Origin of the sequence: Moheibacter stercoris (assembly GCF_040545805.1) — a bacterium.
Taxonomy (GTDB): Bacteria; Bacteroidota; Bacteroidia; order Flavobacteriales; family Weeksellaceae; genus Moheibacter; species Moheibacter stercoris.
Genome location: NZ_JBEPMO010000006.1, coordinates 57672 through 115342, shown reverse-complemented (window position 1 = coordinate 115342; position 57671 = coordinate 57672). Strand labels below are relative to the sequence as shown.

Genomic DNA, 57671 nt, shown 5'->3' with positions numbered 1-57671 from the left:
GGTATTGTTCAATAAGGAAGGAATGCCATTGGAATTGTTGAAAGATGATGTGCAAGTTATCGATTTAAAAGTGGATCGAATTCGTTTTGCCATATTCAAAGTATTGCCATTAATCAGAAAAGAAAAACCGGATATTGTATTTGGCGGTTGGGGCGAAGTAAGTGCATTTTTGGCACCGTTTGTTCCGTTTTTTAAGAAAACCAAATTTGTGGCGCGTGAAACCAATGTCGTTTCGGAGCACGTCAAACGAAAGGAAATTCGATTTTTCTACAGGTTTTACAATAATTTCCATCAAATCATAGCCCAGTCAGATGATATGCAAAAGGATTTGGTTGAAAATATCAATATAGAACCTCGAAAAATTGTCAAAATCAATAATCCAGTTGATGTGGAATTTATTCAATCCCAAATGTTTTCGGATGAAAGGAAATTCAATTCATTGGTAAAAAATGTGGTAGCAATTGGAAATCTAACCGAACGAAAAGGATTTGATATGCTCTTAAATGTTTTTGCGCATTTGAAGGATGAAAATATTGAATTAACGATTTTAGGCGATGGTCGTGATCGAGACGAATTGATGCAACAAAAAGAAGAATTAGGATTGGAGAATGTTCATTTTGCAGGAATTCAGAAAAATCCTTATCCGTATTTGCAGCAAGCCGATTTATTTGTTTTGTCTTCACGTTACGAAGGATTTCCCAATGTTTTATTGGAATCGGGAGCTTGCGGAACCTATGCTTTAGCCAATGATTGTCCGGGTGGAATTCGCGAAATCATTCAAAAAGGAATCAATGGAGAAATTCATTCGATTGAAGATGCGGAAGGATTTGCTCAACGAGTGAAAAAATTGGTTCAATCTGAAAAGGATACAGAGTTAATCGTCAATAGTATACATTCTCGATTCTCTAAAGAAAAAATAATGGAAAAGTATAACCAAATATTGCGTGAATTATGAAAGTTTCGGTGATTGTTCCGGTGTATAATACAGCCGCATATTTGGAAAAATGTTTGGATTCTTTGGTCAATCAAACCTTGAATGAAATCGAAATCATTGTAGTCAATGATGGTTCACCCGATGATTCGCAGAAGATTATTGATCAATATGCTTCTAATTACTCGCAAATCAAAGCCTATCAGAAACCAAATGGCGGATTGAGCGATGCAAGAAATTTCGGTTTGGAAAAAGCCTCGGGAGAGTTTATTGGATTTGTCGATAGTGACGATTATGTTTCCCCCGAAATGTTTGAATCCCTTTACAAGAAAGCCATTGAACATTCTGCTGAGATTGTGTTATGTGATTTGGAAAAGGTAAATGAAAGGGGAGAAGCCTTCCGAGATTTGCCGCAATCGCCACAACTTCCAGAGAAAATTGCGTTGAAAAAGGATTTTACCATTTTTGGAGAAATGGCGTGTTTCGCTTGTAATAAATTATTCAAAAAGGAGTTATTTCAAGACTTAAAATTTAAAAAAGGTATTCATTTCGAGGATATTGAATTAATTCCGCAATTGGTTTTAAAATCCAGCATAATAGCCAAAATCAATCAGCCATTTTACAAATATTTTGAACGACAGGATTCGATTACCAAAACCCATACAAAAAAGGGATATGATATGTTTTTGGCAATTCAAAACGTAAAAGAAGCTTTTGATGCTAGCGAATATTCGAATTTTAAAGAGGATTTTGATCGTTTCTTTATGTTCCAAGGATATTATTCCTATTTGGCTTATGTAGCCTATGTGCAAGACAAAAATCTAAAAGCTGAAATGGTGGTAGAATTGGAAAAGCAAATGAAACTTTACGGAATTTCCAAAAAGCGAATTTTCAATTACCAACGATTTGCAAGAAATTATTTGTTTTCTTTGCCAATGAAGAAGCAAATCTTTTATTTGTTAAGTTTCATCAACCTAAAATTAATAAGACTGACCTAGGGAACAATGAGTTTTATCTATAACCTTATTGCGATTTTATTGATAGGATCCACTATTTATCAAGTAGTGAACGATACGCCTACCAATAAAAATTGGTTTAAAACCATCATAGTGATGATGATGTTTACAGCCGGATTGGCTTATGCGATAAGTCCTGACTGGTTGGCTTACTGGAATGCTTTTGAAGGTGCGGCCCAAACGGATTTTTCCGATATGGAATATATCATCATCATGTTTGATATGGAGCCTGGGTATATTTATCTCAATAAAATCGTCAGTACTGTTGGTTTGGGTTATGCGAGTTTTACCTTGCTAATAGCCATCATCGCATTGACTTTGAAGGGGAAAATGTTCTATAAGTACAGTCCCTATGCTTTTATGACGTTAATGATGTATTTCATTCCAACCTATTTGTTTGAAGAACACGTTCACGTTCGTCAAGGATTAGCCAATGCAATAATGCTCTGTTCGATTCCTTATATCATTGAACGGAAGTTATTCAAATTTTTACTCGTATTTGCCTTAGCTTTTATGTTTCACAAAGCTGTTGTACTATTTATATTCGCCTATTGGATTGTAAAAATTAAATTCAATAACACTTTAATAATTGTTTTAGTATCTGTGGCAATCATATCCAATTTAGTTGGATTAAATATGATAATTGATAGTATCGCACAATTCCTACCTTTTGGAGTAGCCGAAACCTATAATGATTACGCAAGTGAACTTTCCTCAGAAGGAGGTGTTTTAGGAGACATTGTGAAAATTATAACCGTTGCTATAATTTTGATTTTCAATAAGCAAGTTTCAGAAAAAGACGAGCTTTTTAGTTATTTTAGAAACATTTATATTTTTGGAGTAATTACCTATTTTTTCTTTGGTGGCGGAATTTTTGCGGCTAGATTACCTGGTTTTTTTACCGTTTATATCATTTTCGTAATACCTAGAATGGTTTATGCCCTTCGAGAAAATACCTCTGTAAAGAATTTTTTATTTATAGGATTTACAGTTTATTCTATTTTGCTTTATGGTAATTTCTACCGAAATTGGGGTGATCGCTCAGGGTTTGGGAATTATAATTCTGTTTTAAGTGAAAATGCTAGATATGGTTTTCTATATGAAGAATAATTTAATCTCTATAATAACGCCATGTTACAACTCTGAGAACTATATTGCGGAAACGATTTTGTCCGTATTAAATCAAACCTATGCCCATTGGGAATGGTGGATAATAGATGATTGTTCGCATGATAATTCGGTTCAAAAAATCAAAGAATTTAATGATCCAAGGATTCATTTAATAGTGTCAGAGGAAAATGTGGGTGCAGCTGAAGCGCGCAATATAGGCATTAGAAATGCAAAGGGAAGATTTATTACCTTTATTGATAGTGATGATGTTTGGTTGCCTCAATTTTTAGAAAAAGCTGTAAATTATTTAGTTGACAACAAGGAAGAATTAGTGTACGGTTCTTACAAGAGACATGATGAGAATTTAGAACCTTATTTGGAGGACTTTATAGCGGAAGATCATATTACCTATGATCGGATTTTATACAATTGTCCGATTCCCATGCTTACTTCCATGTATGATACCCAAAGAATTGGAAAAGTAGAAATACCCGAAGTGGATATGCGCGAGGATTACGCGATGTGGATTGAAATTTTGAGAAAAATTCCAGAAGCGCGTGCCATAAAGGAATCCTTGGCCATTTATCGAATTCGAAAAAATTCCTTTTCAAGAAATAAATTTTTAATCCTACAAAAGCAATTTAATGTATATTCTAAATATTTAGGTTTATCTTTGTTCCGATCAACTTATTACACCCTGCATTGGGCTTTCAACGGAATGAGAAAGTATGAAAAACTTAAGTTTAGAGGCAATCGCTAACTTTATTGGATATTCATCACTTTATTTAAAAGTTATCCTATCCTTTTTATTGAGCTTTTTGCTCACTTTTATTGCGATTCCAAAAATCATTCGAGTTTCCTATCGAAAACAATTAATGGACATTCCTGGAAGTCGAAGTTCGCATACGCGTAAAATACCTCGCTTGGGAGGAGTAGCCATTTATTTTGCGATTACAGTTGTTGCCAGTATCTTTTGTTTTGATATGCTCAGTAAAGTTATATTCTTTTCAGCAGCATTGGTATTACTATTTTTTATTGGCTTAATGGATGACTTATTGGTGGTGGCTCCACAGAAAAAGCTTTTTGCGCAAATTCTAAGTGCTTTGATGATTGTAGTAGGGTCAAATATACGTATCGAAAGCTTTTTTGGTTTATTTGGTATTTTTGAATTGCCTTATTGGATTAGTGTCTTTTTTACCATCTTTATTATCGTCTTGATTATCAATTCTTATAATTTAATTGACGGAATCGACGGTTTGGCGAGTGGAGTAGGAATTTTGATCTCCTTGAGTTTCGTTTTCATCTTTTTTAGATTGTATGATTATTCGATGGGATTTTTGGCCATCGCTATTTTGGGTTCACTTCTAGCATTTTTATATTTTAATCTCTCCAATCAATACAAAATTTTCATGGGCGATACAGGATCCATGGTAGTCGGTTATTTGATTGCATTTATGGCTATTAAATTCATTAGTTTATCCTCTATGCCTTGGGTGAAAATAGAAAGTGCTCCAATCATCGCAATTGCAATATTGATTATTCCATTGATTGATACTTTAAGTGTAATCATCATACGTTTAATGAAAAGAAAATCACCATTTACAGCCGACCAAAACCATATTCATCATCGAATATTGCGATTGGGATTTAATCATACAAAAACCACTTTGATTATTTGTGCTGCCAATGTATTATTAATTGTATTGGCTTATCAAATAAGACATTTTAATATCAGTTTAATGTTATTGATATTAATTTGTGCTGCCTTATTTTTATCCTATATGCCACTTGTGGTTAGTGAGTTTCTCAATAGAAGGAAGTTAGTACAACGTCAAAATTCAAATTAATCTTAAAAATAGTATATTTGCCACCTAAAATTAGAACCTTGAAGCCTAGATTTTTATACCTATTCATAGCGTCTTGTGTATTTTTTACTTTAGGATCATGCATTCCGTTAAAAGATGTAAAATACATTCAACCTGATCAAAAATTGAAGTTAAATGAAAATGGGATGATTGCTTTTAATCGACCAATTTATCATTTACAAGTGAATGATTTGATTAACATTAAAGTTTCGACTCGTAAAGGTGTTGAATTACAAGAATTATCAGATTATTCAACAAATGCCGATGCAATGAGTGGTGGGCAGAACACAATGGGTAAGGGTGTTAGAATCCAAGAAGATGGAAACATCGAATTACCTAGAATAGGTAAGATTTATTTATTGGGATTAAGTCTTGAAGAGGCAAGAGAAAAAATAGAAAGTGAATTTTATAAAATTTTTGAAGAATCTGCCGCTTATATTGAGGTGATTATGCCTGGTATTAACTTTACAATTGTTGGAGAAGCTGGTTCTGGGAATTACCACGTACCACAATATGATTTTAACTTGTTGGAAGCTTTTGCAATGGCAGGCGATTTAACACCTGTAGCCGATAGAAATAATATCCAGATTTTGCGCACAACACCAGAAGGAACTCAACGAGCGGTTGTAGATATAACACAAGAATCGGTGATGAATTCCGAGTATTTTTGGCTACAACCCAATGATATCATTATAGTCAATCCAAGAAGACAAAAACAATGGGGAATTGGGTTGAATCCTATTCAAACTGTTACAACTATTTTTGGAGGTATAACTGCTGTTATCGGTATTTATTTTTTCTTTAAAAATCTATAATCAATAGGAATTTTTATGGACCATAATCAACCATCTCATTCTACCAATTTAAAAAAGAAAAATTCCTTACTATTCTTTGAAATTGATCGATTTATTCCTCGACTTCTTAGAAATTGGGTGATTTATTTGTTATCCTTAATTTTTGCAATTTTTATTGCCTATTTTATCAATAATTATTATTTAGATCGCATGTATCAAGGGGATGCGACCTTTAATGTATCTTCAAAAAGTCAAGGAGGTAGTGATTTTGGAGGGAATTCCATTAACTTTATCTGGGGTGGATCTGGTGGGAAAACAGATATCCTTACTAAGGTTTTGGAATCCAGAACCCATGCCTTTGATGTAGCGAAGCGTATAGAAGCATACGTCGCTTATATGGAAGAAGGGACGTTAAAAAAATCTAATTCTCATCGAGATGCTTCACCTTTTATTGTGAAAGTAGATACAACGCATAATCAGATTGTGGGGGTTGAATTAGAAATAAGGAAAATTGATAATACGACATTTGAAATTAAACCAATTTCCAATCCATCTTCAAACTTACTTTACAATTATACAATGGACACGATTTTGGGAAAAAGCATTCCTGTTAAATTTCCTTCCAAAGGGAAATTTAGCGAATGGATAACTTCTGATCATTATCGATTTCAAATTTTAGAAGGTAAGAAATTCTTCAATCCAGAAGATAAATATTCTTTTGTATTAACCAATTTAGATCGTGCAGCATCAAGAGTTCAAAGTGGAATTCAAGTTAATGCATTAGGTAAAGGAAGTTCGATCTTATCAATTTCAAAAGTGTCCTATTCGCAAGAAGAGGCAATCGACGTTATCAATAATTCGTTGGAGCTTTTAAAGGAAAAAGAATTAAACGAAAAAAATCAAATGGCCATAAATACCTTAAAGTATATTGGTCAACAAATTGGTATTGCCAAAGCAAAAGTTGATAGTGCTTCTATTGAGTATCAAAATTTGCAAAAACGTGAAAATATTTATGATTTTGGTGGAGAAAAAGGTGACATTTTAGGAAACTTAAAGTCATTAGAGCTTGAAAAAGCTACGATGCAAGATAAAATCAATACGTTAAATTCTGTAAGTAATAATATTTATCAATCAGGAACTAAAGGAATGATTGACTTGCAGATTGTTGGTTTAAGCGAAGGGAATTTCGTTTCAGAGGTAAGTAATTTAAGAAGCCTTGAACAACAACGCGATGAATTAAAATTACTTTATAAATCTGGTACTAGAGAAATTTCTGAAATTGAAGCTAGAATAGCAGATTCAAAATCTGCTATCCAAGGTATGATCAATACATCAAAAAATAGACTTAACAAAGAATTAGGAGATATAAATACCAAAATAGGTCATTACAATTCCAGAGCTTACCAATTGCCTGAACAAGAAAAGAAGTTTTTGGATGTCGCTAGAGGATATGAGGTAAATGATGTACTCTACAACCAATTGCTTTCACAATATAGCCAAGCAGAATTATCTATAGCATCGACAGTTTCCGATGTAAATATTATCGATAAAGCGAAAAATTTAGGTCAAGCTCCCATATCGCCTAACAAAAGAGCGAATATGTTAACTGCGATACTTATTGCTTTAATTATTCCAACTATCTATTTATTGCTAAGAGAGATTTTTGATACAAAAATTAAGGGTATTCCAGATATTGTGAAATTAACCAACATTCCTTTTATCGGAACAATTGGAAATAATTCAGATAATAATCCTTTGGTTGTATTAGAAAGACCTAAATCAGGGATTTCAGAAGCTTTTAGAGCCATTAGAAGTAATTTGCAATTTCTTTATAAAAAGTCCAACAAAGATCCAAAGAAAACAATTTTGATAACATCTTCTGTCGGTGGAGAAGGAAAAACCTTTGTTTCGATGAATATGTCGACAATTTTGGCTGCAAGTGGGAAGAAAACCATTTTAATTGGAATGGATTTGCGTAAACCTAAAATTTTTGATGAATTTGAACTTTCAAACAAAAAAGGTCTATCCAATTATTTATCAGGGAATTCTACCAAAGAAGAAGTGATTCAAAATTCAAAAGTTCCCAATTTGGATGTTATTACAGGTGGTCCAATTCCGCCCAATCCTTCTGAACTTTTATTATCGGAAAATTTAAACGAATTAATCAATTCTTTGAAAGCCGAATACGATTACATTGTACTAGATACACCTCCAGTTTCCTTGGTTGCCGATGCTTATGATTTGATGCATTTTGCCGATGCAACACTTTATGTGACTCGTTTCGATTATACGTATCGAGGATTTGTGAAACGTATTTCCGATAAATACGATGAAGGTGAAGTTTCCAATATTGGAATCATCTTAAACGATTTTCAAGTCAAAGGAAGTTACGGATATGGTTATGGGTACGGATATGGCTACGGCTATGGTTATGGTTATGGCTATTTTGAGGAAGACGCGAATTATGACCCAAGTGTTATAGGACGTATCAAACGTATGATTGACATTCGAACGTATTTCAAAAAGCGTTAAATGTGGGCCAAATCCTTGTTTGATTATTGTTTAGCAATTTTATTACTTCCAATTTTATTGCCTATCATTATCATACTAGTAATGGTTGCTACGATTGATACAGGGAAATTTGGATTATTTTCTCAAGAACGAATCGGTAAAAATGGACAGGTTTTTTCTATCTATAAAATTCGTTCGATGAAAGGTAATTCTAATTCATTTGTAACGACACAAAAAACACATGAAATAACCAAGTTTGGAAATTTCATCAGAAATACCAAATTAGACGAAATGCCGCAACTTTTCAATATCCTATTGGGCGATATGAGTTTTGTAGGACCAAGACCCGATGTGAAAGGCTATGCCGATGTTTTAGAAGGGGAAAATCGTATTATTCTCGATGTAAAACCCGGAATTACAGGGCCAGCGCAAATTGCCTTTCGAAACGAAGAAGAATTACTGAATAACCAAGAAAATCCGCTAGAATACAACGACGAAGTAATTTGGCCTGAAAAGGTGAAAATCAACAAAGATTATGTTCAGAACCAAAGCGTTTGGTCGGATTTGAACTATATTTTCAAAACATTTTTTTGAATTCCTAAATTAATTATGATTCTTTAAACACCGTTAATTGATTGACTTACACTGAGATAATTTTCATCTTTTTTAATTCAAAACTAATGTGAACTTCCAATTTAAACTGCTGAAAATCATCTTGATTTAATTTAAGATAAATTTGTCTTAAATACAAATAACACTAACTTTGTATTTAAAACCAAGAAGATGTTTTCAAAATCCTGCGAATACGGCATCAAAGCGATCATTTACATTACCACGCAATCCTTGGAAGGTAGAAGGATTAAAGTAGGAGAGATTGCTGAAAATTCCGATTTACCACTTGCTTTTACAGCCAAGTTGCTCGGGATTTTGACCAAAGTAAACATCGTATTTTCCCAAACCGGTCCAAATGGGGGGTTCTACATAGATCCCGAAAGATTAAGGGAAATAAAACTCGAAGAAATTGTTTCGGCTATTGATGGAAATTCGGTTTATGAAGGTTGCGGACTCGGACTGAGTCATTGCGATGCTGAAAATCCCTGCCCACTTCACAATGATTTCATCAAAATCAGAACGGAACTGAAAACGATGTTGAAAACAACAACAGTATTTGATTTGGCAATGAAACTGAAATCGGGAGAATCGGTTTTGGTTCGATAAATTTTAAAGATTATGGAAGTAAAAAGAGATATAGAAAATCTGGAAGATGTAAAGAATTTGGTCGATACATTTTATGGAAGAGTTCGTCAGGATGAACTCATTGGTTATATTTTTGACGATGTGATTCAGGATCGCTGGCCGGAGCATTTGGAAAAGATGTACAGCTTTTGGCAAACGATTTTGTTGGGTGAGCACACTTATTCCGGGCGACCCTTTGTACCGCATATGAAATTGCCGGTGGAAAAAGAACACTTTGACCGCTGGCTCAAATTATTTTTTGGCACAGTAGATGAACTTTTTAAAGGTAAAAATGCAGAACTCGCCAAATGGCAAGGCAATCGTATGGCTGAAATGTTTCAAGTCAAAATCAATTATTTTCGAGCCAATCAACAAGAAAAACCTATTCTTTAATTTAGGATAACTTTAAAAATTGTAACCACTATTCCTGAAAAAATCGAAACAGCTAAATAAATAATGATGGCGTAAATAGCCATTAAAGTTGTTTTTCCTAAAAGTTGACCTATACTTAATTGTGGATAAAGTCCTTTATAAAACCAAATAATCAAAGGATATCCTAAGATTGTAGCTCCGAAACTAATCAAAAGATAAGTTTGAGGATCTTTGATGAAGTAAAGAATGGGAGAAATAATAAAAATTATCGCAATTGTATAAAGAACATAGAAAAACGAATTGATAATGACATGTTCAAAATAATTATGCCCTTGTTTTTTAAAGGCCAAATAGGAGCTGAGCGCAAAAAAAGGTAAAAATGACATGATGATCAATGTAGTGTAATTGTATAAAAACGCCGTGTAATTCTGCGAAAAAGTCTGATTGCCAGCTTCTTTGTAAGCTTCTTCGAAAAATGAAGTCATTACATCGCCCATATTCAATACCTTATAGGAGATGAAGGTAGAAATACCTGTTAAAACGAAAACCAGCAACAAAGGTTTGTAGTGATTGACACGATTTCCATCTAAATATTCTTTCGTAGTTTGTCCAGGCTTCGAAATGATTTTCTTTAAGGTATAGAAAAATCCTTTATTGGTATGGAGTAAGGTATATTGAATCTCATCTTTCAAGTAAGTAGCGTCAATTCGTTTGTATTTCTTCTGGCCACAATTCGGACAATAATTCAAATTGATTTCGTGCTGGCAATTTTGACAGATTTCCATATTTTCCCTAAACTTTGAACAAATATAAATCGAATATTTTCTTTAAAAAAAAGAGCCGAATGCTTTTCTTCGACTCTTGTTGTATTGAAAAAATAAATTTTAAGTTTGAATAACTCCCAAATTAAACGGTTTCTCAATAGGAGCGTGGTTGGCAGCTTCAATTCCCATTGAAATCCATTTACGCGTATCCAATGGATCAATTACTGCATCGGTCCAGATTCTTGCCGCAGCATAATAAGGACTTGTTTGAGCATTGTATTTCGCAGTGATTTCTTCCAATAATTCTGCCTTTTTCTTTTCGTCAATGACTTCCCCTTTGGCTTTTAATGAAGCTTCCTGAATTTGCAACAATACTTTTGCCGCTTGCTCACCACCCATTACCGCCAATTGAGCCGAAGGCCAAGCAAAAATCAATCTCGGATCGTAGGCTTTTCCGCACATAGCATAATTTCCAGCTCCATATGAATTTCCAATGATAACCGTAAATTTCGGAACCACTGAATTGGAAACCGCATTTACCATTTTTGCGCCATCTTTGATGATTCCTCCGTGTTCCGATTTCGAGCCCACCATAAAGCCCGTTACATCTTGCAAAAAGACCAATGGAATTTTCTTTTGGTTACAATTCGCGATAAATCTTGTGGCTTTATCCGCTGAATCCGAATAAATCACACCACCGAACTGCATTCCATCTTTTTTGGATTTTACGATTTTACGCTGATTGGCAACAATTCCAACGGCCCATCCATCAATTCGCGCATAACAACAAATCAAAGATTTCCCATAATCTCCTTTGTATTCATCAAATTCTGAATTGTCCACCAAACGTTTGATGATATCGTACATATCGTATTGCTCTGTACGACTTACGGGTAAAATTCCATAAATTTCTTTTTCATCTTCCGCTGGTTTTGCCGCTTCAATTCGATTAAAGCCTGCTTTATCGTAATCGCCAATTTTGCCCATAATGGATTTGATTCGATCCAAAGCATCTTGGTCATTTTTCGCTTTATAATCGGTTACGCCCGAAACTTCACAATGCGTAGTGGCACCTCCAAGGGTTTCGTTGTCGATGTCTTCTCCGATCGCGGCTTTCACCAAATAACTTCCAGCAAGGAAAATAGACCCGGTTTTATCCACAATCATCGCTTCATCGCTCATAATGGGTAAGTATGCACCTCCAGCAACACAACTTCCCATCACAGCTGCAATTTGTGTGATTCCCATTGAACTCATTATGGCATTGTTGCGGAAAATTCGTCCGAAATGTTCTTTGTCGGGGAAAATTTCGGCCTGCATTGGTAAATAAACACCTGCGCTATCTACTAAATAAATAATCGGCAATCGGTTTTCCATTGCGATTTCTTGCGCACGTAAATTCTTCTTTCCCGAAATAGGAAACCAAGCTCCAGCTTTAACGGTTGCATCATTTGCAACAACTATACATTGTTTTCCAGATACATATCCAATTACTACTACGACTCCCGCGCTAGGACATCCTCCTTCTTCTTCATACATTTCGTATCCGGCAAAAGCACCAATTTCAACAGAAGGTTTCCCTTTATCCAATAGATATTCCACACGCTCTCTTGCGGTTAGCTTTCCTTTCTCCTTGTATTTCTCAATTCGTTTAGCTCCACCACCTAAATGTATTTCTGCTAATCGTCTCTTCAAATCGGAAATTTGAAGTTTATTTTTATCTTCTCTTTGATTGAAAAGTAAATCCATCGTTTTTCATATTTGATGGCTAAAAATACGATATTAAGAGGAATTCCAAAATTTGTGACTACCTATTTTCTAGAATTTATTGGATGGTATTTTTAGAAATTCTAAAAAATTAAGAATTCGAAATAAAATTTTGACAATGTTGAATTAATTCAGGGAAAAAAGCCTGAAATTCCTGATCGAGTTCTTCGTAATTCTCTTCAATTTCCTTGACCGATGAACCAATGTTATTTTGAAACTTACTTCTTTGGCTGATTCCATTTAAGGTTTTGCCGATTCCTTCCAGACTTTGATAATTATGAAACCAATCATAATCCAAAAGGTGTTTCATGATGTATTGTAATTTGGGCGGGAATTCATCAAAATGCATTCGGAAGAGCTGATAGGCATTTTCTGTAAATTCCTCAAAGTCTAAATCTGTAAAGCGATGCCAATTTTTGATTAAATAATAATCATAGACCACATCGACAATGATGGGCGCGTATTTCCCGTATTTATCGTGAAATTTTTTGGAACTTTTTTTAACAATCTCGTGCGCATCTGTAAAAGTGTCGATGGAACGATGAAGTAGAATTCCTTTTCGTAGATCTCCCGTAAAATTTTCGAAATCTTTTCCTCGAACGATTTCTCCATATAAATTTCCAAGCTGTAAGTCAGCATTTTGAAAAGACAAAAATTGATGCGCTAAATAATTCATTTATCCCTCTAATATACGGGATTTTTTGAATTTTTAATCGATCGGATTGAATTCTTCAAAACTTCCATCGCTATAAAATAATAGGGTTTTGATCAACTTTCTTTCGGTAGAAATTTCTGAATCTAGTTTTTGAGATTCATTAAGACTTTCATTGGAGTTGTTTTCTGATGAAATTTCCAATTTTGAGCCTTCTTCAATAGAATCAAATAGAGTAGGAAAGGAGCTAGTTGAAGTTTCCTGAATTTCTTTTTCGGGCAAAATTTCCTCTGAAATTTCTTCTTTTTCGATTCCAAAAACCAACCAATCGGTATCAATTTCAGGAAATGCTTGTTTGATTTTAATCAAAAATTCCAAACTCGGTTTATTTCGTCCCGATGTGATATGAGAAATTGCTGATCGTTGCACGTCAATTTTGTCGGCAAATTCAGAGGGTGTGAGTCCCGATTTTTCGAGAATTTCTATGATGCGATTTTTTACGTCCATTTTACAAAGGTAAACAGAAAATTTACATTTCAAAATCGACTGAAATTCCCTAAAACTGCCAAATCTACTTAAACTAGAATTGAATTAATAGTTTAGTTTAAGAAATATAAATAACTGAAAAATAATATTATAAGTTATAATTTTATATTTATAATAAAAAACATCCTCATATGGGTCAATATGTCAGTCTTTATTATTTACAATTGTAAATTACAAATGTAAATTGCGTTTCAATGCTTCATTTCAGGGCTTTTTAGAAATTTTTCAAGGGAAGTTTCATTGAAAAAAAATAAATCGCTTAAATCGCTTTAAAATGAATTTTTAAAATGATGTATCTTCGTTCAATGGAATTATTGCGCATTTTCGAGGAGAATTATGAAAAATTTCGAGTTTTAGGATTCGATTCCAAATATTTACCTTATTTGAAGCTTCGATCTTATTTGGATCAAAAAAACTATCCGAAAAATTTAATTGGAAAATCATTCTTAGGAAATGAAATTTATTCACTTTCCATTGGGAAAGGTCCAATCAAAGTTTTGGCTTGGTCACAAATGCACGGCAACGAAGCGACAGGTACACGTGCGATGTTAGACGTTTGGGAATTTTTACTTTCCGATTTGGAATGGAGTAAAAAGATTTTGGACAAAATAAGCTTTCATTTTGTGCCGATGCTCAATCCGGACGGTTCTACTCAATATACGCGCAGAAATGTATGTGGGATTGATTTGAACAGAGATTTTCTGCAAGAAGCCTCACCAGAAATTCGGGTTTTAAAGAATGTGGTAACAGAAGTTAATCCGCAGTTTTTGTTCAATTTACATGATCAACGTTCCATTTTCAATGTAGGAACTACAAAAGAACCTGCAACTTTGGCTTTTTTAGCGCCTTCCTTTGAAGAAAGTAGAGCACTAAATGATCAACGAATTGCTTCAATGGCTGTGATTGATCATATGGCAAATGGATTGAATCAAGTCATTCCGAATAAAATCGCGCGCTTTTCTGATGAATTTTATCCGACTTCTACGGGAGACAACTTTATGAAAATGGGGTATTCGACCATTTTATTTGAAGCGGGTCATTTTCCGATGGATTACAACCGAGATCAAGTTCGCAAGTTCAATGCTTTGGCTATTTTATTGGCTTTGGATCGTATTTCAGAGTCAAGTCCATATGAAATCGGGGAATATTTGAGCATTCCAGAGAATAATAAAAAGTATTTGGACGTGATTTTGCGCAATGTGAAAGTTCAATCCAATGAATTTGAATCGGTTTTGGATATAGGAATTTATTTCGAAGAGAAATTGAATACGAAAACTCAAGAAATTGAATTTTTGGGACGAATTGAAGAAATAGGCGATTTATCGGCTTATTTTGGACATATTGACATCGATAAAAAAGGCAAAAATTACATTGGGAAAAGCTCCATTTTCCCTATTATAGGTGAGTTTGCTGACTTTTCGGTGGGTGCTTATCATTTCGAAAAAGGGAAATTATTGAACTGATGTTTTATTTTTATCTTTGCTGCTTCAAAACCATAAAATGAAGAAATACCTAATCCTTTTGTTAATTTCCTTTGCATTTCTAAGTTGTGAAGGACCTTATATTTTTAATCGCGTGGTAAAAAAGGCAGATGGCGATAAAATGCTTCTTGGTGGTGTAGACCGTGAAGTCTTTGCCAAAGAACCTTTCTCTACTTGGTTTTTTACGGAGTACGATTCCTATCAACCCAATGAAGCGATGGTAAAAGATTTCAAATCGAAAATAAAAAAGTACAGAATTGAGGTGTTTTTGGGCTCATGGGATGATGCTTCCAAAAAAGAATATCCGAGATTGTTAAAAATTTTAGATGCAGCAAAATTTCCGACCAAACGGATAACTACTTATGCTGTAAATGAAAACTTAAAGAGTTTTTATGGGGAAGAAGGCGGAAAGGACATTCAGCACTTGCCGACAATAATTTTTTATAGAGGTGGAGATGAGATTGGTAGGATTGTTGAATCACCAGTTTCAGGATCCTTGGAAGAAGATATTCTAATGATTGTCAATGGGGTTCCTCTAACACCTAATTATTTTGAAGATTAAAAAATACCTTTATTTAGCTGCAGGACTTCTTGCTGGAATTTTAATTACGTACTTTTTGATGAAGCAATTTCAAATGGATTCTTCATCCAATGAATCCCATGTAATTGCCTACGAAATCCAGAAAATGAATAAAATGATTGTGGCTGAACAAACATTTTCAGATGTTTATTCGCATAAAAACAGTCGGTATATTCCTGGATTGAAAGATTATTTTAGTTTCGACAAAAAAGTTTTGTTATTGGTCAATGCCAAGGTTCAAGCTACGTATGATCTAAGTAAATTGTCAGTGGAAATTGATTCAACCAACCAGAAAATCATTATTCAAAAAGTTCCCGATTTAGAAATTCAAACCTTTCCAGATGTGAAATTTTATGATTTGGAACAAAGTAGTTTAAATTCGTTTTCAAAAGATGAATTAAACCAAATTCAATCCAACGCAATCCAACACATAGAAAAATCCATAGATCAAGAAAAGTTGAAAAAACAAGCTCATGCCCAATTGATTGATAATTTGGGGAATTTGTACTTATTAGGAAAAGCTTATGGATGGGAAATTGTCGATCAAACGCCTTATGCAAAAGAGTTGGAATTAAAATTCAAATAATTAAGAAGGTAATTTCCTTGAAACCATATAGGAAACACCAGCTCCAATGATCAATACAGTTGCAGTAACGGTTATATAATTCAATAGAGTGAATTCAAATGGGAATGCAACGAAAGAATTGGCCATAACCAATTGAAATTTATTTTGCAAAAGTCCGATAATTGATCCCAGAGTTAATCCAAACAGAATAGAAGAAAACGTAATCAGCAAGCCAGTTTGAAAGAAGATTTGTTTGATATGTGAACGTTGCATACCAAAACTCCACATGGTTTTAATTTGTACTTTTTTATCAATGATGATAATGATGATGGCTCCAGCCAGATTAAAACACGCAATGATGATGACCAAAGTGAAAATTAAATAGATAATTAAATTTTCTACATTCATTACTTTTATAAAGGTTGCATCTAAATCTTGTCGCGTTTGTACGACGACTTTATCGCCCAATTCTTTTTGTAAAGCAGCTTTGGCTGAATTCTGGGAAATGCCAGGTTTTAATTTTAGTTCCAAACTATAAGCGGAATTTGGAGGTAATTCCAATAATATTTGAGTTAATTCGATCGGCGATAAAATATATTTATCATAGGAATCATTGATATACGTAACCCCAATTGGATTTGCTACAGCGCTATTAAATGCCTCCGTTTCCGAAGTAATCATTCCAGTACCAGGTTTCGGCATGCGAAGTCTTGCCGAATTATAGCGGTCAATATACATTTGCAAGCGTCTTGCAACCCCTTCAGACGCAATGATTTCATAAGGTGATTGGAAATTAAAATAGCTGCCATGCTGAATGAGTGTATCCAAACGAACAACCTTGTTATAATGTTCATCGATTCCTTTGATGTAGGCGATATCTTCTTTGTCACCAAACTCAATCGAAACCTTTTCCTCAATTACTTTTGAAAAGGATTCTATCGATGGATTTTGCGTTAATTTTTGGGTTAAATTGTCAATATCGGACAATGTTTTACCTTTTGCCGACGAAATTTTCAAATCGGGATTAACATTGCTGAAAAACTGCAAATTCATTTTTTCTAATCCCGAAAAGACCGAAAGAATAATGAATAGGGACGTCGTAGCAATCGTAATGGCGAAAACGGCAATCGATGTGATGATGTTGACTCCTGTGATTCTTCTTTTGGAAAGAAGAAAGGATAAAAAGCCAAAGATCAATGACAGAAGCGCAGATGAAATTAAAATTAAAATCACGCAATTCCCAATAAGCGAATTGTTCAAATCAAAAAAGATCAAAGCACCTGCTAAAGCTACTGATAAGACAGCTACCACAAATGCTACAAGCAATTTCGATTTTTGCTCAAGTCGAACCAAGGTTTTGTTGAAAATATAATAAATGGAAAAGGATTGCAGGAATAAATAAAGAAACATAATTCCATATACAATCAAATTTTCCTTCAATCCCATCATTTGGCGAGGAAATAACAATTGCTGAATCAACTTAAAAGAAGAATCACCAATGTAGATAAGCGTTCCCACTAGAAAAGACGTGATCGCAATAAGAAGCATACTTATCAAAAGCGTGTTCGTATTGTATCGTTTTGCTATGTAGAGGGAAACATTTTTCATTTACAGAATAGGATTATTTCCTTCTCCTTTCAATGCTTTATCAATTTTCTCAATTTCATCCAGCGTCGTATCCAAATAGAACAACAATTCTGGTGTGATACGCATGGTTTTGGCTGCCGTTTTGGCAATCATTGAACGGTATTGAGGTGCTTTTTCCTTGATTTGTTTGATGATTGTTTCTTTGTCAGTATTTGGGAAAATACTGATGTAAATTTTGGCAATCGACAAATCTGGAGAAACATTGACATCGGTTACGGTTAATAATTTACCCGGATATAATTCTAATGCTTCCTTTCTAAAAATTTCTGATAATTCTTCTTGAAAGATGTTTGATACTTTTTTCTGACGATTTGTTTCCAAAATGTTACTGAATTTACTTTTAGCAAAATTAAGGATTTTTTTTGAGGTCGAAATTTTAATGTTTGATCAGTTTCTTTTGAAATACTTGGCCATTGGCTAATTCTACCATTGCGATGTAAGTTCCCATAGAGAAATTTTTGATCGAAACTTTTGATTCATTAGATGTTTCCAAAAATTTCTTTCCTTGTAGATTGTAAATCTGAATCTTTGCCACTTCTGATTTTGAATCAATATGTTGAATATCTTTTGTTGGATTCGGATAAATTCGAATTTCCTGAGTCAAACTTGCATCATAGGTTTTTAAAATATTGTTGTTTTCATCATAAAATGTTAGCCAATTGTCTGTTGAAAATCCCAATAATTTATATCCGCCAAATTCTAAATCGTAGGTAGCAGGATGTATTTTGATTAAATCTCCAATTGAGCCATCAAAAAAGAAAATCCCATGAAAAGAACTGCAGAGTAAATGTTTTTCATATTTTTGATTTTTAAGTTTTTCAAGATAAAAATAATGATAAAAATTGAACATTTAGGCATCGCAGTGAAAGATCTTGGGGTTTCCAATGAATTGTTTTCTAAATTATTAGGAAAAAATCCATACAAAGAAGAGACTGTAGAAGGTGAAGCGGTAAAAACTTCTTTTTTTGAAATTGGAGAATCCAAAATTGAATTATTGGAAGCGATGAATGAAAACTCAGCAATAGCCAAATATTTAGACAAAAATAGAGAAGGAATTCATCATATAGCGTTTGGTGTTGATAATTTGGAAGCTGAAATTCAGCGCTTAAAGGCTGAAGGATTTGAATTTATCAATGAAACACCCAAAGAAGGAGCCGACAATAAATGGGTTGTGTTTCTTCATCCAAAAACTACCAATGGAGTTTTGGTGGAATTATGTATGGACAGAAAAATTTTGTAGAATTCAACAGATTGTTGTAAAATTGCACTCCCGAAAACGATTGAGCGTGATTCGATTCTCTAAATTCTCTTAACGGAATTAAGGAAGGGTCCTATAGCTCATCCCGACAAATTCGGGAGTTTAGAGCACCTGACTCTCCCGATAGCTATCGGGACAGGTGGATTAAAAAAAAAGAGAAGTTCAATTAATTAAAAATATTGGTCCTATAGCTCAGTTGGTTAGAGCACCTGACTCATAATCAGGTGGTCCTTGGTTCGAGCCCAAGTGGGACCACAATTAAATTAAAGCACTTACAGAAATGTAGGTGCTTTTTTTGTGCGATTTTGTAAGATTTTGCGAAAATGATGAAAAATGAATTGAAATTTTAAATGGGATTTTCACTATTCGTTTGAGCTTATTTAATCGATCTTTCTCAAATATATTTTAAATTCTTCTAAAACGCCACTAAATGACGTTATGCAATCTTAGTTTTGATTCAAATTAAAATTCATAGCCATGAAACAGTACACAAATCAAACCGCCACTAGCCAAGAAGGAGTTATGATGACCGCACAACTATCCTTTGACGAAATTCCTTGTATTTACCAAGTTTGGAAAAAAGATGAAATGCAATCAGACGTGCTCATCATCGATTCAGAAGAATTGGAATTGTTGCAAAAAGAGGAGATTGAAACTTGGTTTAGAACCTTGCATTTAATCTCGGATCCAATTAACAATCCAGAAGTAGTCATCAACCAAAATTCAAAAGATCAGAAAACCTATATCAATTTTAATTTTGAATTGGTTCGATAAATCAATAGATAAAAAAAACCGAAGCCAATGACTTCGGTTTTTTTATGTTATTTATCGGAATATTATTTTACCAATAATTTTGTTGTAGATAAACCTTCAGCGGTTTCAATGTTTACAACATAAGTTCCTGTAGGAAGTTTTACGTTGTACGCAATGTTCAAGTTTCCACCAGCATGGTTATCGTTTTGAACGTGAACCATCTTACCTGCTGTATCGAAAATTGTAGTTTTCACATTTCCTTTCGCAACATTGTTAGCAGCTACGTTGAATTGACCATTTGTTGGGTTTGGATAAATTCCAATTGCCAATTGATTCAAGTCAGAAACGCCCATTGTACCAGTTAAGTTGAATTTTCTTGAAACAGCATAGTAAATGTTGTCAATTGCTTCAATCATGATTCTACCATTAACACCCGCAACAGTTCCAGTTGGGATTGTAATCATTTCAGAACCATCATTTGGAGTACTTTCAGCAACAACAGTGAAAGTTGCTCCATTGTCAGATGAGAACAAAATTCTAACATTAGCAGTATTGATTGGAGCAGCATTTGTTCCAGCTACATCCCATTCTACTAACATAGTGTTGGCAGAAATGTCTACGTTTTGTCCAGAAGCAGGAGTGTTAACTTTGAATGGCCCAGCATCACGAACATAAACTCTCATTGCATCGGTTCCTGTTTGACCCGCTTCTGCATTGTTATCTCTCGCAGTTAATGTGAAGTTGAAAGTTCTTGGAACTGTTGTAACAGCTTCCCATCTACCTCTCCAGTAATTTTCGTTTGTGATAACATCTGTTAACAATACATAATCAAATCTTGGCATATATCGTACTGGCTCTGTAGAAGGTGCTACAGAACGGAAGTTAGGACCAGTTGTTTTCGTCCAAGAAACACGGCTATTAGCACCAGTATTGCTTCCTGTAGCATTATCGTTTTGTTCCCAAGTATAGATCAATGGATCTCCATTTCCATCTGTTGCAGAACCCGTTAATTTAAATGCAGTTCCTTTTGGAATTTCATAATCGCTACCTGCGTCTACTACTGGAGCAACGTTTGCGATGGTAGTATTGTTAGCACATGGCTTGTTTTGAAGATTGTTTTGAACTTGTTGAATGCTTCTATACGTGAAGTAGTCATCTGAATGTTGTTGTACGTTGTAACTAGTGATACCTGCATATCCCATAATTGTAGATCCACTACCTGGTTCAATGTTTACACCTGTACCTTCAATATTATGAGAGAACGTATGATTTGCTCCTAATTGATGCCCATACTCGTGTGCAACATAGTCGATATCAAAATAATCTCCTTCTGGTCCTCCAGATCCTGGAGAAGTATATCCGCGACCTTTGTTTGCATCAATACAGATACATCCAATACATCCAGCGCTTCCTCCACCACCAGATCTGTGGTAAATGTGTCCAATATCATAATTGGCAGCACCAATGTTAGCATTCAAATAAGATTGCAATTGACCTTGCGTTGTTCCAATATTTCCTGGTTGAGTGAATGGGTCAGTTGAAGGATTTAAGAATACGATTTCATCGTTGTTATCAATTAAGATCAAATTGATCGCGAAATCTTTTTCAAAAACACCATTTACACGTGTCAACGTAGCGTTGATTCCGCCCATAGCTCCTTCTAAAGTTCCACCAAAATAAGCAGAATATTCACCTGTAACAGCTTGTGCTAAACGGAATGTTTTGAAAACACCAGCGCTTGATTTGTCTGCAACGAAATTCTGAGAATCTTGAACCATGTTTTCGTCAAATTCCGTTTCACATTTAAATGGCATTTCTCCATCTTGTCTGTGCTTCTTAGAGTCAAAAACAATGTATTTTTGACCATCTGTTGTATACGGTTCAATGAATTCAGATTTCCCATTGCGAAGTACCATTGAAGAAACTCCTGCAGGAGAAACACTAATTCTTAGGTAAGCATGAGGATCTGAAAGACTTGTTCCCATGTAAGAACGTATCTCAGGGAATTTTGCCTGTAATACTGGACTAAAGTTAGAAGCTTCCCAAACTTCAAATTTTTCCATTTCACCTTTAGCATTTGGAATCGTAATGATATTTCCAGGTAAGTTGGAGAATCGTTCTGGTGTGTTCGCAAGACGTTGTTTCAGAACTTGCATATCTAGACTAAAAACCCCTGCGGCTTCAATCCTTTCTTTTCCTTCTTTAACAACTGACGAACCTTTTGTGGTTGATTTCCATTGAGAAAAACCAAAAATAGGAGAAGCAATTGCCAAAGCCAATAAAACTTTCTTCATGTGTTTCTTTATTATTTGTTTGATTGTTTAACTTTGCTAATATAAAAAAAAATATACGTATGAAAATCGATTCTATATACAATCTAGCGTTGGTACTTATTGTAACCATTTCTTTTTCATCTTGCAAGATGTCAAAAAATGTTGTTGAAAATCAAAAAAACTCAATAGAACTAATGGAAATATCATTGGAGAAAGTAGGAATGAGCGGAAGTGAAAATTTGGTCATTAATTCCAAAGAAAGAATGAAAACTCAGTCCAATAGATCTGGAGTGGGAGATTCAGTAAAGACCATTTTCGATTCAAAAGATTGGAATGAATTAGTTGCCATTGTTCAAAATTTGAATATAGAAGAATTTCAAAACATGGAAGCTCCTTCTCAAGAAAGGTTTCATGATGGAGCAAGAGCTACTACTATAATTATTAAAACTGCTGATAGCGAAATAAGCAGTCAAACCTATGATGAAGGAAAACCACCTGCATCGGTAAAAATCTTAAATGATTACCTAGAATCATTATAATACCAAAAATCTGAATTTGGGGTTGAATCTTGTTTGGGTTCTTCCCCATATTTTTTTTCTAGTAAAATTCGTTCTTCCTCAGGTAATGAAGCTTTGTATTGTTCCCATAATTCTTGTTCGCGTACATCAGGAGTATCTGTAAGTTCCCAAGAATATTTCTTTTGTTGTTCGCCATAGTTTCGAGTGATAAAAGCAAATAAAATTCCCATAATTGCTCCTGCCAAATGACTTTCCCAAGAAATGGGATTGGATTCTTCATTCATGAATTTTGGCAGAAATTCTTCTGGAACAACACCCCAAATCATACTCCCATACAGAAATACTACAATAAAAGAAATGGCCACCAAATTGCGAGACTTTCTCAAAATTCCACTAAAAAAAACATAAGCTGCCAAAACATAGACGACACCACTTGCTCCAATATGGCATCCAATCGAATCGCCAGGTAATAAATTACCAAAAAGCCAAACCAGTAGACCACTTCCAATCCATCCGAAAATAATGACATAATAGGCCATTTGTTTGTAAAACATCACGGCAAAAAAGCTTAAAACTGCCAATGGAACACTATTACTAAGAATATGTTTCCATCCTGAATGAAACAAAGGAGCAAATAAAATTCCTCTTAATCCTAAAGGTTCGCGCGGAACAATTCCATAACAATTGAATCTTCCCAAGCCAAAATGTTGCAATAAGAATGTCCCCCAAATGGCTGCTAACAAAAAGAGGGGAACGTATAATGTATTTTTAGGAAAAGGATATTTCATGCCAATTGTTTGAGTTAATCTTGTCACAAATTATTCCACGAAAATTTCCCTGACAAAATTTCTTACAAACTCCAATTTAAGGAAAAATTCGTTTCCAAACGGCTCTAAAATATTCTTTGGAATTTTGATTCTTTGGTTGTGTTAGCGCAATTTTATATTGCCAGCCAAAATGTCGGGCAGCTTCTTTGTATGCTTGCCATAACGTGTATTTCGGATCGTAAATATGCGTAGGTTCAGAATTTGCACCATTGATTTCGATAATTCTGAATTTTCCTTCTTGCAATTCTTGAATGGAATTTGCTTTGATGTCAAATCGACCATAATAGAAACCTTTAATTTGTTGAGAGATTTCGTGAATTTTATTTACTAATTGGGTTGTTTTTAAATGAGTCGCATCCAAGAATTTCGTTCCTCTATTATGATTTCCAATGGGTTCCAAAAGAATTTTTGTTCCTTTGGGAAGGATAATTTCCCATTCTTGTTGAAATTTCGATTCGAAATAATCCAAACGCGAAATCGCTCGTGGGTGATTCGATAAGAAATCTTTTAAAGTTTGTTGACCATCTGCTTCAAAAATCAAAAATTCTTTTCCCGTAATCGATAAAATATCAAATTCTTGAGTAGCAGGATTGTGAACATAGAATACACCAAATTCGTAGGGTTCCTCCATGAATTCTTGGATGATGATGTTTTCTTTGACCGGATAATTTTTCCAATCTGTTTCATTTCGGATGATTTCTACATGGATTCCTCTTTCTCCTATATCGGGTTTTGCCACAAATGGAAAGGGAAAGAGTTTTGAATTTTCGGATTTGTTGAATAAAAACTCTGTTTTGGGTTTAAATGCATCTGGAATTTGTTGGATGATTTGAAATTTCGAATAATCCAAAACACCTCCAAAATGAATTCCCGGATTTGCCCGACAGAAATAGGTGATGTCGCCACATTGGAAATATCTCCAAACCCAATAAAGAATAAATGGACCATAGAATACCCAAGATGGCCAATATTCATATTCCCAAAAATTACGCTTGTTTTTCACGGTATCTCAAAGTTGAAAATGCAAATCCGAAATTTTCTGGAATGGAAATCTCCGGGAAATGATGTTGTATAGCGATTCTGATGATGGCCAAATGATGTACCGTATGGTCAATTGTATAAAGCAATTCACGTTGAGTTTGCGTTTTCATTTGAACATTTGAAGAACCTATTGATTGATGTAAAATAAGTTCTTTATCCAATTTTAAACAATCTATTCCTGCTTGTATTTCCTTGATTTTGATTAAAGCTATCTGAGAGGAAGTTTCCAAAAGAGGATTTCGCTTACGCTGATCGTAATTCAAAACACTAGATGCAACTGCTTCTAAAAGGCAATCATACAAATCCAAAATATGTCGTACATGTTTTCCAATGGAATTGTCCATTAAGAGAGGTAATTCTTTTGAATACGAATGATCATTCAATTGCATGACAAGCATTGAAAGCTGTTTTAGTAAAAGATTGGAAGATTCTTTCATAATTTTCACCGACAGTAGCAAATGTATTAATTAATACCTTTGCAATAAATAGAATATTTTGTGTATCCTAAGTATTTTTTCGAAACAAAACGGTGATTTCATCCTAACTCAAAATCGAGATGAATCCCATTTACGACCCACATCAGACAAAATTGAAAACCGAAAATTTGGAACAAAAGAGTTTACAGGTCCAATAGATTTGGTCTCCAACGGAACTTGGATGTATTATGCTAAAGATTATGTAGTATGCATTCTCAATGGCGAATACGAAAAACACCAACATCGGCCTCCGTATGCAAGAAGTCGTGGATTGATTGCTTTGGATTTTTTAAATTATAGTACGGATAACGAATTTGTCGAGCAAATCAATTTAGAAAATGTAGAACCATTTACGATGGTAATGCTCGATCGACATTCGTCTTCCAAAAACATATTGGTATGGGATGGTCAAAACAAATATCTAGAAGATCATTCTGATGAACAATTGATTGTACGATCTTCTTCAACCTTGTACGATGCCGAAGAGAAATTAATACATCTAACGGAGTTTCAGAATATGACCAATCCAACTAAAGAAATAATTTTGGAAAAACATGACGATTTGAAAATGCATCCCAATGATCGTTTTCCAACGGTTCAAACTACCTCAATTACCCAAATCATTCAAATGGATAATCAAATTGAACTGAAATTTTGTCCGATTTCATTTTGATTTTAACCTAATTTGGCAGAATATAATTAACAATTTAAGGTTAATAACTATGGCATTATTTATGTGATTTAGAAAAAGAAGTAACTATATTTGTTTACAAGAGATAAAAAATGAACGATAATTTTTCACAAAAAGTAAAAGATGTAATCGCCTACAGTAAGGAGGAAGCATTGCGTCTTGGACATGATCAAATAGGAACGGAGCACTTGTTGTTGGGCATCTTGAGAGATGGTGATAGCAAAGCAGTTTCTATTTTAGAAGGTTTGAGTGTGAATTTGAAAGAAATACGAGATAAAATCGAACTTTTGGCTCCGCCGAAGGAAAGTTTTTCGAACAACAAACAAAACCTACAACTTACCAAACAAGCTGAACGCGCACTAAAAACAACTTTTTTAGAAGCGAAATTGTTTAAAAACACTACTGTCAATACGGTCCATTTATTATTATGCATATTACGCAACGAGAATGATCCTGTAACCAAACTTTTGAAAAAAATGGAGGTGGATTATGCGATTGTAAAAGGTGAATTCAATTTCCAATTCATGGATGAAGAAATTGACGAAACACCAAAAGCCGATGCGAATTATGATGATGAAGATGATCGTGGACAAAGTGGTGAATTTGAACGTTCCACGCCAAGAGCTTCCAATTCCAAAACCAAAACACCTGTTTTGGATAACTTCGGGCGCGATTTAACTCAAATTGCAATTGAAGGGAAATTGGATCCAGTTGTTGGACGCGAAAAGGAAATCGAACGCGTATCGCAAATTCTAAGTCGTCGTAAGAAAAACAATCCTTTGTTAATTGGTGAACCAGGAGTTGGAAAATCAGCGATTGCGGAAGGTTTAGCACTTCGAATTATTCAACGCAAAGTTTCACGTGTTCTATACAACAAACGTGTCGTAACCTTGGATTTGGCCAGTTTAGTTGCTGGAACCAAATACCGTGGACAGTTTGAAGAGCGTATGAAAGCCATCATGAACGAATTGGAGAAAAACGATGACATCATCCTTTTTATCGATGAGTTGCATACCATCGTTGGAGCAGGAGGAGCGACAGGTTCTTTGGATGCTTCCAATATGTTCAAACCGGCTTTGGCAAGGGGTGAACTGCAATGTATAGGTGCAACAACTTTGGACGAATACCGTCAGTACATTGAAAAAGATGGCGCTTTGGTGCGTCGTTTCCAAACTGTAATGGTCGATCCGACTTCGCCTGAAGAAACAGTTCAGATTTTACATCAAATCAAAGACAAATACGAAGCGCATCACAACGTTAATTATACAGAAGAAGCGATTCAAGCTTGTGTGAATTTAACAACAAGATATATTACCGATCGATTCTTACCAGACAAAGCGATTGACGCTTTGGACGAAGCAGGTTCTCGAGTACATATCAAGAACATCAAAGTTCCTCAAGAAATTTTAGACTTAGAAAAGAAATTGGAAGAAGTACGTGAGGAAAAATCCAAAGTTGTTAAAAGTCAGAAATACGAAGAAGCAGCTCGTTTGCGTGACAATGAAAAGCAAATCGAAGCGCAATTGAAAAAAGCGCAAGCTGACTGGATGCAAGAATCCAAAGAGAATCGTGAAACCGTTTCAGAGGAAAATGTTGCAGAAGTAGTTTCCATGATGAGTGGTGTTCCTGTTCATAGAGTTGCCGAAAAAGAGTTGAAGAAATTAGCTCAAATGGGTGATTTGATGAAAGGAAAAGTAATTGGTCAGGACGAAGCCGTTTCCAAAGTGGTAAAAGCCATCCAAAGAAATCGCGCAGGATTGAAAGATCCAGGAAGACCGATTGGTTCCTTCATTTTCTTAGGAACAACCGGTGTCGGAAAAACTCAATTGGCAAAGGTTTTAGCAACCGAATTATTTGACTCACCAGATGCTTTGATTCGCATCGATATGAGCGAATACATGGAGAAATTTGCCATCTCAAGATTGATTGGTGCGCCTCCGGGTTACGTCGGATACGAAGAAGGTGGGCAATTGACAGAAGCTGTTCGTCGTAAGCCATATTCGGTTATTTTATTAGACGAAATCGAAAAAGCGCATCCAGATGTGTACAACATTCTATTGCAAATTTTAGATGATGGACATATCACCGATAGTTTAGGACGAAAAGTTGATTTCCGAAACACCATTATCATTTTGACTTCCAATATCGGAACACGACAATTGAAAGATTTTGGTGATGGAGTAGGATTCGGTACAACAGCGAAGAAAGATACGGCTGACGAACGTGCAAAATCAACGATTGAGAATGCTTTGAAGAAAACATTCGCGCCAGAATTCTTGAACCGTATCGATGATGTAATTATTTTCAATGCCTTGTCAAAAGAAGATATCTACAACATCATTGATATCGAATTGGAGAAATTGTACAAGCGTTTATCAGATCTTGGTTACCATTTAGAATTGACCGAAGAAGCCAAAAACTTCATCTCCGAGAAAGGATTCGACAAAGATTATGGGGCGCGTCCATTGAAACGTGCGATCCAAAAATACATTGAAGATCCGATGGCAGAGGAAATCATCAATTCAGAAATTCAAGAAGGTGATAAATTATTGCTAGAATTGAATGATGCCAAAGATGGAGTGAAAATTTCCGTAGTTGGAAAATCAGCCGAACAAGAATCTTAAAAAGATTAAAATAGTATAGCTAACCGCTTTTCGAAAGAGAAGCGGTTTTTTTTTATGTGAAGAAGTTTTATTGGGGCGTGTCCGCCGCAGCGGACCGGGCTTTCCGCGACAATCTTTTTCCCTTTTGACTTCGAGAACCTCAGTCAACGTGAAAAAGGATTTCTGCTACAATCCCTCACGCGAGATTAGAAATCAAAAGAAAACCTTGTCAAGGTTTCAAATCCTTGAAAAGGTTGTTAACTTGTTTTTTGTTTTTAATAGAGCAATCGTTCCATAGAAACGTTTCGTATTTTGTTTATCACTCTAAACCTTTTGAAAACTTCCCAATAAAGTCCAAAATTTTTCCGGTGATTTTAAACTGAGCGAAACCGATTTCCATTCATTCAGTTGCAAAGTAATTTCCGTTCCTTCTACTTTGAATTGTCCAATGAAAAAATCATCTTTTCCCCAAAACAATCCAAACAGACCATTGATAAGGTGTAAATTATTTCGGTCAATGTCCTCAAAAAATAAAATGGAACCATCTGAATAGGCGAAATCAGAAGGATGTGGAATAGTCGAATTCATTTCAACCGCCAACAATCTGTTTTTGCTATACAAAGGAAATTGTAGTTGTGGCAATAATCTATGGTCTTGAAAATATTCGTCATTTCGTGCAAAACCCTCTCGATTTAAAAAAGGAATATTTGTTAGTCCTTTCGATGCGGAAAGAGAATCCTCGTCAAAATAATCTCCGAAATTTAAAATTTCATTGACCGATAAAGGTCGTTCGATAAAATCGTTCAATGGAATGCTAAAATAATTAGCAATTCGTATCACAAATTCCAACTTCGGTTCGGCACGTTTTTCCTCATATGAAGAGATATTTGCTCTTTTTAAGTCAAAAAGTTCAGCAAAAGCTTGTTGGCTCAATCCCTTTACCTGCCTTAATTTCTTGATATTTTGTCCTAAAAAACTCACGTTGTTGAAAATTTTAACATTTTAAATGCTAAAAATATTAGCATTTTTTATAATTTTACTACACAAATTAACAACCTTTAGTGGAGAAATCAAAATTATGGACTACAAAACTGTGAAAACCTACATTGAAAAAATGAATTATACCATTGTCGATGCAAACGAAAAAGAAGGTGTTTTGGTAATTGAAAACCTGATGGACGGCGTTCGAAATCTTATTGTGGGAGTGGTGTCACCCGTGTTGATTTTAGAACAATATCTCTTCACGCTAAAAGAAGATAATCTTGATACATTCAAATCGCTTCTTATAAAGAATAGAGATATCATACACGGTGCATTTGCGCTAACCGAAGATGGAAAGAAAGTGATTTTTCGTTACAGTTTGCAGTTGCATAATTTGGACTTCAACGAATTCGAAGCAGCCATCAATTCCCTGAGTTTGTTGATGAGTGAATATTATGAACAATTAATTAAATTTTCAAAATAAGTTTTTGAAGATAGAAAATAGAGAATAGAAATAAGAAAAAAGAAAAAAGAGTAAAGATAATAGAGTATAGATAGTTTAGATCTGTAAATCAAATATCATAAATTGAAAATCGTATATCGTAAATAAAATTAATAACTATAAAAACCAAGATGATGAATATTTTCAAAAGAATTTTTAGAATAGGACAAGCCGAAATTCATTCGGTTGTTGAAAAAATGGAAGATCCAATCAAGATGACCGAACAAGGAATTCGTGAGATGAAAACCGATTTGGACGAGTCTTTGGAGGCGTATGCAAAAGTAAAAGCTTTAGCAATTCGTACCCAAAACAATGTTGAAAACAAACAGAAAGAATCAGAAGAATTTGAAAGAAAAGCCATTATATTGCTACAAAAATCGGAAGCCAACGAATTAGAAACCGAAAAAGCGGAAAATCTAGCCAAAGAAGCTTTGTTATTAAAGAAACAATTACTTCTGGAAGTGGAAGAATTGAAAAAACAAGCCGCTGCACATCAAAATTCTGCCGATGAATTATTTAAGAACGTTGAAGTTTTGAAATTCAACATTTCAAAATGGGAAGCCGAATTAAATACGTTGAAAGCACGTGTGAAAGTTTCCGATGCAACCAAATTGGTCAACAAGCAATTGGCGAAAATTGATTCCAATAGTACGATTTCAATGTTGGAAAGAATGAAAGAAAAAGTAGAAGAAGATGAAGCGCTTTCAAAAGCTTATGGCGATATCGCTTTGACCAACAAAAATGTGAGAGATAAAATTGACGAAGCGATAGGTTCAGATGACGTGTCAAAAGAATTGGAAGAATTAAAAAACAAATTGAAAAATGGCTAAGAAATTCGAATATCAAACGGTAACCATTCGCCCAACGGGAACTTGGTCTTCCAAATTTGATACTGTTGAAATAGATCGGATTCTAAATGAAATGGGTCAAGATGGCTGGGAATTGGTTTCAATGGAAGACAAAAATTTTGGCTATGGTTCAACAGAATGTTTCTATTACACCTTTAAACGCGAAATCTAATAATTAAAGCTGAAATCCTCAATCTAAAATCTTAAATTATGTAATATGGCAGATCTACTAAACCTACTATTTCATCCGTTGCCCAACGGAATAATGACGGTTTTAACCGGATGTTCCTTGCTCTATTGGCTTTTTGTTATGATTTCTGGAAGCGGATTGGATTTTGGAGTCGACGCAGATGCAGCCTTGGAAGTTGGAGATGTCTCAGAATTAGATTCTCCTGATGATGTTTCGGAGCCAGGAATTATGGCAAAAATTTGGGATTTTATCAATGTCGGAAAAGTTCCTGTAATGGTCATCGTAACCTTATTCAAATTTGTCAGTTGGATTATGACCATCGTTTCATCGGTCGTTTTCGGCTTAGGGAAATTAGGAATTTGGTCCGTTCTGATTTTAATTCCAATTTTCATTATCGCTTATTTTTTAATGCATTATTTAACCAAACCATTCGTGAAACTCTACAATAATTTAGGATACAAAGGAGATGATCCTATTGATTTTCTCGGAAGATCTGGGAAAATGAAATCCACCATCGAAGACCAAAAAATTGGTTCAGCAGAATTTTTCATCAACGGAGATGTAATTCGACTAAATGTATTGAGTCAAGACGGATCTAAAATAGACTACAATGATTCCGTGATGATTGTCAATGAATCGGTCGATCGCAAACTATTTTACGTGAAAAAAGAAATTAATTTATCAAATATCTAAAACTATAAAAATCAATTTACTAATGAGTATGCCTAATTTTTTATTCATTGAAGGAACAACAGGAGTCATCTTAATTGCCGTTGGTGCTGTTGTCTTTCTATTTTTTGCTTTCTTAATTGTATTAAGTTCATTTTACAAAAAAATCCCACAAGGAAAAGCCATTGTCCGTACAGGTTTTGGAGGAACAAAAGTAGCCTTCAATAAAGGGATGTACGTCGTTCCAATTTTCCATAAGATGGAAATTATGGACATTTCGGTGAAGAAAATTGACATTGCCCGTATGGAAAATGACGGTTTGATCTGTAAGGACAACATCCGTGCGGATATCAAAGTTGCGTTTTTCGTACGTGTTAACAAATCCATTGATGATGTAATCAATGTTGCGCAGAATTTAGGAACGGTACGTGCAAGTGAACCTGAAACTTTGAAAAATATATTTGAAGCCAAATTTTCCGAAGCCTTAAAAACGGTTGGAAAAAAGTTTGATTTCATTGAATTATACGAAGCTCGTCGTGAATTTCGTGACGAAATTTTAAATATCATCGGAACCGATTTGAACGGATATATTTTGGATGATTGTGCCATCGATTATTTGGAACAAACGGAATTGAAATTTTTAAGTCCTGACAATATTTTGGATTCGGAAGGGATTAAGAAAATTACCGATTTGACTGCGAAACAAAATATGGAAGCGAATTTAATTCGTAGAGGAGAAGAAAAAACCATCAAAAAGCAAGATGTGGAAGCTCGTGAGGCCATCTTGGAATTGGAACGTCAATTGGCTGAAAAAGAAGAACGTCAACGTCGCGAAATTGAAAACATCAAAGCGCGAGAAATGGCGGAAATTTTAAAAGTAAACGAAGAAGAACGCTTAAAAGCGGAATCTGTTCGAATTTCAACTGAAGAAGCCTTGGCCGTTCAAGAAGAAAATAAATTACGTCAAATCATCATCGCGGAAAAAAATAAACAACGTACCGATGCAGTGGAAACCGAACGTGTTGAAAAAGATCGTGCATTGGAGCAAAATGAAAGAGAAAGAATTGTAACCCTTGCTCAAATAGAAAAAGAACGAATTGTTGAGGTAGAAACCAAAAACATTCAAAATGTTATCAAAGAACGTGTTCAACTGGAAAAAGGAGTTGTGGAAGAGCAACAAAATCTACGTGATGTGGAAATTTTCCGTGATGCGGAACGTAAGAAACAAGCTGGGGTAATTGCTGCCTCTCAAGAAGCAGAAGAGAAATTAGTCGCAACAGTGAAAGCGGCTGAAGCTGCGAAAATCGCTGCCGAACAAGAAAGAGAAAAGAAAATCATTGATGCAGAAGCCGAAAAGAGCATTGCGGAAAGAAAAGCACAAGAAATTCTAATCGAAGCCGAAGCGAAAAAAGAAGCATCTGTAAAGGAAGCCGAAGCACGTAAAATCATCGCCGAAGCGGAAGCAAAAGAAGCAGCAGCAATCGGATTGTCAGAAGCGGAAGTTATGATAGCCAAAGCAGAAGCAGAAGAAATTCAAGGAACTGCTGAAGCATCGGTTATCGAGAAAAAAGCAGAAGCTATTAGAAAAGAAGGATTGGCAGAAGCAGAAGTTGTTCGTGAGAAAGCATTGGCAGAAGCAAAAGGAATCGAAGAAAAAGCTTCAGCGATGAAACAGTTACACGAATCGGGTCAGTCGCACGAGGAATTCAAACTTCAATTGAACAAAGAAAAAGAAGTGGAATTGGCGCAAATCAACATCCAAAAAGACATTGCAACTGCGCAAGCCGATGTGTTGTCAGAAGCTTTGAAATCAGCGAAAATTGATATCGTGGGTGGAGAAACAATGTTCTTCGAAAACATTGTGAAACAAGTTTCCAATTCCAAAGGATTTGACCATTTGATCAATAATTCCAAACACGCAACCGATATTAAAAATTCCTTGATTGGTGAAGATGGATCGGGTGATTTGGCAGAGAAAATCAGAGGATTGGCCGATAAATACGGAATCAATTCCAATGATATCAAGAATTTGACCATCACCGCAGCATTGATTCAATTGCAGCAAGCGGCTTCGGCACAAGGAAATGAACAAGACACAGGATTCATCAATTCCCTTTTTGGAATGGCTAAAAACTTGGGTATTTCCAATAAGAAAATTGGATAGAAATAAATGAAAACTTTTCAAATGCGTCTTTTAATGAAGGCGCATTTTGGGAGGATTTAGATTGAATTTGAAATTAAAATTTCCCAAAATATGCCACAATCATTATCCAAATTATATGTGCATATCATATTTCATACAAAATACAATCAGCCGATGATTTTACCAGAAGTTGAAAAGGATTTGTATGCTTATATCGGTGGAATTATCAAAGAAAATCAATCTATTCCAATAAAAATTGGAGGTGTTAAAGATCATTTGCACATTCTAGCGGCAATGTCAAAAAATATTTCTTTGGCGAAATTTGTGGAAGAAATTAAACGAAATAGTAGCCGTTGGATAAAAACCAAAGGTTCTGAATATAAAAATTTTGCTTGGCAAGGTGGTTATGCAGGGTTTTCGGTTTCTCCGTCAGTTTTAGATAGAGTTGTTAGATACATTGAAAATCAGAAAATACACCATCAAAAACAATCATTTCAATCTGAATACCTACAATTTTTAGAAGAGCACCAAATTGATTTCGATGAAGACTTTTTGTGGAAATAAATATGCTGCCCCTTCAGGGCGCATTGGAATTTTTTCATCTACCAAGGCTTTGCCTTGGTCAAAAGATATATTTGCCTTTTAGGCAATAGATTTTAGAATAATTACCACCCTGAAAGGGTAACATAGAATAACCCAAAGCATCACATTGGGAAGAACAAGAAACTATGCAAGAAAACACAAATCAACATATACAACTCGATTCCGGAACCTACGAAATCATCAAAAAGCGACTTCATACCCAGAAGGAAGAATTGGTCAATCGACTGAATTCCTTAAATGAAGCTCGAAAAGAAGTTTTCAATTCCACGAATTTCGTCTTAAAATCCAATCAACGAATCTCTACAGAAAATACCTGTGTAGCACGTGGAATCGTTGCGCTGAACGATATATGCATATTTGGATATAACGTTCATTTCGGATTGCGAACCGAAATCAAATTGGAGGATGTTTTTAGTATATATCAGTTCGATGGTTCGCAGTTCATTCCACAATCTTTGGATTTAATCAACGATGAGAATTTCCTGACAGACTATCAAAACTTATACAAATACTACCGAGATTCCATTTTCTCAAGATTTCGACTGACAGAAAATTATTTGTATATGATTTTCCAAATCAGCAAAAGTCCAGACGATTTAAAAGCCTTCAAATGGTTGATTAAAGATGGAAAACTTATTTATCAGGACGACCGAAGCATTCACGAAGTGCGCTTACCTGAACAATTTGAATTCGCTTGGAACAAAACCAATCTAGAAGATCGTCGATTGGGTAAATTTTCCCACATTTCGATTTTAGATAAAGTTTTCATTGAAGCACTTCACGGCGATATTACCTTCAAAATCGAAGACAATACCGATTCTGGCAAAGGAATTTATTCCGAAAAAGTAAGCAATGTCGACCAACAATTGGACGATGCCGAATATTACTATGCCGATTTAGGCAATATGATTGCCATTCGAATTAAACCTTATCAGGAAGATTTTCGAGCTTATATTTTCAATCAACGAACCAAGGAAGTCATCAATTTACCGTCCTTGAATTCTTCGGCAATTTTGTTGCCAGACAACCAAGGGATCATTTTCAACAACGGATATTACCTACAAAATGGGACGCATAAGGTTTTCGATATTGATTTAGAAAATCTAAGTTTCCTGCGTAAAATTGCTTCACCAAACGGAGAAGATTTTCTCTATGTTTTTGCGCAAAAGGAAACCAATACCTTTGTTTTATTGTCCTATAACATCATCCAGCAATCCGTTGAAACACCGATTATTTGCAATGGATTCACGATTTTCAAAGACGGAAGTTTGATTTATTTCCGAACCGAAGAAGAAGCAACCCGTCATCACCAAGTGCAAATTTGGGAAACGCCGTATATGGCAGTTTTAAAAGAGAATGAATCGCGAAAAGATGATCCATTATACAAAGTAGGAAACAAGCAAATTGTACAAGCGATGGCCGAGGCGCAAGAGGTCGTTTTGCTCATCAACAAAGAAGATAGTTACGAAGGATTGTACGAAGATATCCTCAAAAAATCGGGGTCTTTGGTGGATTCCTATTTCTGGATCAAGGATGATTCGCTGAATAATTTAGGCGAACCTTTGGCGCAAATCAAAGAAATTGCCAATACGGCGATTGATGAATTTGTCAAAGTTCAGGCGCAACGCAAACACGCAACCGAACTTTTGGAGGTTTCAGAAAAGAAATTGGAAGATCTAACATTTGAACTCAACAGCACAATTATTGAGACTTTGGATCAATTGGTCAATCAATTGGCCAGTGCACGTAGGTTGCAAGGTGAATTCATCGATTTGAAAAATGTTCGCTATATGAATAGTGAAAAAGTAGATGAGTTATTAGCCGATTTGAATGAGAAATCGGAAGATTTATCGGAAAAAACCATTGAATTCCTTTTACGTGACGAAGCTTTATTGCCATACGAACAGAAAGTAATTGAACAAAAGCAGAAAGTCGAAGAAATCACCAAAGTTTTTGATGCCAAAGCGGTGGAAGAAATCAATACGTCTATTTCTACCGAATTGGAATTATTGATTGACATTCTGAACAGTTTAAAAATTGAAGATGCGACGCAAACGACAAAAATCATTGAGAAAATATCTTTGATTTTTGCTTCGCTAAATGAAGTTCGTGCGCAATTAACCCGCAAATTGAATTCCCTTAAAAGTAGCGAAGCCATTGCGGAGTTTGGTGCGCAAATGACTTTGTTGGAGCAATCGGTGACGAACTTTTTGGAACTTTCGACTACAGCAGAAAAGGTGGACGAATATTACACCAAAATAGTTGTTCAATTAGAAGAATTGGAAAGTAAATTTTCCGAATTCGATGATTTTGCTTTGAAAATTGCCGACAAACGCGATGAGGTCATCAAGGCATTCAATTCGCGGCGAGAACAAATCGTTGAGCAAATCAACAAACGAACTTCTTCTTTGGAGCAAATTGGATTACGCGTTTTGAAAAACATCGAAAACAAATCCAAAACTTTTGGTTCACGTGAAGATATTTTAAGCTTTTTCGCTTCCGATTTGATGGTCGATAAAATTCGTCAATTGATTGCCGATTTGAAAAATCTTCAAGACGTTTCCAAAGCGGAAAATTTAGAAAACTTACTCAAAAAATCCCAAGAAGATGCTTTGCGAATTCTTCGTGATAAAACCGAATTATACGTTGACGGACAAAATATCATCGCACTTGGGAAGCATAAATTCGCGGTTAACAATCAGTCATTAAGCTTGACGTTGATCAACCGAAATGGCGAAATGTTTTTCCATTTAACGGGAACAAATTTTTACCAAAAAGTCAAAAATTCCGAACTCGAAAATTTCAAAGATATTTGGGATCAGGAAGTAATTTCCGAAACAAAAGATGTCTATCGAGCCGAATTTTTAACCTATAAAACTTTCCTAGAATCAAAAGGAAAATCCGATTTCAATGCGGAACAATTCATCAATCAAACCATTGAGCAAAATTATTCGGAGAATTATGTAAAAGGTGTGCACAATTTTGATGCGTTGAAGATTTATGAAGCCATTCATTCGATGGATGAAAAACTGGATTTGTTGCGATACGATGCGCATTTACGTGCGGTTGCTCAAATTTTCTGGCATTCTTTGTCCGATGAGAAACGCACGAAACTACAAGCCTTGATGCATTCCACGAATTTGGTTTTAAAATCATTTCCAAAATCAAATCGCTATCAAAACTTATTGGATCAAATCGCAGACGAATTCCAAAGTTGGGAAACTTCTTTGGATACAGTTGGAATTGATTCAAAAGAAATCGCTACTTATTTGTTCAAAACGCTTACCCTATACGGAAAATTTGCTTTCAGCGAATCAGCCGATCATTTGAAACAAGAATTCCTTCGTGAATTGGAAAAGAAGAAAACTTTGAAAGAATTTCAAGCTGATTTGGTTAACGAGCAATTCAGTACAGAAGATCAATTTCATTTGATTTTGAATTGGTTGAATTCTTATTTAGACGAACATTCTGAAGCGGAAAAATACCGAAAATACATAGAAGAAACAGCGACCCATTTGCTTTTCCCGAAAGACGAATACGAACTGATTTTTGGAAAAGATCAACTTGAAATTAAAGACTTAAAAGGAAACCATTCGGTTTTAGACAACGGAAACCTAATTCTTGACTACCATGCTTTCATTCATAAGTTACATCATTTTACTACTGTTCGAGTTCCTTTATTCGATTCTTTTCTAAAATTGAAAAATGAGATCAGTAAAAACTATGAAAAGGAATTGAAAATCAATGAATTTGAACCCAAAGTATTGACTTCCTTTGTTCGAAATAAATTGATCAACGAAGTTTATTTCCCATTGATTGGAAATAATTTAGCCAAGCAATTGGGTGCGGCGGGAGATAATAAACGCACCGCCCGAATGGGAATGTTGCTCTTGATTTCGCCTCCAGGTTATGGGAAAACGACCTTGATGGAATATTTGGCCAAAACAATGGGCTTGCATTTTGTGAAAATCAACGGACCAACGATTGGTCATTCCATTACGTCGATTGATCCTGTGGAAGCCAAAACTTCAGGCGAACGTGAAGAATTGAAAAAAATCAATTTGGCGTTTGAAATGGCCGATAATGTGATGTTGTATTTGGACGATATTCAGCATTTGAATTCGGAGTTTTTACAGAAATTCATTTCGCTTGCTGACGGTCAACGTAAAATTGATGGAATTTTTGAAGGCGAAAGCAAAACCTATGACCTTCGTGGAAAGCGTTTCTGCATTGTGATGGCAGGAAACCCATATACTGAAAGCGGTTCCAAATTCCAAATTCCAGATATGTTGGCCAACCGTGCCGATGTCTACAATTTGGGAGATGTGATTGGCGATACAGAACATTTGTTCAATTTAAGTTTGATTGAAAATGCCGCCATTGAAAATCCGCATTTGGAGAAAATTGCCAGCAAATCTTTCAAAGATTTTTATGCCTTAATTGATTTTGTGCAAACCAATGCCGAGCAATTACCCGATTTGGAAGGAAATTATTTGAAACAAGAAGTTGATGATTTCATTGCGGTTTTGAAACATATTTTGAAAATCCGTTCGGTGGTCGTAAAAGTCAACCAAAACTATATTCTTTCTGCTTCGATGCAGGATTCGTATCGTACAGAACCACCGTTCAAAATGCAAGGTTCTTATCGAAATATGAGCAAATTGGTGACGCAAGTTGTTCCAATGATGAACGAAAAGGAAATCGATGAATTACTCTTAGCACATTACGAGAGTGAATCCCAAACTTTGACAGCCGATACCGAAAGCAATTTGTTGAAGCTCAAAGAAATCGCTGGATTATTGACTGAATCCGAACAAAAACGTTGGGAAGAAATCAAAGAGATTTTCAAGAAAAACAACAAACACGGCGGATTGGCAAAAGACGATAAAGTCTTTGGTCAGCTGATGGAATTCAACGAAAACCTCGAAGGAATCATCAAAGCCATAAAAGGGAAATAAAATAATGAAATTCAAGTTGTTGATAGTTATTTTGATATTCTTTAATTTATTCAGTTGTAGAGAAAATTTGGACACAGAATATCAATTTTTTCCAAAAAAAGAATTAAAAGAAGGTCGAAAGTTGATGGTATTTTCAATTATGGAAGGTGCCAATGAGAAATATTTTGAAGGGAATTTTTATACGGATGATTTGAAAGTTTTAAATAAAATGAAAAATCAGTGGAAATTGAATAAAAGAAGTGATATTATGCCTTGTGGTTACACGCATAAGTTAGTTTTTGCAGATGAGTATAGAACCCTAAATGAAATTGAAATTAATTTAGAATGTGAATATGCTTCTGGTTGGATTTATTTCCCAAAGGAATACCTACTTAAGTATGAATCCAAATTCAAAAAACTATCTTCTGAAGAATAATTAATTCTTAAAACATAAAACTAATTAAATTAGGTATTTCACGAATCGTTCCTACGGGATTTAACGATTATCGTCAACTTGATTCTACCTACGAAATATCCCTACGGGATAAATTCAATAAATCAATAATGGTCATACCATTTACCGTTCCGTAGGAACGATTGGTCGGTAAATAAAATAGATAAAACATAGATTTCGTTCCATAGGAACGTTTCGTGAAAATTATTTCCAAGAATTAAAAAACCACACAGGTTTTCAAAACCTATGTGGTTTAATAAAAATAAATATCTTAATACTTAATACTTACGTCTTAATACTTAATTCAAAGCCTGCAAAATATCCTTCAAAATATCCTCCCGATGTTCCAATCCCACCGAAATTCGTATCAATCCAGGTGTAATTCCTACTTTCATTCGTTCTTCTTCGGTTAGTTTGGCGTGGGTCGTACTCGCAGGATGCGAAGCAATGCTTCGTGTATCGCCCAAATTCGCAGTCAAGGATAAAATCTGCAATTTGTCCAAGAATTTTCTTCCTGCTTCCAATCCTCCTTTTAAGTTGAAAACTACTAATCCACCACCATTTTTCATTTGCTTTTTCGCAATTTCATATTGCGGATGGGAGGGCAGTTCCGGATATTTCAACCAATCAATTGCTGGATGATTTTCCAATTTTTCCGCTAAGAATTTCGCATTGGATGCGTGTCTTTCCATTCGCACGTCCAAAGTTTCCAAACTTTTGCTCAAAATCCACGCATTAAAAGGGGAAAGGGCAGGACCAGTACTTCGGCTGAACAAATAGATTTCGTGAATCAAATCCTTTTTTCCACAAATAATTCCGCCCAAAACGCGACCTTGACCATCAATCCATTTCGTTCCGGAATGCACGATGATATCTGCTCCAAATTCTTTAGGTGTTTGAATGATCGGTGTTGCAAAACAATTATCGACCACAAAAATGAGGTTATGTTTTTTGGCAATTTCTCCAACCATTTCCAAATCGATGATATCTAATCCTGGATTGGTTGGTGTTTCTAAGAAAATCATTTTCGTGGTTTCATCTATCGCATTTTCCCATTCTTCAGCGGTCGCGTTGACTGGAACATATTTGTGGGAAATTCCATATTTCGGTAAATATTTCGTGAAAACGGTATGCGTACTTCCAAAAATCGCATTGCAACTTAAGATAGAGTCTCCTTGTTTCAAAAGCGACATAAACGTCGCAAACATCGCGGCCATTCCCGATGCAACTGCATAAGCGGATTCGGTTCCTTCCAAAATCGTCATTTTATCTTGGAGTTCTTTGGTGTTCGGATTGATGAATCGACTGTAAATATTCGCATCGATTTCGTCGGCAAAAACAGCTCGCATTTCTTCCGCATTTTCGTAGGTGAAACTACTCGTTAGAAAAATCGGATTGGAATGTTCCTTTTCGGAAGTTGGACCTAATTGGGTACGGATGGCTTGAGTTATTTTGTCCATTGGTTAATCGTTCAATGAAACACTATAACTCACTTCTGCGCCTGCTCTACGAAGGGTTTCCAAAACAGAACAATATTTGTCAACCGATAATTCTGCAGCTCGATGCGCTTTGGTTTCATCTAAATCACCTTTTAAATGGTAATCGATTCGAACTTTTTTCCACAACGCGGGTGTAACATCTTGTTCTCTTTCGCCCGAAACGATGACTTTTAATTCTGAAAATTCTTGACGCTGTTTTCCTAAAATCATTACAATATCGATTGCACTACAAGCTCCACAAGCCATTAAAAGACTCAACATTGGACCAATAGTGCGATTTTGCGATACAGGAATTGCATCATTCGCTTCGCGATCTGATTTAAACGTAATTTGATTTCCGTGAGCATCTTCGGCTATATAGGTATCACTTGCGTGGTGATAATTGACTATTATTTCTACCATTTTTTGTGTGTTTCTAATTCCTTGCAATTTAAGGTTTCCCAGTATATTTGTACGAATTCTAGGAGGAGAAAATTTTGTCGAAACCTAGATTTGATTAACACACAAAATGAAAAAATTATATACTCATAAAAACTCATTTCTTTTGGAAAAGGGTGCAATTTTGCCCGAAATCGAAATTGCTTATCATACCTATGGTGAATTAAATTCCACGAAAACAAATGTGGTTTGGATTTGCCACGCCTTGACGGCTTCCTCTGATGCTGCAGATTGGTGGGATGGCTTGGTAGGTTCGGGGAAAGTCATCGATACCGACCGATATTTCGTGGTTTGCGCCAATATTTTGGGAAGTTGTTATGGTTCTACGGGACCGACTAGTATGAATCCGAATACCCAAGGAAAATATGGAAAAGATTTTCCTTGGGTAACGATTCGGGATTTGGTCAAAGCACATCAACTTTTGAAAGCCCATTTGGGAATTGAAAAGATTCAATTGTTGATGGGAGGAAGTATGGGTGGCTATCAAGTCTTGGAATGGGCTGTAATGGAATCCGAAGCTATCCAAAATATGTTTTTGATTGCTACTTCGGCAGAAGAAAGTGCTTGGGGAAAAGCAATTCATACGGCGCAACGAATGGCTATTTCGGCTGATCCAAATTGGGACAAAGGAGAAATTGGAATAGGTGACGCTGGATTGAAAGCCGCACGTGGAATTGGGATGTTGACCTATCGAAATTATGCCTTATTCAAAGAATTGCAATCTGATACTGATTTGGAAATCATTCAAAATCATCGCGCTTCGACCTATATTCAGTACCAAGGTCAGAAATTAGCCGACCGATTTGATGCATTGACCTATTATAAATTAACCGAATTGATGGATACGCATCAATTGGCAAGAGGAAGAGCAAATTCTGTTCAAGAAATTCTTGAGGAAATTTCGCAAGAAACATTAATTATGGGCATTTCATCCGATATATTATGTCCGCCTGCCGAACAAAAATTTTTAGCCGAACATCTATCCAATTCCGTTTATTACGAAATTGATTCCTCTTATGGACACGATGGATTTTTAATTGAATCGGAAAAAATAGGAAATATATTATTGAACTGGATTCAAGAGAAGAAAGTATTTGCGTAAATTTGCACCAGCAAGTCGCTTTGTCGCTTTCCGTTTCGGCGGGAGGAGGAAAGTCCGGACACCATAGAGCAGCATAGCGGGTAACGCCCGTCATCCGCCTCGGCGGATAGGACAAGTGCAACAGAAAGGATGTACAGTTCGGCTGTAGTGAAATCAGGTAAACTCTATGTGGTGCAATGCCATGTATATCGGTAGTTAAGGGTTGCTCGCCCGTTGCCGAGGGGTAGGCAGTTTGATCTTGTTGGTAACAACAAGGCTAGATAAATGACAAAGACTTAATGCAAATTGAGTACAGAATCCGGCTTATAGACTTGCTATTTTTTTTCTTTGGGTTTTAATTGAGAAATTTTTTATTCATTTTTTCATTTATTTTATTAGATTTGAAATTAGTTAACTATAACAAGATCTTTTATTATGAAAAAAATTATTGCAATTATGGCATTGGCTGCGGCGCCTGTTTTATTTGCTCAGCAAAAGAGAGTAGATGCTCAGCCTCAGGCTTCATCTTTGGATGCAACTACTTCTAAAACAAAAGCAGAATCAATCAAACAAGAAGAATTGAAAAAGAGAGAAGCAGAAGCTGTATCTAAAAAAGCTGAAGATTCAAAAGCTCTAGAAGCGAAGAAAGCTGAATCTAGCAGAAACGTGAACAAAGTAATAGCTCCTCAATCTTTGAAAGAAGAATCAAGTAGAAAAGCTTCTACTGCAGCTCCAGCAAAAACAACTAAGTAATTAGAAAATGTAAATAAAAAATCCGGTGATTATCACCGGATTTTTTTTTGCTTTTATTTGACGTTTACTCGTTTTCCTGGAGTTATGGCATAGATGGAATTATCATACATTGCCTCTGTATACATCGAAGGTAAATAGAAATTACCGCGATAAGTTGCATTTAACAATACCGTAATGGAAACTTGCTGAGCAGCTCTTAGATCAAAATAGGAATACACGCGATCATCTCTGAAATCTTGATATTTCAATCCTAAATTTTGAAAAGAAGTAGCTTGATTGTTCAGTCTTGTATTGATAATTTCCCATCCTGATGGGAACATTTGAGTCAATGCTAATTCTTTGTAATTGCCTAGCATTCCAGGATTGGAAATCGTTACGATACATTTGAAATCTGTTCCTTGAGGCAAGTTCGTAGGGTCAATTACCTCATTGTCTCGATTGTAATAGACTACACTCATGTTCAGATTTTTATTTTCTTGAGGGATAGTTTCGCTCATACTTACACCCGTTCGAACCAATTCCGCAAATAATACCGTTCCCGAATTGTCTTTGATTGAGAAATTTCCTGCCATTTCTGGAAGGTCTACGGTTACAAAGGATTTTTCAGAAGTTACAGTTGAACTTTTTCCATTGATTACTACCGTAGCATTGATGGATTTTCCAATTTTGTTTTTTCCTAAATATTCAGCGATTGCCATTAAAGAATAAGCCGTAGTTTGGGTGCTATACCAGCTATTAGAATTTAGTCTGGAGGCTAAACTTTTCAATACGATCAATCCCTTTTCTCTTTCACCCAAAAGAGTCAAAGTTTCCAAAATCATTGCTTCATCTCTCAAGGAAGATCCATAGGTATATTCGTTGAATTTGTATTCTTTCACTTTTGTATCCAATTTGGAAACCAATTTTTTAGCAATCGCATCTTGACCAACTTGCTTATAAGAAGCCGCCAAACGCCAAATTGTAGATAGATTGGTCTTTTTCTCTTTGAGGCGATTCATCAAGCCCATTTCGGGTTTCCCTGCCAATGCAAGCGTATACAAGCGATAGGCTTGGTCCAAATCATTGTAATAATATTGTTCATTGTATCCGTTCCAATCTTTTGATACTTTTTGCTGGAACTTTATCATTCCATCTTTTAATCCAGCTGGAAGAGCGTATCCGAGTGATTCAGCTTTTAAAACGAAATGAAGAGCATAGGTGGTTGACCATTGATTGGATTCTCCATTTCCAGGCCAATAGCCCAAACCACCACTTGGATTTTGGTAGGATTTGAATTTTTTCAAAACTTCTTGAACATTATTTTGAATATCTCTTTTCTGCTTTTCTGTCAAATTGGTCAACTTATCCAAATATAACTGAGGAAATGCACTGGATGTGATTTGTTCCAAACATCCATGCGGATATTGGATGAGGTAACCTAAACGTTCATCCAAATTTAAATTGGGAACATTGGATAATACCAATTTTGTATCGGTTGTTCCAGTCATTCCAAAGGGAGAATAGTTCATCGCCCAAGACTGATTTCTTTGAATTTCCTTAGTGTCTGTAAAAGTCATAGGAGGATTGGGACTTCTGACTTCAATTTCTATGGCTTCAGACGTTTTTTCAGAACCTGAAACAGTATTGACAGTTAGAGTCGCTTTGCCTAATTTTTCAGAAACTTTAATGGTGAAATTGGCTAATTGATCTCCAATTTTCCCGAAATTCAGAGATTTATTATTCCCATCAACGAATTGAATTAAATCATTGGATTTAACCGATACATTTACATTTTTGACATGATTTTCCATGGCAAATACATTGATTGGCAACGTGATTTCGTCTCCAGGATTTAATACGCGTGGAATTGTGGTTAGTGTCATGAGCGGTTGTTTCACCTTCATGATTTTCTCCGTACTTCCAAAGCTAGGTCCATTGGCTGCTACAACCATCACTTTGACTGAACCAACATAATTTTCCATTTTCAATTGATGAGTTTTCGATTCTCCCTTTCCAATCGTAAAAGGACCAATAAAACTCACAACTGGTTTGAATCGGTTGATTTTTTCTTTATTCGAATTTGCCAATGCTTGGTCTCCACCAATGGTGAATACGCTTTCAATTCGTCCACCATAAGCACCCAAGACATAATTAAAAATATCCCAAGTATTCACGCCCAAAGCTTGTTTTTGGTTGAAATGACCATAAATATCAGGTGTTTTGTAATTGGTGATATCCAATAAACCTTCGTCCACAACAGCCAAAGTGTAGGTCATCGGCTTGCCTGATTTTTCTGAAACCGAAACGGTGAAATTGGCATTAGGACGGATGGATTCAGGAGATTTGATAACAGGATTTAGTCGTCTATCAGGATTTTCAACTTGAATAGGAATTACACCATACATTCTGATGGGACGATCATTTTCTGTTGCACTATGAGGCTGAATTAAACTAATGTTAACATAAAAATTAGGAGCCATTTCGGGAGTGATTTTGATGTCAAACTGTGTTTGTCCGTCCTTTGTATCAATCCATTTTCTATCTAGGACTTTAACTCCATTTTCAAAGCTTAGCATCGCACGACCTTCAACCGAAGACGGAATGGTTAGTTGAGCAATTTCGCCAACTTCATAGGAAGTTTTGTCTGCCTTAAATGTTAAGATTGCTGCACTTTCTGATTTTCCATCAGATCGACTTCTCCAATCTGGCCAATCGATCCAAATGGTTTTTCCTGCGGCGTGACCACTTTCCTGATCCACAACTCTGATGAAATAATTACCGTAATCGTCATTTGGAATATTCAACGTAAAGAATCCTTTTCCATCTTCTGTAGATACTATTTTTTCTTGTTTCAAAAATTCATAGGAACGATTGACATAATAGGCCAAATCGTTTTGATTGGAATTGTACCACCATGAATTTTTGATTTTATAAATGAAAACCTTTAGGTTGTTTTTTGAAATAGGATTTCCTCTAAAGTCAACGGAAGCAATATTAATTCGATGATTTTTTCCCGTTTCCAACATTTCGTAGTAATCATTATTGGTTGGAATTTCTAAGCCAACATAAGAATTATAAGGAGAAAAATCTTTGGTTACATACGAAGTGCTAAAGTCACCGCCAGTTTCAAATACCTTGGTGAAAATTCCTAATTTAAGCATACCTGGTGAGGGATTGCTGAAATTAATATTGGTTGGAATATTGGCTTCGCCTGAACTATTCAAAGCACCCTCAAATAGGGTCAATTCTTGCAGTGGAAAAGATCTTGAAGGATCTGTAAAGGTGTATTTAGGGAAATTTTTAAACGATGTTTCGTCTGTAAACAATGTTCCCGTTATGGTTGCTTTTAAATTTTGAGCTTCAGCACCACTTAGCCAATTGGATTTAATTTTAAATCCGTCTCCTGAACTTGATTTTGTCAAAATTTCGGAAGGGAAGAGGGTGTTGATTTTTAATCGATTGGGTTTGATGGTTTCAATTTTCAAGGATTTATGGAAGTTCATTCCACCTACTTTTACGATAGCCGACCAATTTCCTGTTTTCGCATCAACAGGAGTTTCCATTTCAAAAGTGTAAAAACCGTTGATAGGATTGGTATTGACTTTTCGTTGCATCAATTGACCATCGGGACTTTTTAATTCCATAATGGCAGGTTGCTCATTGGAAATTTGAGTCAAAGATTGGTACATCACAAAAGTTAAGTGCATTTTGTCGCCAGGTCTCCAAACACCTCGTTCTCCATATATAAATCCACCCAAACCAGTGGATGAGGATTCGCCTTCCACATCAAAATTGGCCAAGGATAAAGAAGAACCATTGTCAACTTTTACATATCCTTTTTGGTTGTTTTTTTCAGCAATTACCAAAAAAGGTTTACGAGTTAAAGCGAAATTCGCAAAACCTTTTCCGTCCGTACTTCCTTCTCCAACTAATTGGTTTTGCAAATCATAGGCTTTGATCGTGACGTTTTCCATGGGTTCAGCCGAAATAATATCGGTTATGGCAACTTGAGCAATTTTATCTTTCCCCAATTTAAAATTAATTCCCAAATTACTAGCCAACACATTCTTGCTGACATTTTTATCTGATGTATAATAGGAAACGGTGCATGGATTATCGCGGTCTTGCCAATTGTATCCTTCGGGATAATAATAATCGTAGTCGTAATAATCGTAATAACCATCATAACCATATTCGTACATTTCAGAATCTTTGTAAAATTCATCTTCTTTGGGTTCAAGACTGGTTAAAAATTCGCTTGAATTACCTGCACAAGGATAAGCAGCAAATTTTTGATCAAACTTGAATTCGATATTGTAAATGGCTCCAGGTTCTGGTTCAATGAACTTGGACAATTCCAATTGATAAACATTCATTTCGTTGCTATTGAAGTTTTCAGAATTGCTAATTGGAATTACCTTGGATAGAACTTTTTTCCCAACAGGTTTCAAATTGTTGACTTGATCGTATTGATTGTATTGAAAGAATTGGTGAATGTTATTTTCATAGATTTTTGTAATCTCAACCCGAACAGCGTTTAAACCAACGGCTTGAAAAGGTAGATTTACTTTTCCGTCGGCCGAAGGGATGATATTTCCACTGCCTATGAATTTTACTTGCGGATGTAGGTTGATAAGATTGATGGTTTCTTTGATAGGTTGGCTAAGTTTATTCCCGTATGAACTCGCAATTCCTGGGAAGAACTGAATGGCATATTCGCCCCCAATTTTTTTCGATGTATAAATTTTTAATTCATTTCCATTGATAATGGTTGATTTGATGTAGCTGCCCGATGAATTTCCGTAATAATCATTGGATTCTTCGCTTTTGTCGGTTTTCGTAATTTCAATCAATCCATCTAGAAACAAATCAGTTTGCAGTGCTTCTGAAAAATTAACGGAAATGTATTGTTCCGGATAGGAAACAGCTTTGATTTGGGTTATACTGAAATTTCCTTTTTCTGGAACTGTGAATTCGGAAGTTAGATTTTTCTCTGCATAAATTGAACTACCTTTCCATTTTAGGGTTAAATTTTCTGGTTTTGCTTTGGCGTAAATTCCATTGATAGTGAAACGATGACTACGTTGACTTTGAGAATGATCCCAGCTAACAGGTAATGCTTTTCCATCGTAAGAAACGGTTAGCATCTTGGAAATATCTTGGGATTTAGCAATATCTGAAGTGAAAAGATCTCCTGTAAATTGATAATTTCCTTGACCATCCTGAGAATCTTGCAAACCTTCTAAAGTAACCGAAAAGTCTTGTTTTTTGGCCTGAAATTGAAATTCAAATGTTTTTAATTCATTTGGGATTTTGGGATAAATAGGTGATAAGTCCAATTTTCCTGTATAGATTTCCCCTTGATTCAATTTTTTATCTGGCCTAAATTCTAGGGTAAAATTGTCAACTAAGTAAGTTTTTCCATTGATAGAAGGCGAAAATTTGAAAATTTCTTTTTTTAATGATTGATCTTCATTGATTTCCAAAGGGATTTCAGCTTGAAGAATCACTTTTATGGTACCTTGAGTTGAAATTAATCCAGAAGAATAAGCCGAAACATAGGCAGCGAACTCAGGATTAACTTCCATTAATTTGGATTCTTTTTCTGATTTACAACCGATAAGAATCAAAGAAGAAATAAGAAAAAGAGAAAGTAAGTTTTTCATTCGTTTGAATATTTAAGTTTAAAGATAGGAATAATTCTTAAAGAATTGTTAAAATTTTTACATATGTTCATACAAAAAAGGAACATAGCCTAAATAGTTATATTCCTTTTAATCAAATTATAAACGGATAAATTATTCGTTTGTATATTACTTATCTGCTTTTAAATTAATTTCAGATGTTGCCAATTTGGATAGTAGTTTATCAGCCGCTTTTTCTTGTTTCAAGATTGATTTGATCAAATCTCTCGCTTCTTTGTGTTTGAGAACTTTGGCATAGGCCACCATGGTTCCATAGGATGCAATTTCATAATGTTCAACTTTTTGACAAGCCGCAATAATTCCGGCGTCACGAACTGGACCTGGTTCAGTACTTTCGAGAATTCCTTCCCCTTCATCCAAGATACCTTGTATCGCATCGCATTTTTCCTCCTCAGCTTTTACTTTGATAGATTTGAATGCTTCTTTGATGATTTTAACGTGTTCTTTTGTTTCTACCAAATGATCTTCCAATGCTGTTTTCAATTTGGCAGATGTCGCATTTTTGATCATTTTAGGCAATGCATCTTTCACCGCATTTTCAGCCCAAAGCGCATCTTTTAAACAATCTTCAAATAAATCATCCAAGGTTTTTGCTGCATCTTTTTTTGCTGCAACTTTCGGCGCATCTTTTTTTGGGGTTGCTTTTTTCGTAGCCATATTAAGTTAATTTTGGGGTTATGACCTTAAAATTACCAATTAAAACAGTTAATCGATTCGTTCTCAATTAAAGTTTAATAAAAATTTAAGAGAGTAGATAAAAGAGAAGAGGTAGAATCGAACAAGCTTCCATCCAAAATGAATAATAGAAATTCTTTCTTTTGGTTGATGAAAATAAAACCAATGTGATAGAAATTGCCAATGTTATCAACCAAGAAATTCCAAAAGGACTCAATATTTCTACATCGATTCCCAATAAAATTCCACTTAGGATCAAACTTGAAATGGCTAAATATTTCGCATATTGAATTCCAATCAATTGAGGAATTGTTTTCAATTCTTTTGAGTCGGTTGGATAATCTCGGATATCGAAAGGAATGGTAATTCCAACGACAAAAAAGAACACCGAAGCAAATAGGGCATAATGTTGCAGCAAAGAATGATGAACGACTAGAAGCAATCCAATGGAACTTCCCGCCCAAACAAAAGCAATCAAAAATAACTTCAAAAACGGAATCGCTCGTAATCCCAAACCTTTAAAAGGCAAGGAATAACAAAAACTGATGAATCCTAATATGCCTAAATACAAAAAGGTTTTCAACTCGAATCCTCTTAGCAAAACACAAATGATGGTTCCTAGGCTTCCCAAAATGGTTAAGAAAACGCGCCCGCGATTTTTTGGATTTAGGAAATCTTCGATTGTGCTAATGCGGGTGAAATTGTAAATCGCTAAAGTCCCAAAAAAGGCAATTCCCCAAACGGAATAAAAGATTTCATACAAGTTCAATTGAAAAAATACCACCAAAGCAGTGAAGCAAAGCGCCACCCAAATGTTGGTTTGTATAATAAGTTTTTGAAACATTCATTCAAAGATATTTCAATTAGGAAAATTCCTCTCGCAAAATCAGGAAAAATACCTTGTTAAATTTTGTAAACAATTGACGTTTAATGCGTAATTTTATAGATAGATTAAAAAAATCTGCTTAAACCTCTACTAATTTATACTTAATACCAATGCAATGGGCGCAATTATTTCCCCAGAAATACTCCAAAAAACCTTGTATAATTTGGATGTTTCTACCGATGAAAAAAGAGAACAAATCAATCAATTGGTCTCTCATTTACAAAAATCTACTCTTCAATTTTCGAGTATTGAAACTCCCACAATCGAATCGAAATCTCGTATTAAACGAAAAATTCAGAATTCATCTTTTCTAAAAAAGATTGCTAAAAATCTTATTGTTACAGAAAATCCTGAATTTGAAGTTATTAAACGTGAAAAACTAGCGGATTTAATTCAAATTCCTACTCAGTTTAGTGATTTTCATTTCAATCCAAAACCCGAAATGACTTTGGGGCCATTTCCAACGATTTCGGGTTCCGAAGTGTATTTTGATTTTATACGTTATCAGCAAGTTTCGAGTATCAGAATGTCCAATTCTACTACACCGATTCTGTATATTTCAGTGAAAATTACGCGAAATCTTCTTGGTCCAAATTCCATTGAGGAAATTAAATTGCCCAAAGGAAGTGTTTGGATCAATGCAAATTATTTAGGAGTTCAGGCTCCTGGGAAGACCTTCGTTGGGGTGAAAATTAAATCGGGTAAAATTAATTTTCGTGTTCCTGTAACGCCCAACAATGGAGAAATCATCGTCAATCAATTGAATCTGTTTTCACTCGAATTGAATTTGGACAATGATGTTGAAATGGGAAATGATGATTCCTATGGATTGGATGCGCAAAAAATGAAGCTTGGATTTTCTCCTCAAATGAGATTTAATTTTCAACGAGGGAAACTTTCCTTGGCGCAAATGCAAGAAGTAAATGTGGAGGTCTTTGGTGATTCCAAAAATTTTCAAGTCAGCCGCAAGTTCCAACTTGACGCCAAAGAAAATAACCTATTTTTAGATTTAACTCCGACTACAGATAATGAGTTCCAAATTCGGGATAGTTCATCTCCTTTTTTTCAAATAGAAGGACAATCTGCTATACAGAAATCGCAATGGCATTTTACAACTAGATTAATTGAGAATGGCCAAACAATACCCGTTGAAAGAAACGGATACATTTATCAACTTCTTAAAAATGGACTGAAAACCCATTGGAAAGGCTTGGACACACAATCCAAAGTTGAGCTTCAACAACCATCACTCCGAATGATGCCTGGATATATAATGTTAAATGATGAAAAGGCGAAATTTTCTCAGCTTACCGAAAACTATCATTTGTGGCAACGCAAGGCAAATCCAGACGAGGAAGATTCTGAAATTTATGATATGGAAGCCAATTTGGATTTTTCATCGCACAATAATTTTGTTTTTGTTTCTGATTCCAAGGGAGCTGAAATAATTGGTGCAAATGCAGATGTGGATTTTCTGATCGATAAACCTATCCAAGCAAATGGTCAAGTTTTGGCGCCAAAAATGCTAAAAACCACCTACATCAAAACAGCGAAAAAGGATAATTTCACGGTTCAAGTTTTAGGTGCAAATCCTTACAAAGATTTGGTACAAAAACATCAATTTGTACTAGAAAATGCTTTTATTGCCACAAGTCCATTGGTGAATTTGCATCTGTCAGGTCATTATAATTCCAACAATGAATTGACCCAAGGAAACTTACGAATGGGTTTTGATTTGATTCGACTAATTCCTTCTTTGCCGCATCCGTATACAGGTAGAGTTCGTTACCACAGCAAATACAATTATGATATATACACCAATCAATACGAAGGTCAATTAATTGATTTTGGCGATTTAATTTCGACTTGTTCTTGGGAAGAAAAGAATGATTTTCGTGAGGTAAATGTCGATTTCAAAATGAACCAACATTTACTAGCTCCCGATTCGGTTGATCAAAATTATGATGAATCGGAAATAGATACTAGAAAAGGTTTTCTAGAGGAAGTCAATCGAAGAAGGATGGAAATTTTCACCCTTTTTGATGTCAGTACCAAGGAAGATCATTTGGGTGTTTCCTTGTCATTTGGAAATTTGCGCGCGATGATGAGCGAAACCAATACCATTTCCCAAACCGGAGAAAATTCTGTTCAGATTGATCGAATGAATTTACGTGCTCCAATGACTTTGTTGAATGGTATGACTTTGCCTCAAACTACTTGGGAACCTTTTATCAATGAAACAATTTCAGAAAATCCAGATGATCCTTATCCAGGATATTTGACCTTGTCCAATAATCAATATCCGACGGTTTTTTATCAAACCGATCATCAATTCATAAAAATCAATCCGCAGGAATATATTGTAAAATTCCAGAAAAATTTAAAACCCAAACCCAATGAAATGATTTCTACGGAAAGTGCAAAAGAAGGACGAATTTTCTTCTCCTTGCCCAACGGGAAATTATCCTTGGCTCAATTGGTTCGGTTTGACAAAGAAAAACTCACTTTCAACGCCAAACATTTAGAGTTCATTCAGCCGAATTTTGACTATCAAACAAGCAGTTTACAAGGTGGAATTCAATACCGAATTTCAGCCTACGCGCCCGAAGCGCCCACTGCGCCGCCGACTTTGAAGGGGATGACCGTTCAATTGCGAAATATTACCAATGATATAGGAAAGAGTGTGTTAAGCGAAACGGTGCATCTAATCTTTGAAAATGTTTATAACATAGGACCCAATAATATTTTAGGTGTTCCAGTTACCCATATTGATTTTTCAGGATATGGTGCGTCAACTTTTAGTGATTGGAAACGACCCAAAGCGAAATATGCTTCCATTGCTCAAGCGAAATTTAATATGATTCGCGGTCGACTTGGACACGAAATCATTCAAGCGGTTAGTATGATTTATCCGTATGGAGTTTGCGCGACTCGTACCATCAGTTTCTTCCGTCGTAACAATTCTGTTATTTATCGGGAAGATTCAGGATGGGTGGCCCAAAGCGATGGATTGTTCAATTTTAATGTGGTGAATGAAGTCGATGGATTTGAGTTTGATAGTTTAATGGATTTCCATCCTGGATTGTTCAAAGGAGTATATGGGGTTGAAAACATCAAAGAAGTTTCAGGAGATTATATCACAATGGAATACTTCCTGCAACAAGGAGATTACTATAAACCTACGCCTACAACTGTAGCGATTTATCCTGGTGGGAATTTGAAAATGAAGGCGAAATTCATTGGAGTTACCTTTGATGCAGATGCTTTGGTGGAAAATTCGGAAGGATTTGAAAAGCATAAGGTCACGGGTAAAAAGTTCAAAGGATACTTACAAATTGAACCCGAAGGCGTACCTGTTCCACCGCGAATTATGGCTGAATTACTCGAAAGATGCGGCGATTCTTTGGGTGGAAATGTTGATTGCGAAGTAAATATCGCCGAATCGGGTCAAAGATTAAAAGCCAATCGCGTTGACATCACTCGATCGACTCAAAATGTTTATGAACCTGTATTTATTGGTACCGTTCGAGGTTCCGTACGCCTGCCCAAAGAAGGAAGTTGGAGTATGGTAGAAGTGGATCAATCGGGGAATGTTGGAAATTTAGCAGACGATAAAAATATTTCCGTGATTCGTAAAGGATTGAGAAAGAAAAATAAAATAGAAATGGAAATTCAGAACGAATCTTCTGAAGCCAAAATTGCTTTTCCCGATGCTTTGTTAAACAATGATATTCAAAAAACCTATGGAATTCTGCAAAACACAGAAAACCAAAAAATCTTATTTCGCGATCCATTTTTGAAGAAAGGGCAAGTAGGAAAATTATGGACCAATTATAAATCGGTTTTGGCTGATTCCTTTCATTTATTGGACAGCAAAGGACCTTTTCCAAATGTTGAAAAAGCCATTGAAATTCTGAATGATTCTCAGGTTTTGGATGTTCTTCCAAATTCCGAAGGAATTAAAAAAGTCATCAATTATACCTTACCCGATCAGTTCAAATGTAATTTGGTGGGTAAAGAAGGAGATCCATTCCGAATTTACATCAAATACGAAAGCAAAGAATCCGACAATACCTTGGTTAACTATGTGACCGATTCCCTTTCGGGAGGTGATAAATGGAAAAACGAAATGAATAATTTGAGCATTTTGGTTAATCTTTCCATTTTCGAACCTTTGCTTACAATCACTGGAAATTTTCAATCGGGAATTTCAGTGAAACCATCGCTCGAGAAAGGAAATGTTCCCCAATTGAAATTCAACAAAGAATTGGAAACGATTTATCAGATTCTGGAATTCTTGGACGAACTAAGTATGGACAAACCCGTTGAGGCAGTCAAAAAAGGCTTGAAAATCGCGATGAGTAATTCTTCCGATGCTTGGGAATACAAATTCAAAGCGAGTAAGGAAATTTCTTTGGTGCGTTTTCCGTTTGATCCTGTGAATTATAATTCGCCAACAACACCGCTCAAAATGGAAGCATTTTTCCGAGTGGGTTGTTATTTCAATCAACCGATTGTCATCCCAAAAACCATCAATCAACTCAAACCTTCTGCAGGTGCATTTATGGAATTGGGAGCGGAATTACGTGTGATGTGCGTTTCCTTGGCTGCTGCAACCATTTATGCTGTTGGAAAAGCGGAAGTTGGATTGGCAGCCGATTTGAACAATCCGCCAGCGCTCTATTTTAAATTTGGTTTTGGAGTGGAACTCAGCGTTGGTTTACCTGTAATTGGTAGTGTTTCGATTATGTATATGGTCGGAATTGACATCAAAATCAACAACAATGTAGTGGTGGGCGCTTATCTCTATTTCCGTGGTAGAGCCGAAATCGCGGGTGGTTTGGTGACAATTACCATCGCTATCGAAGCCAAAGGAAGTATCGAAAAAATTGGCAACGGACCTACCAATTGTATTGCCTCTTGCACCTTTGCACTCGACATCAGTATTGCCTTTGTCATCAACTTGAGTTTTACCGAAACTTGGGAAGAAAAACGCCAAATCTCCTAACTACTTAATCTGACTATTATGGAACCGATCCTTTTAAGTTTATTAACTTTTCCTCAAAAATATGAAGACGGAATTCTGTATTTCAATATCTTACTAATTCCAAGAAATATCAATCCCTTAACGCCTTTGAAAGCTGGATTGCCTGCATTTGTCGATGCGAATTTTCAATTTGAAACACATATCATCAATACTTTGGATGGCCCACCGATTCGGACCAATGTCACGAATACCTATTCGCCTGAAATCCTTACCAATTCTTCTGATTTACGAGAAGTTTGGATGGCTTTAAAAGATCAAATTGAAAAATCTGAACAAGTAAAAGTAGATGATGGTGAAACCGCCAATCCCAATGGGAAATTTGAAGCGGAAGCTGAAAAATATAAAAATGTTTCGATCAAGAAATATTTACCAGAAACCTATCGAAAAGCATTCAATTTCACTAAAGCCAGAACCAAATATGCCGTTTTGGATGACGAATATGAATGTGCTGTGAAGAATAAAAAACCGCAATTGGTCGATACAAGCACCGATCGCAACTTGATTTCTTGGGGGAAATTGGTGGCTTTTTGTTTACGAAATCCCAAATTAGCGGAAAAAGCAGGACTCATTTACCGATGTTCGATCCCCATTTCAGAAGATGAATTCAATGAAGGCGGATGGATGTTTACCGAATTTGCTCCTTCGGCTGATTTTGACCAAGTCGGACTGTTGAAATACGCAGCCAGAATTCCTGCATTGAAAGAAATTCGCGAAAACGAAGATGCTGAAAATCGCAAACGAAATTTATTTGCAGCAGTTGTTTTTCCGATTTCAGAAAATCCAGGTGTTTTTGCAGGTTTTGACCGAATTATGGCGGAAGCAATTCAATATGATGATGGCTTTGCCAAAATTGTGCATTCGCGTCAGCCGATCAACCAAGATTTTTTACAAGAAACCGACAAATCTAATCCGCCACAAATGGATTTTGGGGTGCAACTAGGATGGGACGATGAGCAACTTTCCATTTGGTACAATAGACAGATGCTTCGAAAAGAAGAGATTTCAGACGAATTTGTTGATACACCCTTGGGCGTTTTTGCCTATGCAATTGATGTGCGCGAATCAAAAGAAGGACAATGGAAATCCCAAAATAGCGTAGTGGCCAATGGCGATATTTTATTGAACGGTCAAGTTCCGCTGATGCAAAGAAATGAAGCACTCGAAATGGGAACAGAAGTTCACCCGATTTCTCACGGAAATTCTGTTGAGGACGGATTTTGGTTGCCAATGTATTATACGAATTGGATCGGAAAATCCTTGGCGATTCCAGACAAAGACGGACAAGAAATAAACAATCCTGAATTTGCGCAAACTCGCGTTTTCAATTCCACCGAAAATGCCCAGAAACTTCTTCCGAAACCTACTTTTTATCCGTATTCACAAGAAGAATCCGAAGCTTTGGAATTGCGTTATGGCATAGATTATCAATTCAGAGTTCGCTTGATGGATTTAACAGGTGGAGCCGCTTCCACTTCCGATGAACCCTTGAATGGCGGACAAAGCAATGTTTCTGAAATTCATTTTAAACGTCATATTGCAGCCGCTGCGATGCAGATCTTGAATGTGGAAAAAACCTTCAATTCACAAAGTTTTACAAATGATGGAATCCCCATCCAAGAAATCAATACAAGTATTTTAGAAAATTTGGTCGATGAAAGCAATCCAGTTTTGCGTTTCAAACGTCCGTTGTTGAGTTATCCGGCAGTTGTTTTCACGGGAAAATACAACGATCCAATTACCGATTTGAAAAATATTCTTCGAAACAATAATTCACCCAATCAGGATTCCAAACAAATTGGATTATTTGATCCTGATGTAGATTATATCAAAGTCAAAGTAGAGGTGAAGACCTTGGAAATGGACAATGTAAATTCCGAAAACGGAAAAGAACCTTATGTGAAATTGTATGAAAAAGAATTTCAGTTGCTTTCTTCCACCAATGATTATAGCCAAACTTTTGATTTGAATATTGTCTATCAAGATGATAAACAATTGAATTTTGTA

At 35.5% G+C, this 57671-nt stretch carries 48 protein-coding genes, 1 tRNA gene and 1 other RNA gene (2 of these 50 cut by a window edge); 32 read left to right on the top strand and 18 right to left on the bottom strand.

The genetic code is table 11. The features are described from left to right. The 10 genes from ABID46_RS06955 to ABID46_RS06910 form a co-directional block, all read left to right on the top strand. A protein-coding gene (locus tag ABID46_RS06955) for a glycosyltransferase (protein WP_354508446.1) crosses the window boundary here: on the top strand, positions 1-955 show its 3' portion. It extends 116 nt beyond the left edge of the window; the window shows 955 of its 1071 coding nt (coding positions 117-1071); the start codon falls outside the window, past its left edge; it ends in the stop codon at positions 953-955. Next, entirely contained in the window at positions 952-1929 is a 978-nt protein-coding gene (locus ABID46_RS06950) for a glycosyltransferase family 2 protein (protein ID WP_354508444.1), read from the top strand. The genes ABID46_RS06955 and ABID46_RS06950 overlap by 4 nt, the downstream gene beginning before the upstream one ends. A 6-nt stretch (positions 1930-1935) precedes the next feature. Continuing rightward, complete coding sequence (locus tag ABID46_RS06945; protein WP_354508442.1) at positions 1936-3057, top strand: EpsG family protein; 1122 nt, start codon at positions 1936-1938, stop codon at positions 3055-3057. Further along, entirely contained in the window at positions 3047-3817 is a 771-nt protein-coding gene (locus ABID46_RS06940) for a glycosyltransferase family 2 protein (RefSeq protein WP_354508441.1), read from the top strand. The genes ABID46_RS06945 and ABID46_RS06940 overlap by 11 nt, the downstream gene beginning before the upstream one ends. Next, the gene (locus tag ABID46_RS06935; RefSeq protein ID WP_354508439.1) at positions 3786-4904 is read left to right on the top strand and encodes a glycosyltransferase family 4 protein; all 1119 of its coding nucleotides are present in this window, start codon (positions 3786-3788) and stop codon (positions 4902-4904) included. Before ABID46_RS06940 ends, ABID46_RS06935 begins: the two co-directional genes overlap by 32 nt. Positions 4905-4942: 38 nt before the next feature. After that, positions 4943-5737 carry a polysaccharide biosynthesis/export family protein gene (locus tag ABID46_RS06930; RefSeq protein WP_354508437.1) on the top strand — a complete coding sequence of 265 codons (795 nt, stop codon included), beginning with the start codon at positions 4943-4945 and terminating at the stop codon, positions 5735-5737. A gap of 15 nt (positions 5738-5752) precedes the next feature. Next, positions 5753-8248, top strand: coding sequence for a GumC family protein (locus ABID46_RS06925; protein ID WP_354508435.1), 2496 nt, complete (start codon positions 5753-5755; stop codon positions 8246-8248). Continuing rightward, positions 8249-8821, top strand: coding sequence for a sugar transferase (locus tag ABID46_RS06920; protein WP_354508433.1), 573 nt, complete (start codon positions 8249-8251; stop codon positions 8819-8821). 189 nt (positions 8822-9010) lie between these two features. After that, a complete protein-coding gene (locus ABID46_RS06915) occupies positions 9011-9445 on the top strand; it encodes an RrF2 family transcriptional regulator (protein WP_354508431.1) in 435 nt (144 codons plus the stop codon). Between the two features lie 12 nt (positions 9446-9457). Beyond that, positions 9458-9856 carry a group III truncated hemoglobin gene (locus tag ABID46_RS06910; RefSeq protein WP_354508430.1) on the top strand — a complete coding sequence of 133 codons (399 nt, stop codon included), beginning with the start codon at positions 9458-9460 and terminating at the stop codon, positions 9854-9856. On the opposite strand, the gene ABID46_RS06905 is transcribed toward ABID46_RS06910, so the two are convergent. From ABID46_RS06905 to ABID46_RS06890, 4 genes are all read right to left on the bottom strand, one after another. Beyond that, a complete protein-coding gene (locus tag ABID46_RS06905; RefSeq protein ID WP_354508428.1) occupies positions 9853-10620 on the bottom strand; it encodes a DUF3667 domain-containing protein in 768 nt (255 codons plus the stop codon). The genes ABID46_RS06910 and ABID46_RS06905 overlap by 4 nt on opposite strands. A gap of 99 nt (positions 10621-10719) precedes the next feature. After that, positions 10720-12348, bottom strand: coding sequence for an acyl-CoA carboxylase subunit beta (locus ABID46_RS06900; protein WP_354508426.1), 1629 nt, complete (start codon positions 12346-12348; stop codon positions 10720-10722). A 109-nt stretch (positions 12349-12457) separates the two neighbouring features. Then, positions 12458-13042 (bottom strand): acyl carrier protein phosphodiesterase, encoded by a 585-nt coding sequence (locus ABID46_RS06895; protein ID WP_354508425.1) that lies wholly within the window; start codon positions 13040-13042, stop codon positions 12458-12460. 33 nt (positions 13043-13075) lie between these two features. Next, positions 13076-13525, bottom strand: a complete 450-nt coding sequence (locus ABID46_RS06890; RefSeq protein ID WP_354508423.1) for a helix-turn-helix transcriptional regulator — start codon at positions 13523-13525, stop codon at positions 13076-13078. A 326-nt stretch (positions 13526-13851) separates the two neighbouring features. Here ABID46_RS06890 and ABID46_RS06885 point away from each other — a divergent pair, with 326 nt between their 5' ends. From ABID46_RS06885 to ABID46_RS06875, 3 genes are read left to right on the top strand one after another with little or no spacing between them, the layout of a single operon-like run. Beyond that, on the top strand, positions 13852-15027 hold the full coding sequence (locus tag ABID46_RS06885) for a M14 family zinc carboxypeptidase (RefSeq protein ID WP_354508421.1): 1176 nt from the start codon (positions 13852-13854) through the stop codon (positions 15025-15027). Between the two features lie 37 nt (positions 15028-15064). Further along, a complete protein-coding gene (locus ABID46_RS06880) occupies positions 15065-15607 on the top strand; it encodes a hypothetical protein (protein ID WP_354508419.1) in 543 nt (180 codons plus the stop codon). Further along, complete coding sequence (locus tag ABID46_RS06875; protein ID WP_354508417.1) at positions 15597-16211, top strand: DUF4230 domain-containing protein; 615 nt, start codon at positions 15597-15599, stop codon at positions 16209-16211. The genes ABID46_RS06880 and ABID46_RS06875 overlap by 11 nt, the downstream gene beginning before the upstream one ends. On the opposite strand, the gene ABID46_RS06870 is transcribed toward ABID46_RS06875, so the two are convergent. Genes ABID46_RS06870 through ABID46_RS06860 form a run of 3 tightly spaced genes read right to left on the bottom strand, consistent with a single transcriptional unit; the run spans position 16212 to position 18687 of the window. Beyond that, on the bottom strand, positions 16212-17798 hold the full coding sequence (locus tag ABID46_RS06870; protein ID WP_354508415.1) for an ABC transporter permease: 1587 nt from the start codon (positions 17796-17798) through the stop codon (positions 16212-16214). It abuts the gene before it with no gap. After that, entirely contained in the window at positions 17799-18158 is a 360-nt protein-coding gene (rbfA, locus tag ABID46_RS06865) for a 30S ribosome-binding factor RbfA (protein ID WP_354508413.1), read from the bottom strand. It lies immediately after the preceding gene. Positions 18159-18213: 55 nt separating this feature from the next. Then, complete coding sequence (locus tag ABID46_RS06860) at positions 18214-18687, bottom strand: T9SS type A sorting domain-containing protein (RefSeq protein ID WP_354508412.1); 474 nt, start codon at positions 18685-18687, stop codon at positions 18214-18216. Between ABID46_RS06860 and mce the strand changes: the two genes are divergently transcribed. The 3 genes from mce (at position 18670) to ABID46_RS06845 (ending at position 19869) form a co-directional block, all read left to right on the top strand. Next, positions 18670-19077, top strand: a complete 408-nt coding sequence (mce, locus tag ABID46_RS06855; protein ID WP_354508410.1) for a methylmalonyl-CoA epimerase — start codon at positions 18670-18672, stop codon at positions 19075-19077. The genes ABID46_RS06860 and mce overlap by 18 nt on opposite strands. A gap of 199 nt (positions 19078-19276) precedes the next feature. Continuing rightward, positions 19277-19350 (top strand) — tRNA-Ile (locus ABID46_RS06850). 222 nt (positions 19351-19572) lie between these two features. Then, positions 19573-19869 carry a hypothetical protein gene (locus tag ABID46_RS06845; protein ID WP_354508408.1) on the top strand — a complete coding sequence of 99 codons (297 nt, stop codon included), beginning with the start codon at positions 19573-19575 and terminating at the stop codon, positions 19867-19869. A gap of 62 nt (positions 19870-19931) precedes the next feature. On the opposite strand, the gene ABID46_RS06840 is transcribed toward ABID46_RS06845, so the two are convergent. Next, positions 19932-22142, bottom strand: coding sequence for a zinc-dependent metalloprotease (locus ABID46_RS06840; protein WP_354508406.1), 2211 nt, complete (start codon positions 22140-22142; stop codon positions 19932-19934). A 173-nt stretch (positions 22143-22315) separates the two neighbouring features. Here ABID46_RS06840 and ABID46_RS06835 point away from each other — a divergent pair, with 173 nt between their 5' ends. Then, a complete protein-coding gene (locus ABID46_RS06835) occupies positions 22316-22660 on the top strand; it encodes a hypothetical protein (RefSeq protein ID WP_354508404.1) in 345 nt (114 codons plus the stop codon). Here ABID46_RS06835 and ABID46_RS06830 read toward each other — a convergent pair. The 3 genes from ABID46_RS06830 to ABID46_RS06820 all read right to left on the bottom strand — a co-directional run bounded on the left by ABID46_RS06830 (position 22642) and on the right by ABID46_RS06820 (position 24944). Then, positions 22642-23427, bottom strand: a complete 786-nt coding sequence (locus ABID46_RS06830) for a rhomboid family intramembrane serine protease (protein ID WP_354508402.1) — start codon at positions 23425-23427, stop codon at positions 22642-22644. The genes ABID46_RS06835 and ABID46_RS06830 overlap by 19 nt on opposite strands. Positions 23428-23503: 76 nt before the next feature. Beyond that, positions 23504-24469, bottom strand: coding sequence for a D-alanine--D-alanine ligase (locus ABID46_RS06825; protein WP_354508400.1), 966 nt, complete (start codon positions 24467-24469; stop codon positions 23504-23506). Then, positions 24453-24944, bottom strand: a complete 492-nt coding sequence (locus ABID46_RS06820) for a hypothetical protein (protein WP_354508398.1) — start codon at positions 24942-24944, stop codon at positions 24453-24455. Before ABID46_RS06820 ends, ABID46_RS06825 begins: the two co-directional genes overlap by 17 nt. Positions 24945-25002: 58 nt before the next feature. Between ABID46_RS06820 and ABID46_RS06815 the strand changes: the two genes are divergently transcribed. Further along, a complete protein-coding gene (locus ABID46_RS06815) occupies positions 25003-25656 on the top strand; it encodes an NRDE family protein (protein WP_354508396.1) in 654 nt (217 codons plus the stop codon). A gap of 110 nt (positions 25657-25766) precedes the next feature. Continuing rightward, entirely contained in the window at positions 25767-28298 is a 2532-nt protein-coding gene (locus ABID46_RS06810; RefSeq protein WP_354508394.1) for an ATP-dependent Clp protease ATP-binding subunit, read from the top strand. Positions 28299-28601: 303 nt separating this feature from the next. Here ABID46_RS06810 and ABID46_RS06805 read toward each other — a convergent pair whose 3' ends face one another. Continuing rightward, positions 28602-29258, bottom strand: a complete 657-nt coding sequence (locus ABID46_RS06805) for a helix-turn-helix domain-containing protein (RefSeq protein WP_354508392.1) — start codon at positions 29256-29258, stop codon at positions 28602-28604. Between the two features lie 97 nt (positions 29259-29355). Between ABID46_RS06805 and ABID46_RS06800 the strand changes: the two genes are divergently transcribed. The 8 genes from ABID46_RS06800 to ABID46_RS06765 all read left to right on the top strand — a co-directional run bounded on the left by ABID46_RS06800 (position 29356) and on the right by ABID46_RS06765 (position 39586). After that, positions 29356-29742, top strand: a complete 387-nt coding sequence (locus tag ABID46_RS06800; RefSeq protein WP_354508390.1) for a type III secretion system chaperone family protein — start codon at positions 29356-29358, stop codon at positions 29740-29742. Between the two features lie 149 nt (positions 29743-29891). Next, the gene (locus ABID46_RS06795; protein ID WP_354508388.1) at positions 29892-30590 is read left to right on the top strand and encodes a PspA/IM30 family protein; all 699 of its coding nucleotides are present in this window, start codon (positions 29892-29894) and stop codon (positions 30588-30590) included. After that, positions 30583-30780: a DUF4177 domain-containing protein gene (locus tag ABID46_RS06790; RefSeq protein ID WP_354508386.1), complete on the top strand. Its 198-nt coding sequence runs from the start codon at positions 30583-30585 to the stop codon at positions 30778-30780. Before ABID46_RS06795 ends, ABID46_RS06790 begins: the two co-directional genes overlap by 8 nt. A gap of 45 nt (positions 30781-30825) precedes the next feature. After that, entirely contained in the window at positions 30826-31491 is a 666-nt protein-coding gene (locus ABID46_RS06785) for a hypothetical protein (RefSeq protein ID WP_354508384.1), read from the top strand. Positions 31492-31513: 22 nt separating this feature from the next. Next, entirely contained in the window at positions 31514-33631 is a 2118-nt protein-coding gene (locus tag ABID46_RS06780; RefSeq protein WP_354508382.1) for a flotillin family protein, read from the top strand. 90 nt (positions 33632-33721) lie between these two features. Then, entirely contained in the window at positions 33722-34174 is a 453-nt protein-coding gene (gene tnpA, locus ABID46_RS06775) for an IS200/IS605 family transposase (RefSeq protein ID WP_354508380.1), read from the top strand. Between the two features lie 164 nt (positions 34175-34338). Continuing rightward, the gene (locus tag ABID46_RS06770) at positions 34339-39171 is read left to right on the top strand and encodes a DNA repair ATPase (RefSeq protein ID WP_354508378.1); all 4833 of its coding nucleotides are present in this window, start codon (positions 34339-34341) and stop codon (positions 39169-39171) included. A 67-nt stretch (positions 39172-39238) separates the two neighbouring features. Next, positions 39239-39586 carry a hypothetical protein gene (locus ABID46_RS06765; protein WP_354508376.1) on the top strand — a complete coding sequence of 116 codons (348 nt, stop codon included), beginning with the start codon at positions 39239-39241 and terminating at the stop codon, positions 39584-39586. A gap of 88 nt (positions 39587-39674) precedes the next feature. Here the strand turns inward: ABID46_RS06765 and ABID46_RS06760 are convergent, their stop codons facing one another. From ABID46_RS06760 to ABID46_RS06750, 3 genes are all read right to left on the bottom strand, one after another. Then, a complete protein-coding gene (locus ABID46_RS06760; protein ID WP_354508374.1) occupies positions 39675-39818 on the bottom strand; it encodes a hypothetical protein in 144 nt (47 codons plus the stop codon). 85 nt (positions 39819-39903) lie between these two features. Then, the gene (locus tag ABID46_RS06755) at positions 39904-41064 is read right to left on the bottom strand and encodes a trans-sulfuration enzyme family protein (RefSeq protein ID WP_354508372.1); all 1161 of its coding nucleotides are present in this window, start codon (positions 41062-41064) and stop codon (positions 39904-39906) included. Positions 41065-41067: 3 nt separating this feature from the next. Then, positions 41068-41505 (bottom strand): OsmC family protein, encoded by a 438-nt coding sequence (locus ABID46_RS06750; RefSeq protein WP_354508370.1) that lies wholly within the window; start codon positions 41503-41505, stop codon positions 41068-41070. A 106-nt stretch (positions 41506-41611) separates the two neighbouring features. Between ABID46_RS06750 and metX the strand changes: the two genes are divergently transcribed. From metX to ABID46_RS06735, 3 genes are all read left to right on the top strand, one after another. Continuing rightward, positions 41612-42643, top strand: a complete 1032-nt coding sequence (gene metX, locus ABID46_RS06745; RefSeq protein WP_354508368.1) for a homoserine O-acetyltransferase MetX — start codon at positions 41612-41614, stop codon at positions 42641-42643. 7 nt (positions 42644-42650) lie between these two features. Beyond that, positions 42651-42965: RNase P RNA component class A (rnpB, locus tag ABID46_RS06740), an RNA gene on the top strand. Between the two features lie 92 nt (positions 42966-43057). Then, the gene (locus ABID46_RS06735) at positions 43058-43375 is read left to right on the top strand and encodes a hypothetical protein (RefSeq protein WP_354508366.1); all 318 of its coding nucleotides are present in this window, start codon (positions 43058-43060) and stop codon (positions 43373-43375) included. A 53-nt stretch (positions 43376-43428) separates the two neighbouring features. Here the strand turns inward: ABID46_RS06735 and ABID46_RS06730 are convergent, their stop codons facing one another. From ABID46_RS06730 to ABID46_RS06720, 3 genes are all read right to left on the bottom strand, one after another. After that, positions 43429-49020, bottom strand: coding sequence for an alpha-2-macroglobulin family protein (locus ABID46_RS06730; protein ID WP_354508364.1), 5592 nt, complete (start codon positions 49018-49020; stop codon positions 43429-43431). Between the two features lie 147 nt (positions 49021-49167). Further along, on the bottom strand, positions 49168-49716 hold the full coding sequence (locus ABID46_RS06725) for a YciE/YciF ferroxidase family protein (protein WP_354508362.1): 549 nt from the start codon (positions 49714-49716) through the stop codon (positions 49168-49170). An 85-nt stretch (positions 49717-49801) separates the two neighbouring features. Further along, on the bottom strand, positions 49802-50578 hold the full coding sequence (locus ABID46_RS06720) for a UbiA prenyltransferase family protein (protein ID WP_354508360.1): 777 nt from the start codon (positions 50576-50578) through the stop codon (positions 49802-49804). Positions 50579-50735: 157 nt separating this feature from the next. Between ABID46_RS06720 and ABID46_RS06715 the strand changes: the two genes are divergently transcribed. Both ABID46_RS06715 and ABID46_RS06710 read left to right on the top strand, forming a co-directional pair. Continuing rightward, entirely contained in the window at positions 50736-55628 is a 4893-nt protein-coding gene (locus tag ABID46_RS06715) for a hypothetical protein (protein WP_354508358.1), read from the top strand. A gap of 18 nt (positions 55629-55646) precedes the next feature. Further along, positions 55647-57671, top strand: the 5' portion of a protein-coding gene (locus tag ABID46_RS06710; protein ID WP_354508356.1) for a hypothetical protein. Its footprint extends 1983 nt past the window's final position; only the first 2025 of its 4008 coding nucleotides appear in the window; it begins with the start codon at positions 55647-55649; its stop codon lies off the right edge, out of view.

What these genes read in the sequence shown, in the direction of transcription:
- ABID46_RS06950 (WP_354508444.1), top strand. Translation starts at nt 952, where the DNA reads ATGAAAGTTTCGGTGATTGTTCCGGTGTATAATACAGCCGCATATTTG.
- ABID46_RS06945 (WP_354508442.1), top strand. Translation starts at nt 1,936, where the DNA reads ATGAGTTTTATCTATAACCTTATTGCGATTTTATTGATAGGATCCACT.
- ABID46_RS06940 (WP_354508441.1), top strand. Translation starts at nt 3,047, where the DNA reads ATGAAGAATAATTTAATCTCTATAATAACGCCATGTTACAACTCTGAG.
- ABID46_RS06935 (WP_354508439.1), top strand. Translation starts at nt 3,786, where the DNA reads ATGAAAAACTTAAGTTTAGAGGCAATCGCTAACTTTATTGGATATTCA.
- ABID46_RS06925 (WP_354508435.1), top strand. Translation starts at nt 5,753, where the DNA reads ATGGACCATAATCAACCATCTCATTCTACCAATTTAAAAAAGAAAAAT.
- ABID46_RS06920 (WP_354508433.1), top strand. Translation starts at nt 8,249, where the DNA reads ATGTGGGCCAAATCCTTGTTTGATTATTGTTTAGCAATTTTATTACTT.
- ABID46_RS06915 (WP_354508431.1), top strand. Translation starts at nt 9,011, where the DNA reads ATGTTTTCAAAATCCTGCGAATACGGCATCAAAGCGATCATTTACATT.
- ABID46_RS06910 (WP_354508430.1), top strand. Translation starts at nt 9,458, where the DNA reads ATGGAAGTAAAAAGAGATATAGAAAATCTGGAAGATGTAAAGAATTTG.
- ABID46_RS06905 (WP_354508428.1), bottom strand. Translation starts at nt 10,620, where the DNA reads ATGGAAATCTGTCAAAATTGCCAGCACGAAATCAATTTGAATTATTGT.
- ABID46_RS06900 (WP_354508426.1), bottom strand. Translation starts at nt 12,348, where the DNA reads ATGGATTTACTTTTCAATCAAAGAGAAGATAAAAATAAACTTCAAATT.
- ABID46_RS06895 (WP_354508425.1), bottom strand. Translation starts at nt 13,042, where the DNA reads ATGAATTATTTAGCGCATCAATTTTTGTCTTTTCAAAATGCTGACTTA.
- ABID46_RS06890 (WP_354508423.1), bottom strand. Translation starts at nt 13,525, where the DNA reads ATGGACGTAAAAAATCGCATCATAGAAATTCTCGAAAAATCGGGACTC.
- ABID46_RS06885 (WP_354508421.1), top strand. Translation starts at nt 13,852, where the DNA reads ATGATGTATCTTCGTTCAATGGAATTATTGCGCATTTTCGAGGAGAAT.
- ABID46_RS06880 (WP_354508419.1), top strand. Translation starts at nt 15,065, where the DNA reads ATGAAGAAATACCTAATCCTTTTGTTAATTTCCTTTGCATTTCTAAGT.
- ABID46_RS06870 (WP_354508415.1), bottom strand. Translation starts at nt 17,798, where the DNA reads ATGAAAAATGTTTCCCTCTACATAGCAAAACGATACAATACGAACACG.
- mce (WP_354508410.1), top strand. Translation starts at nt 18,670, where the DNA reads ATGATAAAAATTGAACATTTAGGCATCGCAGTGAAAGATCTTGGGGTT.
- ABID46_RS06860 (WP_354508412.1), bottom strand. Translation starts at nt 18,687, where the DNA reads ATGTTCAATTTTTATCATTATTTTTATCTTGAAAAACTTAAAAATCAA.
- ABID46_RS06845 (WP_354508408.1), top strand. Translation starts at nt 19,573, where the DNA reads ATGAAACAGTACACAAATCAAACCGCCACTAGCCAAGAAGGAGTTATG.
- ABID46_RS06840 (WP_354508406.1), bottom strand. Translation starts at nt 22,142, where the DNA reads ATGAAGAAAGTTTTATTGGCTTTGGCAATTGCTTCTCCTATTTTTGGT.
- ABID46_RS06835 (WP_354508404.1), top strand. Translation starts at nt 22,316, where the DNA reads ATGGAAATATCATTGGAGAAAGTAGGAATGAGCGGAAGTGAAAATTTG.
- ABID46_RS06830 (WP_354508402.1), bottom strand. Translation starts at nt 23,427, where the DNA reads ATGAAATATCCTTTTCCTAAAAATACATTATACGTTCCCCTCTTTTTG.
- ABID46_RS06820 (WP_354508398.1), bottom strand. Translation starts at nt 24,944, where the DNA reads ATGAAAGAATCTTCCAATCTTTTACTAAAACAGCTTTCAATGCTTGTC.
- ABID46_RS06810 (WP_354508394.1), top strand. Translation starts at nt 25,767, where the DNA reads ATGAACGATAATTTTTCACAAAAAGTAAAAGATGTAATCGCCTACAGT.
- ABID46_RS06800 (WP_354508390.1), top strand. Translation starts at nt 29,356, where the DNA reads ATGGACTACAAAACTGTGAAAACCTACATTGAAAAAATGAATTATACC.
- ABID46_RS06795 (WP_354508388.1), top strand. Translation starts at nt 29,892, where the DNA reads ATGATGAATATTTTCAAAAGAATTTTTAGAATAGGACAAGCCGAAATT.
- ABID46_RS06790 (WP_354508386.1), top strand. Translation starts at nt 30,583, where the DNA reads ATGGCTAAGAAATTCGAATATCAAACGGTAACCATTCGCCCAACGGGA.
- ABID46_RS06785 (WP_354508384.1), top strand. Translation starts at nt 30,826, where the DNA reads ATGGCAGATCTACTAAACCTACTATTTCATCCGTTGCCCAACGGAATA.
- ABID46_RS06780 (WP_354508382.1), top strand. Translation starts at nt 31,514, where the DNA reads ATGAGTATGCCTAATTTTTTATTCATTGAAGGAACAACAGGAGTCATC.
- tnpA (WP_354508380.1), top strand. Translation starts at nt 33,722, where the DNA reads ATGCCACAATCATTATCCAAATTATATGTGCATATCATATTTCATACA.
- ABID46_RS06770 (WP_354508378.1), top strand. Translation starts at nt 34,339, where the DNA reads ATGCAAGAAAACACAAATCAACATATACAACTCGATTCCGGAACCTAC.
- ABID46_RS06755 (WP_354508372.1), bottom strand. Translation starts at nt 41,064, where the DNA reads ATGGACAAAATAACTCAAGCCATCCGTACCCAATTAGGTCCAACTTCC.
- ABID46_RS06750 (WP_354508370.1), bottom strand. Translation starts at nt 41,505, where the DNA reads ATGGTAGAAATAATAGTCAATTATCACCACGCAAGTGATACCTATATA.
- metX (WP_354508368.1), top strand. Translation starts at nt 41,612, where the DNA reads ATGAAAAAATTATATACTCATAAAAACTCATTTCTTTTGGAAAAGGGT.
- ABID46_RS06735 (WP_354508366.1), top strand. Translation starts at nt 43,058, where the DNA reads ATGAAAAAAATTATTGCAATTATGGCATTGGCTGCGGCGCCTGTTTTA.
- ABID46_RS06730 (WP_354508364.1), bottom strand. Translation starts at nt 49,020, where the DNA reads ATGAAAAACTTACTTTCTCTTTTTCTTATTTCTTCTTTGATTCTTATC.
- ABID46_RS06725 (WP_354508362.1), bottom strand. Translation starts at nt 49,716, where the DNA reads ATGGCTACGAAAAAAGCAACCCCAAAAAAAGATGCGCCGAAAGTTGCA.
- ABID46_RS06720 (WP_354508360.1), bottom strand. Translation starts at nt 50,578, where the DNA reads ATGTTTCAAAAACTTATTATACAAACCAACATTTGGGTGGCGCTTTGC.
- ABID46_RS06715 (WP_354508358.1), top strand. Translation starts at nt 50,736, where the DNA reads ATGGGCGCAATTATTTCCCCAGAAATACTCCAAAAAACCTTGTATAAT.